56 protein-coding genes, 1 pseudogene and 1 riboswitch (1 of these 58 only partly in view) are annotated in these 56,349 nt (G+C 63.1%); of the genes and pseudogenes, 34 read left to right on the forward strand and 23 right to left on the reverse strand.

Features of this window, described 5'->3' with window-relative positions:
• Positions 1-67: 67 nt before the first annotated feature.
• Complete coding sequence (locus tag ACFT1A_RS16670) at positions 68-2,026, reverse strand: glycoside hydrolase family 15 protein (RefSeq protein WP_063316226.1); 1,959 nt, start codon at positions 2,024-2,026, stop codon at positions 68-70.
• Between the two features lie 82 nt (positions 2,027-2,108).
• Here ACFT1A_RS16670 and ACFT1A_RS16675 point away from each other — a divergent pair, with 82 nt between their 5' ends.
• The 6 genes from ACFT1A_RS16675 (at position 2,109) to ACFT1A_RS16700 (ending at position 6,462) form a co-directional block, all read left to right on the forward strand.
• Positions 2,109-2,315, forward strand: coding sequence for a hypothetical protein (locus ACFT1A_RS16675; protein ID WP_003944489.1), 207 nt, complete (start codon positions 2,109-2,111; stop codon positions 2,313-2,315).
• 123 nt (positions 2,316-2,438) lie between these two features.
• Positions 2,439-2,528: an Ms4533A family Cys-rich leader peptide gene (locus ACFT1A_RS16680; protein ID WP_309599318.1), complete on the forward strand. Its 90-nt coding sequence runs from the start codon at positions 2,439-2,441 to the stop codon at positions 2,526-2,528.
• A 197-nt stretch (positions 2,529-2,725) separates the two neighbouring features.
• Positions 2,726-3,757 (forward strand): sulfate ABC transporter substrate-binding protein, encoded by a 1,032-nt coding sequence (locus tag ACFT1A_RS16685; RefSeq protein ID WP_378447878.1) that lies wholly within the window; start codon positions 2,726-2,728, stop codon positions 3,755-3,757.
• Positions 3,758-3,764: 7 nt separating this feature from the next.
• Entirely contained in the window at positions 3,765-4,613 is an 849-nt protein-coding gene (gene cysT, locus ACFT1A_RS16690; RefSeq protein ID WP_283304164.1) for a sulfate ABC transporter permease subunit CysT, read from the forward strand.
• Complete coding sequence (cysW, locus tag ACFT1A_RS16695; protein WP_378447879.1) at positions 4,610-5,416, forward strand: sulfate ABC transporter permease subunit CysW; 807 nt, start codon at positions 4,610-4,612, stop codon at positions 5,414-5,416. Before cysT ends, cysW begins: the two co-directional genes overlap by 4 nt.
• A complete protein-coding gene (locus ACFT1A_RS16700) occupies positions 5,413-6,462 on the forward strand; it encodes a sulfate/molybdate ABC transporter ATP-binding protein (RefSeq protein ID WP_378447880.1) in 1,050 nt (349 codons plus the stop codon). Before cysW ends, ACFT1A_RS16700 begins: the two co-directional genes overlap by 4 nt.
• Before the next feature lie 117 nt (positions 6,463-6,579).
• Here the strand turns inward: ACFT1A_RS16700 and ACFT1A_RS16705 are convergent, their stop codons facing one another.
• From ACFT1A_RS16705 to ACFT1A_RS16735, 7 genes are all read right to left on the reverse strand, one after another.
• The gene (locus ACFT1A_RS16705; protein ID WP_378447881.1) at positions 6,580-7,476 is read right to left on the reverse strand and encodes a universal stress protein; all 897 of its coding nucleotides are present in this window, start codon (positions 7,474-7,476) and stop codon (positions 6,580-6,582) included.
• Between the two features lie 55 nt (positions 7,477-7,531).
• Positions 7,532-8,308: a DUF998 domain-containing protein gene (locus ACFT1A_RS16710; protein WP_378447882.1), complete on the reverse strand. Its 777-nt coding sequence runs from the start codon at positions 8,306-8,308 to the stop codon at positions 7,532-7,534.
• 94 nt (positions 8,309-8,402) lie between these two features.
• Entirely contained in the window at positions 8,403-9,158 is a 756-nt protein-coding gene (locus ACFT1A_RS16715) for a sirohydrochlorin chelatase (protein WP_378447883.1), read from the reverse strand.
• Positions 9,159-9,162: 4 nt separating this feature from the next.
• The gene (locus ACFT1A_RS16720) at positions 9,163-10,449 is read right to left on the reverse strand and encodes a sulfate adenylyltransferase subunit 1 (RefSeq protein WP_020969973.1); all 1,287 of its coding nucleotides are present in this window, start codon (positions 10,447-10,449) and stop codon (positions 9,163-9,165) included.
• Complete coding sequence (gene cysD, locus ACFT1A_RS16725) at positions 10,449-11,384, reverse strand: sulfate adenylyltransferase subunit CysD (protein ID WP_007731054.1); 936 nt, start codon at positions 11,382-11,384, stop codon at positions 10,449-10,451. The genes ACFT1A_RS16720 and cysD overlap by 1 nt, the downstream gene beginning before the upstream one ends.
• On the reverse strand, positions 11,381-12,094 hold the full coding sequence (locus tag ACFT1A_RS16730) for a phosphoadenylyl-sulfate reductase (RefSeq protein WP_378447884.1): 714 nt from the start codon (positions 12,092-12,094) through the stop codon (positions 11,381-11,383). The genes cysD and ACFT1A_RS16730 overlap by 4 nt, the downstream gene beginning before the upstream one ends.
• Positions 12,091-13,821, reverse strand: a complete 1,731-nt coding sequence (locus tag ACFT1A_RS16735) for a nitrite/sulfite reductase (RefSeq protein WP_019749031.1) — start codon at positions 13,819-13,821, stop codon at positions 12,091-12,093. The genes ACFT1A_RS16730 and ACFT1A_RS16735 overlap by 4 nt, the downstream gene beginning before the upstream one ends.
• Before the next feature lie 503 nt (positions 13,822-14,324).
• Here ACFT1A_RS16735 and hemW point away from each other — a divergent pair.
• The gene (gene hemW / locus ACFT1A_RS16740; protein ID WP_378447885.1) at positions 14,325-15,551 is read left to right on the forward strand and encodes a radical SAM family heme chaperone HemW; all 1,227 of its coding nucleotides are present in this window, start codon (positions 14,325-14,327) and stop codon (positions 15,549-15,551) included.
• Positions 15,552-15,586: 35 nt separating this feature from the next.
• Entirely contained in the window at positions 15,587-16,207 is a 621-nt protein-coding gene (locus ACFT1A_RS16745; protein ID WP_378447886.1) for a hypothetical protein, read from the forward strand.
• A 32-nt stretch (positions 16,208-16,239) separates the two neighbouring features.
• Here ACFT1A_RS16745 and ACFT1A_RS16750 read toward each other — a convergent pair whose 3' ends face one another.
• Positions 16,240-16,563 carry a type II toxin-antitoxin system VapB family antitoxin gene (locus ACFT1A_RS16750; protein ID WP_003944521.1) on the reverse strand — a complete coding sequence of 108 codons (324 nt, stop codon included), beginning with the start codon at positions 16,561-16,563 and terminating at the stop codon, positions 16,240-16,242.
• Positions 16,564-16,720: 157 nt separating this feature from the next.
• Between ACFT1A_RS16750 and hrcA the strand changes: the two genes are divergently transcribed.
• The 5 genes from hrcA to ACFT1A_RS16775 all read left to right on the forward strand — a co-directional run bounded on the left by hrcA (position 16,721) and on the right by ACFT1A_RS16775 (position 21,918).
• Positions 16,721-17,764, forward strand: coding sequence for a heat-inducible transcriptional repressor HrcA (gene hrcA, locus ACFT1A_RS16755; RefSeq protein WP_378447887.1), 1,044 nt, complete (start codon positions 16,721-16,723; stop codon positions 17,762-17,764).
• An 80-nt stretch (positions 17,765-17,844) separates the two neighbouring features.
• Positions 17,845-18,996, forward strand: coding sequence for a molecular chaperone DnaJ (gene dnaJ, locus ACFT1A_RS16760; protein ID WP_230813909.1), 1,152 nt, complete (start codon positions 17,845-17,847; stop codon positions 18,994-18,996).
• Positions 18,997-18,998: 2 nt separating this feature from the next.
• On the forward strand, positions 18,999-19,760 hold the full coding sequence (locus ACFT1A_RS16765) for a 16S rRNA (uracil(1498)-N(3))-methyltransferase (protein WP_378447888.1): 762 nt from the start codon (positions 18,999-19,001) through the stop codon (positions 19,758-19,760).
• 123 nt (positions 19,761-19,883) lie between these two features.
• Complete coding sequence (locus tag ACFT1A_RS16770; RefSeq protein WP_378447889.1) at positions 19,884-21,125, forward strand: Ig-like domain-containing protein; 1,242 nt, start codon at positions 19,884-19,886, stop codon at positions 21,123-21,125.
• A gap of 16 nt (positions 21,126-21,141) precedes the next feature.
• The gene (locus tag ACFT1A_RS16775; protein ID WP_378447890.1) at positions 21,142-21,918 is read left to right on the forward strand and encodes an alpha/beta hydrolase family protein; all 777 of its coding nucleotides are present in this window, start codon (positions 21,142-21,144) and stop codon (positions 21,916-21,918) included.
• Here the strand turns inward: ACFT1A_RS16775 and ACFT1A_RS16780 are convergent.
• Positions 21,910-23,514, reverse strand: a complete 1,605-nt coding sequence (locus tag ACFT1A_RS16780) for an MFS transporter (protein ID WP_378447891.1) — start codon at positions 23,512-23,514, stop codon at positions 21,910-21,912. The two genes, ACFT1A_RS16775 and ACFT1A_RS16780, sit on opposite strands and share 9 nt — an antisense overlap.
• A gap of 128 nt (positions 23,515-23,642) precedes the next feature.
• Between ACFT1A_RS16780 and ACFT1A_RS16785 the strand changes: the two genes are divergently transcribed.
• From ACFT1A_RS16785 to era, 5 genes are all read left to right on the forward strand, one after another.
• Positions 23,643-24,338, forward strand: a complete 696-nt coding sequence (locus ACFT1A_RS16785; RefSeq protein WP_378447892.1) for a TetR/AcrR family transcriptional regulator — start codon at positions 23,643-23,645, stop codon at positions 24,336-24,338.
• 112 nt (positions 24,339-24,450) lie between these two features.
• Positions 24,451-25,539 (forward strand): PhoH family protein, encoded by a 1,089-nt coding sequence (locus ACFT1A_RS16790; protein ID WP_378447893.1) that lies wholly within the window; start codon positions 24,451-24,453, stop codon positions 25,537-25,539.
• Positions 25,540-25,587: 48 nt separating this feature from the next.
• Positions 25,588-26,130: an rRNA maturation RNase YbeY gene (ybeY, locus tag ACFT1A_RS16795; RefSeq protein ID WP_003944525.1), complete on the forward strand. Its 543-nt coding sequence runs from the start codon at positions 25,588-25,590 to the stop codon at positions 26,128-26,130.
• A gap of 21 nt (positions 26,131-26,151) precedes the next feature.
• Positions 26,152-27,456, forward strand: a complete 1,305-nt coding sequence (locus tag ACFT1A_RS16800) for a hemolysin family protein (protein WP_378447894.1) — start codon at positions 26,152-26,154, stop codon at positions 27,454-27,456.
• Between the two features lie 24 nt (positions 27,457-27,480).
• Complete coding sequence (gene era / locus ACFT1A_RS16805; protein ID WP_230813895.1) at positions 27,481-28,398, forward strand: GTPase Era; 918 nt, start codon at positions 27,481-27,483, stop codon at positions 28,396-28,398.
• A 49-nt stretch (positions 28,399-28,447) separates the two neighbouring features.
• On the opposite strand, the gene ACFT1A_RS16810 is transcribed toward era, so the two are convergent.
• Positions 28,448-29,002: a TetR/AcrR family transcriptional regulator gene (locus ACFT1A_RS16810; protein WP_230813893.1), complete on the reverse strand. Its 555-nt coding sequence runs from the start codon at positions 29,000-29,002 to the stop codon at positions 28,448-28,450.
• A gap of 4 nt (positions 29,003-29,006) precedes the next feature.
• Positions 29,007-30,425 (reverse strand): amidase, encoded by a 1,419-nt coding sequence (locus ACFT1A_RS16815; protein WP_378447895.1) that lies wholly within the window; start codon positions 30,423-30,425, stop codon positions 29,007-29,009.
• A 329-nt stretch (positions 30,426-30,754) separates the two neighbouring features.
• Between ACFT1A_RS16815 and kdpF the strand changes: the two genes are divergently transcribed.
• From kdpF to ACFT1A_RS16845, 6 genes are read left to right on the forward strand one after another with little or no spacing between them, the layout of a single operon-like run.
• Positions 30,755-30,853: a K(+)-transporting ATPase subunit F gene (gene kdpF / locus ACFT1A_RS16820; RefSeq protein WP_007731078.1), complete on the forward strand. Its 99-nt coding sequence runs from the start codon at positions 30,755-30,757 to the stop codon at positions 30,851-30,853.
• A complete protein-coding gene (gene kdpA, locus ACFT1A_RS16825) occupies positions 30,853-32,538 on the forward strand; it encodes a potassium-transporting ATPase subunit KdpA (protein ID WP_378447896.1) in 1,686 nt (561 codons plus the stop codon). Before kdpF ends, kdpA begins: the two co-directional genes overlap by 1 nt.
• Complete coding sequence (gene kdpB, locus ACFT1A_RS16830) at positions 32,535-34,640, forward strand: potassium-transporting ATPase subunit KdpB (RefSeq protein ID WP_378447897.1); 2,106 nt, start codon at positions 32,535-32,537, stop codon at positions 34,638-34,640. Before kdpA ends, kdpB begins: the two co-directional genes overlap by 4 nt.
• Positions 34,641-34,646: 6 nt before the next feature.
• Positions 34,647-35,297, forward strand: coding sequence for a potassium-transporting ATPase subunit C (locus ACFT1A_RS16835; protein WP_378447898.1), 651 nt, complete (start codon positions 34,647-34,649; stop codon positions 35,295-35,297).
• A 7-nt stretch (positions 35,298-35,304) separates the two neighbouring features.
• Positions 35,305-37,845 carry a DUF4118 domain-containing protein gene (locus tag ACFT1A_RS16840; RefSeq protein ID WP_378447899.1) on the forward strand — a complete coding sequence of 847 codons (2,541 nt, stop codon included), beginning with the start codon at positions 35,305-35,307 and terminating at the stop codon, positions 37,843-37,845.
• Positions 37,842-38,522, forward strand: a complete 681-nt coding sequence (locus tag ACFT1A_RS16845; RefSeq protein ID WP_378447900.1) for a response regulator — start codon at positions 37,842-37,844, stop codon at positions 38,520-38,522. The genes ACFT1A_RS16840 and ACFT1A_RS16845 overlap by 4 nt, the downstream gene beginning before the upstream one ends.
• Before the next feature lie 23 nt (positions 38,523-38,545).
• Here the strand turns inward: ACFT1A_RS16845 and ACFT1A_RS16850 are convergent, their stop codons facing one another.
• Together ACFT1A_RS16850 and ACFT1A_RS16855 are read right to left on the reverse strand one after the other, a co-directional pair.
• A complete protein-coding gene (locus ACFT1A_RS16850) occupies positions 38,546-39,526 on the reverse strand; it encodes a zinc-binding alcohol dehydrogenase family protein (protein WP_378447901.1) in 981 nt (326 codons plus the stop codon).
• Positions 39,523-39,984 carry a MarR family winged helix-turn-helix transcriptional regulator gene (locus ACFT1A_RS16855; protein ID WP_378447902.1) on the reverse strand — a complete coding sequence of 154 codons (462 nt, stop codon included), beginning with the start codon at positions 39,982-39,984 and terminating at the stop codon, positions 39,523-39,525. The genes ACFT1A_RS16850 and ACFT1A_RS16855 overlap by 4 nt, the downstream gene beginning before the upstream one ends.
• 121 nt (positions 39,985-40,105) lie before the next feature.
• Between ACFT1A_RS16855 and dinB the strand changes: the two genes are divergently transcribed.
• The gene (gene dinB, locus ACFT1A_RS16860) at positions 40,106-41,419 is read left to right on the forward strand and encodes a DNA polymerase IV (RefSeq protein ID WP_378447903.1); all 1,314 of its coding nucleotides are present in this window, start codon (positions 40,106-40,108) and stop codon (positions 41,417-41,419) included.
• Here dinB and ACFT1A_RS16865 read toward each other — a convergent pair.
• The gene (locus tag ACFT1A_RS16865) at positions 41,416-42,696 is read right to left on the reverse strand and encodes an LLM class flavin-dependent oxidoreductase (protein ID WP_378447904.1); all 1,281 of its coding nucleotides are present in this window, start codon (positions 42,694-42,696) and stop codon (positions 41,416-41,418) included. The two genes, dinB and ACFT1A_RS16865, sit on opposite strands and share 4 nt — an antisense overlap.
• Positions 42,696-43,487 (reverse strand): 3-oxoacyl-ACP reductase, encoded by a 792-nt coding sequence (locus tag ACFT1A_RS16870; RefSeq protein WP_378447905.1) that lies wholly within the window; start codon positions 43,485-43,487, stop codon positions 42,696-42,698. The genes ACFT1A_RS16865 and ACFT1A_RS16870 overlap by 1 nt, the downstream gene beginning before the upstream one ends.
• A riboswitch (TPP riboswitch) is annotated at positions 43,478-43,571 on the reverse strand. (Overlaps the previous gene by 10 nt.)
• A gap of 138 nt (positions 43,572-43,709) precedes the next feature.
• Between ACFT1A_RS16870 and ACFT1A_RS16875 the strand changes: the two genes are divergently transcribed.
• The gene (locus ACFT1A_RS16875; RefSeq protein ID WP_378447906.1) at positions 43,710-44,150 is read left to right on the forward strand and encodes a DoxX family protein; all 441 of its coding nucleotides are present in this window, start codon (positions 43,710-43,712) and stop codon (positions 44,148-44,150) included.
• A gap of 104 nt (positions 44,151-44,254) precedes the next feature.
• Entirely contained in the window at positions 44,255-45,244 is a 990-nt protein-coding gene (locus ACFT1A_RS16880) for a diiron oxygenase (RefSeq protein WP_317826215.1), read from the forward strand.
• On the opposite strand, the gene ACFT1A_RS16885 is transcribed toward ACFT1A_RS16880, so the two are convergent.
• Complete coding sequence (locus ACFT1A_RS16885) at positions 45,241-45,990, reverse strand: TetR/AcrR family transcriptional regulator (RefSeq protein ID WP_378447907.1); 750 nt, start codon at positions 45,988-45,990, stop codon at positions 45,241-45,243. The two genes, ACFT1A_RS16880 and ACFT1A_RS16885, sit on opposite strands and share 4 nt — an antisense overlap.
• A gap of 86 nt (positions 45,991-46,076) precedes the next feature.
• Here ACFT1A_RS16885 and recO point away from each other — a divergent pair, with 86 nt between their 5' ends.
• From recO to ACFT1A_RS16900, 3 genes are read left to right on the forward strand one after another with little or no spacing between them, the layout of a single operon-like run.
• Entirely contained in the window at positions 46,077-46,892 is an 816-nt protein-coding gene (gene recO / locus ACFT1A_RS16890; protein WP_029255636.1) for a DNA repair protein RecO, read from the forward strand.
• Positions 46,849-47,667 carry an isoprenyl transferase gene (locus ACFT1A_RS16895; protein WP_378447908.1) on the forward strand — a complete coding sequence of 273 codons (819 nt, stop codon included), beginning with the start codon at positions 46,849-46,851 and terminating at the stop codon, positions 47,665-47,667. Before recO ends, ACFT1A_RS16895 begins: the two co-directional genes overlap by 44 nt.
• Positions 47,664-48,086 carry a YbjN domain-containing protein gene (locus ACFT1A_RS16900; protein ID WP_019749000.1) on the forward strand — a complete coding sequence of 141 codons (423 nt, stop codon included), beginning with the start codon at positions 47,664-47,666 and terminating at the stop codon, positions 48,084-48,086. Before ACFT1A_RS16895 ends, ACFT1A_RS16900 begins: the two co-directional genes overlap by 4 nt.
• 5 nt (positions 48,087-48,091) lie before the next feature.
• Here ACFT1A_RS16900 and ACFT1A_RS16905 read toward each other — a convergent pair whose 3' ends face one another.
• Together ACFT1A_RS16905 and ACFT1A_RS16910 are read right to left on the reverse strand one after the other, a co-directional pair.
• On the reverse strand, positions 48,092-48,523 hold the full coding sequence (locus ACFT1A_RS16905; RefSeq protein ID WP_020908177.1) for a Fur family transcriptional regulator: 432 nt from the start codon (positions 48,521-48,523) through the stop codon (positions 48,092-48,094).
• Positions 48,524-48,534: 11 nt separating this feature from the next.
• The gene (locus ACFT1A_RS16910; protein ID WP_003944457.1) at positions 48,535-48,918 is read right to left on the reverse strand and encodes a metalloregulator ArsR/SmtB family transcription factor; all 384 of its coding nucleotides are present in this window, start codon (positions 48,916-48,918) and stop codon (positions 48,535-48,537) included.
• 198 nt (positions 48,919-49,116) lie between these two features.
• Here ACFT1A_RS16910 and ACFT1A_RS16915 point away from each other — a divergent pair, with 198 nt between their 5' ends.
• Both ACFT1A_RS16915 and ACFT1A_RS16920 read left to right on the forward strand, forming a co-directional pair.
• On the forward strand, positions 49,117-50,508 hold the full coding sequence (locus ACFT1A_RS16915; protein ID WP_003944491.1) for a glycine--tRNA ligase: 1,392 nt from the start codon (positions 49,117-49,119) through the stop codon (positions 50,506-50,508).
• A 94-nt stretch (positions 50,509-50,602) separates the two neighbouring features.
• Complete coding sequence (locus ACFT1A_RS16920) at positions 50,603-51,184, forward strand: dihydrofolate reductase family protein (RefSeq protein ID WP_378447909.1); 582 nt, start codon at positions 50,603-50,605, stop codon at positions 51,182-51,184.
• On the opposite strand, the pseudogene ACFT1A_RS16925 reads toward ACFT1A_RS16920, so the two are convergent.
• Positions 51,159-51,661, reverse strand: a pseudogene (locus ACFT1A_RS16925) (MepB family protein). The gene ACFT1A_RS16920 and the pseudogene ACFT1A_RS16925 overlap by 26 nt on opposite strands.
• 65 nt (positions 51,662-51,726) lie before the next feature.
• Positions 51,727-52,092 carry a nuclear transport factor 2 family protein gene (locus tag ACFT1A_RS16930; RefSeq protein WP_378447910.1) on the reverse strand — a complete coding sequence of 122 codons (366 nt, stop codon included), beginning with the start codon at positions 52,090-52,092 and terminating at the stop codon, positions 51,727-51,729.
• A gap of 124 nt (positions 52,093-52,216) precedes the next feature.
• Here ACFT1A_RS16930 and ACFT1A_RS16935 point away from each other — a divergent pair, with 124 nt between their 5' ends.
• Positions 52,217-53,023, forward strand: coding sequence for a helix-turn-helix domain-containing protein (locus tag ACFT1A_RS16935; RefSeq protein WP_378447911.1), 807 nt, complete (start codon positions 52,217-52,219; stop codon positions 53,021-53,023).
• Here the strand turns inward: ACFT1A_RS16935 and ACFT1A_RS16940 are convergent.
• Complete coding sequence (locus ACFT1A_RS16940; protein WP_003944487.1) at positions 52,998-53,735, reverse strand: polyprenol monophosphomannose synthase; 738 nt, start codon at positions 53,733-53,735, stop codon at positions 52,998-53,000. The genes ACFT1A_RS16935 and ACFT1A_RS16940 overlap by 26 nt on opposite strands.
• Positions 53,736-53,834: 99 nt before the next feature.
• Positions 53,835-55,901 carry a TPM domain-containing protein gene (locus ACFT1A_RS16945; protein ID WP_378447912.1) on the reverse strand — a complete coding sequence of 689 codons (2,067 nt, stop codon included), beginning with the start codon at positions 55,899-55,901 and terminating at the stop codon, positions 53,835-53,837.
• A gap of 180 nt (positions 55,902-56,081) precedes the next feature.
• On the opposite strand from ACFT1A_RS16945, the gene ACFT1A_RS16950 reads away from it, so the two are divergent.
• Positions 56,082-56,349, forward strand: partial view of a YdcF family protein gene (locus ACFT1A_RS16950; RefSeq protein WP_128638009.1) — the 5' end (the start) only. Its footprint extends 311 nt past the window's final position; the window shows 268 of its 579 coding nt (coding positions 1-268); its start codon is at positions 56,082-56,084; its stop codon lies off the right edge, out of view.

Raw genomic sequence — 56,349 nt, forward strand, 5'->3', positions numbered from 1 at the left:
GGCGTCATCTATGGGTGGGGCGCCTTAACTCCCCGGGGGCGTTAAAAACCGCCCCACAGCAGGGGGTCTAGGTTGCGTTGTGCGCGGGCTGGAATGCGCCGGCTTCGGCAGCTTCCTCGGCGCGGATCACGTGGACCACGGCGTTGATCAGCGCCAGGTGCGTGAATGCCTGCGGGAAGTTACCCAGATGGCGACCGGTGTGCGCGTCGATCTCTTCCGCGTACAGCTTGAGCGGGCTCGCGAACCCGAGCAGGCGCTCGCACAGATGCTTTGCGCGATCCAGTTCGCCGATCTCGACGAGGGCGGACACCAGCCAGAAAGAACAGATGGTGAACGTGCCTTCCTCGCCGCTCAAGCCGTCGTCCGTGGTGTCGACGCGATAGCGCAGGACCAGACCTTCTTCGGTGAGCTCGTCGGCGATCGCCAGCACCGTCGCGCGGATACGCGGATCGTCGGCAGGCAGGAAGCGCAGCAGCGGAGCCAGCAGCAGAGACGCGTCGAGTGAATCGTGCCCGTAGCGCTGGGTCAGAACTCCACGCGAGTCGACACCGTGCGCGAGGATGTCGGCCTTGATGTCGTCGGCGATGGCCGTCCATTGCTGCGCAAAGCTCTTCTCGCCCTGCATCTCTGCAAGCTTGGCGCCGCGGTCGAGAGCGACCCAGCACATGATCTTCGACGACGTGAAGTGCTGCGGTTCACCGCGCACCTCCCAGATCCCGCGGTCGGGCTGGCGCCAATGCTTGATCGCTTCCTCGACCTGCTTCTTGAGCAGCGGCCACAACGCTTCGGGGACACGCTCGCGGGTACGGATGTGGAGGTACACCGAGTCGAGCATGGTGCCCCAGATGTCGTGCTGCTGTTGATCGAACGCGCCGTTGCCGATACGCACCGGACGGGCGCCGTCGTATCCGGAGAGGTGGTTGAGTTCGGATTCCTCGAGCGTGCGCTCGCCGCCGATGCCGTACATCACCTGCAGTGGGTGCGGCTGACCGTTGTCCGAACTCGACACGTCGTAGATGAAGTTGAAGAAGTCGTTGGCTTCACGGTCCAACCCGAGCGTGTAGAGGCCCCACAATGCAAAAGTGGAATCGCGAACCCAGGCATAGCGGTAGTCCCAGTTACGTTCTCCGCCTGGTGTTTCCGGTAGCGACGTCGTGGAAGCCGCGAGCAGGGCTCCGGTCGGTGCGTAGGTGAGGCCTTTGAGTGTGAGCGCGCTGCGCTGCAGGTATCCGCGCCACGGGTGGTCGGGGAACTTGCCGATGGTCACCCACTCGCGCCACGACTTCGACGTCTGCCACATCTTGTCGGCTGCTTCGTCGAACGTCTGCGGCGCGGGTAGGTCCGACCACGAGAGCGCGACGTAGACGTTGTCGCCTTCGACCAGTCGCGTCCGGGCCCGGGCCTCGCGACCTTCCAGACCCAATCGGAGATCGGTGGTCAAGCGGAGAGTGGGGTGGTCTCCGGGCTTGGCGGAGCGACACGTTGCCGTCGCTTCCTCGTAGACCTTGCCGGTGTACTCCCAATTGGCGGTGCCGCGGTGATAGTCGAACGCGGGCTCGCAGCTCATCTCGAGTTCGACGGTGCCGCTGACGCATTTGACCGTACGGAGAAGCGTGTGTTCTGCGTCCCAGTCGGTCGGTGTGCGCTTGTGCGTGTTCGATCGTTTGTCGACGTTGTGCCACGGGCCGAGAACCAGTGCGTCGCGAACGACGAGCCAGCCGGTCTCCGTCTGCCATGTTGTCTCGAGGATGAGTCCGCCCGGCAGATAGCGTCTGGCTGCGGGCACGTTCTGGCCGTAAGGGCCGATACGGAAATGGCCTGCGCTGCGGTCGAGGATGGCACCGAACACGCTGGGGGAGTCGGGGCGGGGAACGCACATCCACTCGACAGATCCGTTACGGGCAATCAGGCACGAGGTTTCGCAATCGGAAAGAAACGCGTAGTCGTCGATCGGGGGAAAGTTGCTTCGATGGTGACCCGTGGAGGCGGGAGGAATCGTCTGCACCACTTCGTCGTCAGCACTCATTCGGACATCATCCGGCCAGAATCGACACACGTCCAATCCACACGCTGTAGGGACCGTTTCGGTCGAAGGATAGGGTGATGGCGTGGATCGGATAGCGGATTGGTGGGACAGCTTCGAGCTGTGGATGGCGGGGCTCCCGTTCATCCCGCAGGTCGCGTTGGTCCTGATCGTCGTCGTTCCGCTGTGCCGCCTGGTGGCCATCGGTCTGGATCGCGCGTTGGCCGCCGTACTCGCTCTGCCGCTCTTCGGCTGGTTGCGTAGGAATTCTCGAGAAGTAGAGGAAAGCTGATGCCCCGCTCACGGGTCACTCTCGCCCTGATCGCCCTGATTCTCCTCGTGATCGTGGCGTGGCTTCTCACCCGTTAGTTCTCCCGATTAGAGCGGGCGCCGGTGCTCTGCTAAAGTCCACCGCGTGTCCGAAGCAACAGCTCCCGTAATCCGCCACCAGTTGGCGTTGATTGCTGTCGGCATGCTCGACGTCGCTGACGTCGCCTGTTGTTGATTTCCTGAGTTCGACCTCTCCGGTGGTGCTGCGCACCCCATTCGAACTTCTCTGCGCGTAACTCGCGCCCCCCGATTCAGGGCACTTTGCCCGTCGGCTCTCCATGTCTGAACGTCCCGATGGAATCAGCCCCAGAGGTCTCGGACTTGTCGTTTGATCAACCCTCGTTTGTCAGTCCTTTCAGGAAGGTATCTGCAATGAAACGCCGTTCCCGCACACTTCTCACTGCTATCGCGACCATGGGGGCCGTGGTACTCACAGCGTGCAGTGGTGGCTCGAGCGACACCGTGGGTGGTGACAGCGCCGCCAGCGACGGTAGCGCCGGCACGATCAACCTGTTCGCCTACGCCGTGCCGAAGCCCGGCTTCGACAAGCTCACCGCAGCCTTCCAGGCGACCGAAGAGGGCAAGAACGTCAACTTCAATCCTTCGTACGGTGCCTCGGGCGACCAGTCGCGCAAGGTGAAGGACGGTGCCGAAGCCGACTTCGTCAACTTCTCCGTCGAGCCGGACATCACCCGCCTGGTCGATGCCGGTCTGGTCGATCAGAACTGGAACCAGGACGCCTACAACGGAATTCCGTTCGGATCGGTTGTCACGATCGTGACCCGTCCGGGCAACCCGAAGGGGATCAAGGACTGGGACGACCTGCTTCAGCCCGGCCTCGAGGTCGTCACGCCGAACCCGTTCAGTTCCGGCTCGGCCAAGTGGAACCTCTTGGCGCCGTACGCAGCTAAGAGTGACGGTGGCAAGAACCCGCAAGCGGGCCTCGACTACGTCACCGCTTTGGTCAACGACCACGTCAAGATCCAGCCCAAGTCGGGACGCGAGGCTTCGGAAGCCTTCCTGCAGGGCAGCGGCGACGTTCTGATCAGCTACGAGAACGAGGCGCTGTTCATCGAGGGCAACGGCGACCCGGTCGAGCACGTCACCCCGCCCACGACCTTCAAGATCGAGAACCCGGTTGCCGTGATCTCGAACAGCAAGGTCCTCGACAAGGCAACAGCGTTCAAGGACTACCTGTACACGACCGAGGGCCAGACGCTCTGGGCCGAAGCAGGATTCCGTCCCGTCGATCCCGCCGTCGCTGCCAAGTTCACCGACAAGTTCCCCGAGCCGACCAAGCTGTGGACCATTGCAGACCTCGGCGGCTGGAAGGCCGTGGACAGTGCACTGTTCACCAAGGACACCGGTTCGATCGCAGTGATCTACGACAACGCGACCAAGTAAGACTGACGTGACTGACACTATTGACCCCACCCCCGTGGCTCGTCGGCGAAAACTCGCGCGGGTCACGGGGAGTGTGGGGCCGCTCGGAATCGGAGTGGCCACCCTGTGGCTCTCCGTGATCGTTCTGCTTCCGCTCGCCGCGTTGACCGCCACCGCGTTCGACGAGGGGATCTCCGGATTCTGGGACGCCGTCACCGCGCCCGTTGCCTTGGCGTCGTTGCGCGTGACGTTGTTCGTCTCGGTGATCGTGGCATTGCTCAACGTGGTGATGGGCACGATCATCGCGTGGGTACTGGTCCGGGACGACTTCCCGGGCAAGCGCATCGTCAACTCGATGATCGACCTGCCGTTCGCGTTGCCGACCATCGTGGCGTCGATCGTGCTGTTGTCCCTCTACGGCCCGCAGTCGCCGATCGACATCCACCTCAACGCAACTCAGCCCGGTCTGATCGTGGCGCTGGCTTTCGTGACCTTGCCGTTCGTCGTTCGCTCTGTGCAGCCGGTGCTGATGGAGGTCGACCGTGAGGTCGAGGAAGCCGCTGCATCGTTGGGCGCGTCCAACTGGACGATCTTTCGCTCCGTCGTTCTTCCGACGCTGGCGCCCGCCGTCATCTCCGGCGCGGGACTCGCGTTTGCCCGTGCGATCGGTGAATACGGTTCCGTCGTCCTCATCGGCGGCAACATCCCGCGAGTGACACAGATGACGTCGCAGTACATTCAGCAGCAGATCGAGATCGATCGTCCGACCAACGCCGCTGCAGTGTCGGTAGCGTTGCTCGCCATCGCATTCGTGACGCTGTTCGTCCTGCGAATCTTCGCTTCGCGCGGACAGCGACGTGAGGAGAGTTCCCGATGAACGTGTCCAGAGGATCGAAGATCGGTCTGCGGACCATCGCTCTCGTCTACCTGTTCGTGTTGTTGGTCGTGCCGATCGGCGTGATCCTGACGCGAACGTTCGAGAACGGGATCGGTCAGTTCATCGAATCGATCACGACGCCGGCAGCCGTCTCCGCGCTGAATCTGTCGCTGATCATCGTGGCGATCGTGGTTCCGGTGAACGTCGTGTTCGGCGTCGTCACCGCACTCGCTCTTGTGCGTGGTCGGTTCCCGGGCCGCGGAGTTCTGCAGTCCGTGGTCGACCTGCCGTTCGCGGTCTCGCCCGTCGTCGTCGGTGTGTCCTTGATCCTTCTGTGGGGTGCCAACGGCTGGTTCGGCGGGATCGAATCGTTGGGGTTCAAGGTCATCTTCGGCTTGCCCGGCATGGTGATCGCGACGATCTTCGTGACGCTCCCCTTTGTCGTCCGGGAGGTCGAACCCGTCCTTCACGAGATCGGCGACGAGCAGGAGCAAGCTGCCGCGACGCTCGGTGCTTCGGGCTGGCAGACGTTCTGGCGGATCACCCTGCCCGCGATCCGTTGGGGCTTGACGTACGGGATCGTGTTGACGGTGGCGCGTTCGCTCGGTGAATTCGGCGCAGTCATCATGGTCTCGTCCGGTTTCCCAGGGGTCTCCCAGACACTGACGTTGCTGGTGCATTCGCGATACATCGACGACCACAACACCTTTGGTGCGTATTCGGCGGCAACGCTGCTGATGGGCATCGCCATCATTGTCCTGTTGCTGATGACGCTGCTGGACCGTAAGAGGAGCACCACATGATCACAGTGACCGGGGCCCGCAAGAACTACGGTGATTTCGCGGCGCTCGACGACGTGACGGTCGACATTCCCTCGGGTTCGTTGACGGCATTGCTGGGACCCAGTGGCTCGGGAAAGTCGACGTTGCTGCGTTCGATCGCCGGACTCGAAGATCTCGATTCGGGAACCATCACCATCGCAGGCAAGGACGTCACCGGCGTCTCACCGCAGAAGCGTGACATCGGCTTCGTATTCCAGCACTACGCCGCGTTCAAGCACATGACGGTGCGGGACAATGTCGCGTTCGGGCTCAAGATCCGCAAGCGCCCGAAGCCGGAGATCGAGAAGAAGGTCAACGAATTACTCGAGATCGTCGGCCTCGACGGCTTTCAACATCGGTACCCGGCGCAGCTGTCCGGTGGTCAGCGTCAGCGCATGGCGTTGGCGCGCGCTCTGGCTGTCGACCCGCAGGTTCTCCTGCTCGACGAGCCATTCGGTGCGCTCGACGCGAAGGTCCGTGCCGACCTGCGCACGTGGTTGCGTCGCCTGCACGACGAAGTGCACGTCACCACCGTCCTGGTCACCCACGACCAGGAAGAGGCTCTCGACGTCGCAGACCGGATCGCAGTGCTGAACAAGGGGCGAATCGAGCAGATCGGTGAACCTGCCGACCTGTACGACCGCCCGTCCAACGACTTCGTGATGTCCTTCCTCGGATCCGTCGCGAAGCTCAACGGGCAGCTGGTTCGTCCGCACGACATCCGCCTCGGCCGCGACCCGAGCATGGCTCTCGCTCAGGAGTCCGGAACGGCAGAGTCTCTCGGCGTCACACGCGCAACCGTCGAGCGCGTCGTGTACCTCGGCTTCGAGGTTCGGGTCGACCTGCGCAACGAGGCAACCGGTGAGCTGTTCTCGGCTCAGGTCACTCGCGGTGACAGTGCAGCGCTGCACCTCGAGGCAGGGGAGACGGTGTACGCCCGGGCAACTCGGGTTCCGGATCTGCCGGAGACCCCGGTGTCGACGCCGGTGCAGGAGCCGGTCACGGTGAGCGTCGTCGGCCAGGTTTGACCTGTTTGCCCTGTTTCACCCCCACCCTTGGTTGAGCGAACGGCACTTTCGGTCTACTGAAGGCGCCGAAAGTGCCGTTCGCTCAGGAAAAGGGGGTGGGGCAACAGCGAGGCGGGTTCAGCCCTCGCGGCAAACGAGGACCGGGCACTGGGCGTGGTGGATGAGGCTCTGACTGGTCGAACCGACTATCGACGCCATGAACGGACTGCGGCCGTGGCTACCGACGACTACGAGCTGCGCCTCCGCTGAATGCTCGAGCAGCGCCTTCATCGGTCCGCTGCGTTGGACGCTGCGGGTGACTTCGACGTCGGGGTACTTCTCGGTCCATCCGGCGAGGCACTCGGACAACAGTGCGTGCTCATGCTGCTCGTACGGACCCCAGTCGACGAAGCGCCTGGCTTCGGAATACCCGCCCAGCGAGGCGTGCTCGTTCCACGTGTGGACCGCCACCAAAGGTGCGCCGAGGAACGCGGCAAACTCGAAAGCATGCGCGACGGCGAGTTCGCTGAGCTTGCTTCCGTCGACGCCGACGACGATGGGCCTGGTGTCGGCCATGGCGTGATCACCCGTACCTCGGAATACGGCTACGGGACAGTGCGCACGGTTGACCACCCGAATGGTGTCGGATCCGAGAAACACGGACTGCATTTCGCTGGTGCCGGCCTGACCCAGTGCAACGATGCGTGCCGACTTCGACAGTTCGACGAGTGTGGTTGCGGGAGTACCAGTCACGAGGCCGCGTTCGATGGTGACGTCGGTGTGATCATCGCGGATGGCGTCCTCGGCCTCGTCGAGTAATTTTGCACCCTCGACGCGAAGGTGGTGGTCGAACATCTCTTCGTCGGTGACGTTGGTGCCGCCACCGGACTCGGGTTGTCCTGGCAGCACGTGGGTCAGGTGAAGTGGTTCGTCGAATCGCTTTGCAGCCGATGCTGCCCACCTCGCGGCGTTGACCGCGCTTGCCGAGCCGTCGATACCGGCCACGATTCCGTGTCGAACAGGTGCACTGGTCATGGAAGTCTCCTCGCGTCGCCTCTTTACCAGTGTGTCCCTGCTCACCCCCGGTTCGCTACAAGCTGGTCAGCTCCCGTGGTGCGAGAACGTCGGTGGGCACTGCTGCGCGAGATCGGCGTGGGCGCAACGACAACAGAGCGGTGATGAATCCGTTACCGGGCAGTGTCAGTTCCACGTTCTTCAACACGGTTCGGCGCATCAATGCGAGCAGGGCTGCGACGCCGGTGACAGCCATCCACATAGGTAGTGGGTACAGCGTCAGGCGTTCACCGAGGCCGAAGGTGAGGGTTCGTCCGAGAAGCAGTACGGCGCCGACGATTCCGGTGGCCGCACACAGTCCCGACCACACTGCGATCCACCTACGATGCCGCCAGAAAGAAATGGCCATGAGTACGAGGACGGCATGCCGGGCGACGAAGCCGGGGAACACGGCAGTCCAGTGAACGAAGGTTCCGTCGTTGGCTGGGAAGAGGCCGGTGGCCGCGGTGCTCAGTGCAACGACGACGGCGAGGCCGAGTATCCACTTCTTCGCACGACCGTCCGGAATGTACTTGTGCAGCAAGGCCGCACCGAGGATGGTGAGCGCACCGAGGATCATGAAAGCAGCGTTCATGACGTCGTGCATCGGCGAACACGAATCCACGCTGCATGTCGTCACACCGAGCGAACTGATGGAGTCGCGCGCGAAGCTGTACGGCGTTTTCCAGGCTCCGGCCGTGAAGATTTCGACAAGCAGGTAGAGCACCGACAGGACCCATGCGGTGCCAGCTGTGCCGAGGCGAAGATTGTGAGTGATGGTGTTCCCTCTCGCGGCGCTCTGAGGGGATTGCACCCAAAGATCTGTTTCGCAGGCGAAGGAGGAACCTTCGCGAGCTGGACAGATCCAACACTACGGTAACAATCTGATAACGGCCTGTGAAACCGGATCAGGCGGAGCGGACCAGACGGTCGGGTAGTGCATCAGCGACTTGTCGGTAACGGTCGATCATCGTTTCGATCAGTAGAGAGTGCCCACCGATCGTGTCGGCGAAACGCGCGCGCGGACATGCCGTTGCTGCTGCAGCGCTCAGTCGGTCGGTGAGTAAGCCGGGAGCCAAGAACCATGGTGCGACGACAACGTGTTCGGCACCGTCCTGCTCGAGAGCGGAGATCGCCTGGGCAACTGTCGGTTCCGCAGACGTGGCGAAGCAGATTCGAACACCCGACCAGTTGGTTCCGGTCAGAAGTGTGGATGCCAATTCTGCCGTGGCGGCGTTGGCGCGCGCGTCGGACGAGCCGACTGCCGCAAGAGCGACCCCCACCGACGGATCGTCCAGCTGGGCGCCTGCTTCGAGGATTCGCTCACGCACCGCCTCGATCAACCGAGCATCGCGACCCAGTACGTCAGCTTGGAACACGGTCAGTTGGGGGTGGCGGATCGCGGCTGCGGCCAAGAGCCCGGGCAGATCTACCCGAGCATGGAACGCGTTGCCCAGCAACATCGGGACAGCGACAGCTTGCGTGTGTCCGTCGGCAGCAACACCATCGAGGACCTGATCGATGGACGGCGCGTTCAGATCGAGGAAAGCCAGCCGGACGTCGAGATCGGGCCGCGTTTCACGAAGAGCCGCGACGGCAGCCGCGATCACCCGAGCAGAACGGGGATCGCGGCTGCCGTGCGCAACAGCAATGAGCGGAACCATCTGCTTAGACGCGTTCGCCCAATTCGACGGCGGAGATGACGTCGCCGACGAGGCCTGCGGCGAGGGTGTTCCCGCCCGCGGGATCGATCAGCAGGAAGCTGCCCGTGTGGCGGTTGACGGCGTAGTCGTCAGCCACGATCGGCTCGGCAACCCGGATCGAGATCTTGCCGATCTCGTTGAGCTCGAGAGTGTCCGGGCCCTGATCTGTGGTCAGGTCCTGTTCGTTGAAGCGCTCCACCAAGCTGCCCACGATGGCCTGCGTCGTACGCGTGCCGTGCTTGAGCAGCAGACGTGCGCCGGGGCGCAGCGACTTCTCGGCCAGCCAGCAGACAGTGGCGTCGAATTCGCCGATCGGCTCGGGTGCATCCGACGGCGAGGCGATGGTGTCGCCGCGTGAGACGTCGACGTCGTCAGCCAGGATCAGCGTGACGCTGCGTCCGGCGTGGGCGACGTCCAGTTCGCCGTCGGCCGTGTCGATACGGGTGACGGTGGTGCGGGTACCCGAGGGCAGGATCACCACTTCGTCGCCGGGCACGACGGAACCGGCGGCAACCTGACCGGCGTAGCCGCGGTAGTCGAGGAACTCGGCGGTGCGGGGACGGATCACGTACTGCACCGGGAAACGCAGGCCGACGCGATGCGGCTCGGCATCGACCGGAATCGACTCGAGGTGCTCGATCAGTGTGGGACCGGTGTAGTACGGGGTCTTGTCCGAGCGGATCGCGACGTTGTCTCCGTGCAGGGCAGACACCGGGATCTCCACGACATCTTCGCTTGCCCAGCCCAGCGAGCTGGTGAGTTCGTTGAACTCGGCGGAGATGGAGGTGAAGACCTCTTCGGGGTTCTCGACGAGGTCGATCTTGTTCACGGCGAGAACCAGCTTCGGAACACCGAGGAGCGCGAGAACTGCTGCGTGCCTACGTGTCTGTGCGATGACACCCTTGCGGGCATCGACCAGCAAGATCACGAGCTGCGCCGTCGAGGCACCGGAGACCGTGTTGCGGGTGTACTGCACGTGGCCCGGTGTATCGGCCAACACGAACGTGCGCTTGGGGGTCGCGAAGTAGCGGTACGCCACGTCGATGGTGATGCCCTGCTCGCGCTCGGCGCGAAGACCGTCCACCAGCAGCGAGAGGTCGGGGGTGTCGAGACCGCGGTCCACCGACGCGCGGGTGACGGCGTCGATCTGGTCGGCGAGAACGGATTTGGTGTCGTACAACAGACGGCCCACGAGGGTGGACTTTCCGTCGTCGACGCTGCCGGCAGTTGCCAGTCTGAGCAGATCGCTCATCAGAAGTAGCCCTCTCGCTTGCGGTCTTCCATGGCCGCTTCGGAAACTCGGTCGTCGCCACGGGTCGCGCCGCGCTCGGTCAAACGTGATGCCGCAACCTCGGCCAGGATGGCCTCGTTGTCAGCGGCATCGGAGAGGACTGCGCCGGTGGTCGAACCGTCGCCGACGGTGCGGTAACGCACCGAAAGGGTCTGCAGCTCTTCGCCGTCAGCCGGTCCACCCCAGACGCCGGGCGTCATCCACATGCCGTCGCGCTGGTACACCGGACGCTGGTGGGCGTAGTAGATGCTGGCGAGTTCGACGTTGTCGCGGGCGATGTAACGCCAGATGTCCAGCTCGGTGAAGTTGCTGAGCGGGAAGACTCGCACCTGCTCGCCGGGGGAGTGGCGACCGTTGTACAGGTTCCACAGTTCCGGGCGCTGCTTCTTGGGGTCCCACTGACCGAAAGCGTTGCGCAGCGAGAAGATCCGTTCCTTGGCGCGGGCCCGCTCCTCGTCGCGGCGAGCGCCACCGAATACGGCGTCGAAGCGGTTCTCGGAGATCGCGTCCAGCAACGGCACGGTCTGCAGCGGGTTGCGGATACCGTCGGGGCGCTCGGTGAGGCGACCGTCCGCGATGTACTCCTCGACGCTCGCCACGTGCAGGCGCAGGTTGTACTTCGCCACCACATGGTCGCGGAAGTCGAGGACTTCCTGCAGGTTGTGGCCGGTGTCGACGTGCAGCAGGGTGAACGGCAACGGCGCAGGCCAGAAGGCCTTGATCGCCAGGTGCAGCAGCACCGTGGAGTCCTTACCGCCCGAGAAGAGGATGACCGGGCGTTCGAATTCGCCGGCCACCTCTCGGAAGATGTGGATCGCTTCGGACTCGAGGGCGTCGAGAGTATCGAACTGTGTGCCGTCGAGCTGAGGCCGTGAAGGTGTCAAGTCAACTGTCATGATGCGTGCAACCCGCATTCTGTCTTGGAGGCACCGGCCCAACGACCGCTACGCGGATCGCTGCCGGGGGCTGGCTTGCTGGTGCAGGGTGCGCAGCCGATGGACGGATATCCCTCGTCGACAAGAGGATTGACGAGGATGGAATGGGTGTCGATGTAGTTCTGCATCTCCTCGTCCGACCACGGAGCGATCGGGTTGATCTTCACGAGGCCGAAGGCATCGTCGAAGGAGATCAGGGGAGCATTGGCGCGGGTGGGGGCCTCGACCCGGCGGATGCCGGTCACCCATGCGCTGTAGCCGGACAATGTCTGCTTCAGCGGTGCGACCTTGCGCAAAGCGCAGCAGCGGTTGGGATCACGGGCGAACAGATCCTTGCCCTCGGCGACGTCCTGCTCGGCGACGCTTGCCAGCGCACGCGCATTGATGACGTTGACGCCGTACACCTGCTCGACCGCGTCACGCGTGCCGATGGTTTCGGGGAAGTGGTAGCCGGTGTCGAGGAAGAGTACGTCGACGCCCGGATGCACCTGTGCGGCAAGGTGAACCAACACACCATCCTGCATGTTCGACGCAACAATGTACGAGTCGCCGAACGTGTCCTCGGTCCACTGCAACAGTTCCTGTGCGTTGGCCCCGTCGAGTTCTACGGCACCGCGCTCGGCGATGGACCGAAGCTCGTCGGCAGTTGCTCGCGAAATGTCCACTGTCATCGCAAATCTCCTTCGTCTGCGCGCACTGCCCATTCGGCGAACCGCTCACCTTCGTTGCGGTTCTTCACGAACTGACGTACGACGCGGTCGATGTAGTCACCCATCTCGACGCTGGTGACCTTGTGCTGGCGCAGCTTGCGTCCGAAGGCGCTGTCGAATCCGAGGCTGCCTCCCAGGTGAACCTGGAAACCCTCGACTTGATTCCCCTCACCGTCGTCGACGAGCTGGCCCTTGAAGCCGATGTCGGCGATCTGGGAGCGAGCGCAGGAGTTGGGGCAACCGTTGATGTTGATGGTGATCGGCACGTCGAGCTGGCTGTTGATGTCGGCGAGACGCTGTTCGAGTTCGGGCACGAGCACCTGTGAACGCTTGCGTGTCTCGGCGAACGAGAGCTTGCAGAACTCGATGCCGGAGCAGGCCATCAGGTTCTTGCGCCAGTGCGACGGACGGGCGGGAAGGCCCAGTGCGTCGAGATCGGCGATGAGCGGCTCGAGGGTCTCGTCGGCGACGTCGAGGATGATCAGCTTCTGGTACGGCGTGAAGCGGATCCGGTCGCTGCCTGCCTTCTCGGCAGCGTCGGCGACCTGAGCCAGGATGTCTCCCGAGACGCGGCCGGCGATCGGAGCGAAACCGACTGCGTTGTGGCCGTTGCGAGTCTTCTGGATGCCGACGTGATCGATCGGGCGCTTGGGCTTCTCCGGCGCCGGGCCGTCGATGAGCGGACGCTTCAGGTACTCGGTCTCGAGAACCTCACGGAACTTTTCGATGCCCCAGTCCTTGATGAGGAACTTGAGCCTGGCCTTCGCGCGCAGACGGCGGTAGCCGTAATCGCGGAAGATCGAGACGACACCCTCCCAGACGTCGGGAACCTCGTCGAGCGGGATCCAGGCGCCGACGCGCTGCGCCAGCATCGGATTGGTGGACAGCCCGCCGCCGACCCAGAGGTCGAGGCCGGGGCCGTGCTCAGGGTGGTTCACGCCGATGAAGGCGATGTCGTTGATCTCGTGAACAACATCCTGCTGACCGGAGATGGCGGTCTTGAACTTGCGCGGCAGGTTGGAGTACTTGGGATCACCGATGTAGCGGCGCACGATCTCGTCGATCGCCGGAGTGGGATCGAGGACCTCGTCGAGCGATTCGCCGGCCAAAGGAGAACCGAGGACGACGCGAGGGCAGTCACCGCAGGCTTCGGTGGTCTTGAGTCCGACGGCTTCGAGGCGCTTCCAGATCTCCGGGACGTTCTCGACTTCGATCCAGTGGAACTGGACGTTCTCACGGTCCGACAGGTCGGCGGTGTTCCGGCCGAATTCCTTCGAGATACCGGCGATGGTGCGCAGCTGCTCGACGTTCAGCGCGCCGGCGTCGCAACGCACACGCATCATGAAGTACTTGGCCTCGAGCAGATCGATGTTCTCGTCGCCGGTGAAGGTGCCGTCGTAGCCTTCTTCGCGCTGGGTGTAGAGACCCCACCAGCGGAAGCGGCCGCGCAGATCACCCTTGTCGATGCTGTCGAAGCCCTGCTTGGAGTAGATGTTCTCGATGCGGGCCCGAACGTTGAGCGGGTTGTCGTCCTTCTTGGCCTGCTCGTTGGCGTTGAGCGGTTCGCGGTAGCCGAGGGCCCACTGACCTTCGGCGCGACGCTTGGCAGGACGTGCGGCGCGGGCGGGCCGAGCTTCGGCAGGTGCTGCCGAATCGGCGGGTGTGGCGGCGTCGGTGGTCGACGTCATCGATGAACTCCTGGATCTGGGCGGTTGATCGGCACGCGGCACGCACTAGCGACGAACTGTGGCGGTGTCTGATCGGGACGCACCGGTCCGTGTCGGAAAGCGAGGGGGCTGTCCTCGGTCTCGGAAAGCTCGCGGCCGGCAGGTGTGCTCACGAAAACGAACAGCTGGAGAAGCTGTATCTCTGAAACGAAGTGTCTCTGCAGAGAGTTGTTTCGGTGAAGCAGATGGAGATGAGCGGGAAAGGCTGGAAGATCAGTGAAAGATCAACAGCTACACAGGTGCAGACACGACGAGCTGCACACACGCTTGAAGTCGACATGGCGACGCGCCACAAGTCGCACTCCGAGTCCGGTCATGCGGACCATTGTGCCACGTCAACTCGATAATTCCGACTCGGGGACATATTTCCACGAAAAACGGGGGAAATATCGAGTTCAAGCCACGTGCCGACCTGCATCGCAGGCTGAATAGGTGTGTGTTCCGGATGCTGGGACACTGGAGCCGTGAATGCCACCAGCACGACTCCCACTCGACAGAGCGAGGCGACACCCTTCGCCTTGCCCGCGCGATCGCTCGAGGGTGTCGGGAAACGGCCGTTCGGGATCTACATCCACGTCCCGTTCTGTGCCACCAGGTGTGGGTACTGCGATTTCAACACCTACACGGCCGGTGAACTCGGAACCTCGGCGTCGCCGCAGTCGTGGTTGGAAGGTCTGCGGCGCGAACTCGATCTCGCAGCCGAGATGACGGGCGCCCCGGCGGCGGAGACGGTGTTCGTTGGTGGCGGAACACCGTCGTTGCTCGGCGGCGACGGACTGTCCGACGTGCTGTCGGCGGTGCGCAGCAGTTTCGGCTTGGCATCGGGCGCCGAGGTGACCACGGAATCGAACCCCGAATCGACCTCGCCGGAATTCTTCGGTGCTCTCCGCAGTGCCGGATTCACCCGGATCTCCCTCGGCATGCAGTCCGCGGCTCAGCACGTGCTGAAGATCCTCGACCGCACGCACACTCCCGGCCGCGCCGTCGCTGCCGCGAAAGAGGCTCGCGCAGCTGGTTTTTCGCACGTGAACTTGGATTTGATCTACGGAACGCCGGGGGAGCGCGACCAGGATCTCGACGCCTCACTCGATGCGGTTCTCTCCGCCGACGTCGACCATGTCTCGGCCTACGCGCTGATCGTCGAGGACGGCACCGCGATGGCTCGCAAGGTCAGGCGCGGCGAGTTGCCGGCCCCGGACGACGACGTGCTGGCCTCACGATACGAACGAATCGATTCACGCCTGGCCGAAGCGGGTTTGCACTGGTACGAGGTCTCCAATTGGGCAAAAGCGGAAACCGCGGACTCCGGTGACACCCGTTGCCGACACAACCTCGGGTACTGGGACGGCGGTGACTGGTGGGGTGCCGGACCGGGCGCGCACAGTCACGTCGGTGGAGTGCGGTGGTGGAACGTCAAACACCCGGCGCGGTATGCGGAACAGTTGGCGCTCGGTGAACTTCCCGTCGGCGGCAGTGAAGAACTGACGGCCGAGGACGTACACATGGAGCGCGTCATGTTGACCGCACGCTTGCGCACCGGGCTTCCGCTCTCGGAACTGTCTGCATCCGAACGGGTTTCGGCCGATCAAGTGGTCGTCGACGGGTTGGCTCTGATCGAGAAAGATCACGTGGTTCTGACCGACCGTGGTCGCCTGCTCGCCGATGCGGTGATTCGCACGATCCTGACCTGACGCGCCACCATCCTTCGCCGCGTAATGTGGCCGTGGTGGCCATCATTCATCGTGCGCAGTTGAATCCGTCCAAGAACGACTTGCTCCGAGCGTGGGTACCCACGCAACCGTGGCTCGGCTCGGTCGACTGTTCGACGCTCGAACGCGTCGACGCCTATCGTTTCGACGACCCGGACGGTGAGGTCGGAATCGAGACGCACCTGCTCCGCTCGGCAGACGGTCGAATTCTTCAGGTCCCTCTCACCTACCGTGGTGCTCCGCTGGCCGGGGCGGACGCCGCACTGATCGCAACCATGGATCATTCGGTGCTGGGCGAGCGGTGGGTGTACGACGCGTGCTGTGATCCGGTTTACGTGACCGCGTTGGCGACCGCGATTCTCACCGGCGGTACCGGGGTCGAATTGGTCTTCGCAGATTCGGGCGATCACATTCCGGTGACCGCGCACGTCACGGGCAGCGGTAAGGCCGGGGCGTCGGTACCGGTCGTCGAATCGGTGACCTGCTCGACAGTCGGCACCGACACGATCATCAGCGCGGGAGGTCTGGAACTGACTGTGGCGAGGGCGATCGACGCAGATCGAGTCTCGGACTCGGAAACGCTCACTGGAACCTGGCCGGGGCAAACGACTCCTGCGCTGCTCGTGACTGTCGCTTGAGCGTCAGCGGACACCCTCGATGACACCGGGCGTTAGCGGACGCCCTCGATGACACCGGGCATTGCGTCGAAGTCGAAGACACGCGCGTGCAGTACGACGCGGTTTCGCAGGGCGGAGCGAACCGCTCGGTGCAGGCCGTCCTCGAGGTAGAGCGTGCCGCGCCATTGCACTGCGTGAGGGAAGAGATCGCCGTAGAAGGTCGAGTCCTCCGACAGCAGGCGATCGAGTTCGAGGACCTTCGTGGTGGTCACGATCTCGTCGAGTCGAACCTGACGTGGAGGGAACTTCGACCAGTCGCGTAGAGACAGTCCGTGATCGGGATACGGTTTGCCGTCCATCACGCCTTTGAAGATCATGTGCCGCCTTGTCCGTGGTTGTGCGATCGGCCGTTCACCGATCTCACTCCACAGTAAGGGCAACAGCCGTCTCTGGCGCTCGGGCGATTAGACTGCCAGTGGGAACCGATGTGTAAATGTCGGTGTTCGTTCTGTTCAGGAAACGGAGGTGGCAACGATGTCGAGTACCGACGACAGGCGTTTCGAGGTCTTACGTGCAATCGTGGCCGATTACGTCTCCACCCAGGACCCGGTCGGGTCCAAGGCACTGGTCGAGCGTCACAACCTCGGAGTGTCGAGCGCCACTGTGCGCAACGACATGGCATTCCTCGAGGCCGAGGGCTACATCGCCCAACCGCACACCAGTTCCGGGCGCGTCCCCACCGACAAGGGATACCGCGAGTTCGTCGATCGCATCGCCGACGTCAAGCCCATGTCCGGGCCGGAGCGTCGAGCGATCCTCGAGTTCTTGGAATCAGGCGTCGACCTCGACGACGTTCTGCGTCGCGGTGTGCGACTGCTCGCGCAACTGACCCGTCAGGTCGCGGTTGTCCAGTACCCGTCGCTGTCCGCATCGTCGGTTCGCCACCTGGAGGTGGTCGCGCTGACGCCCGCGCGTCTGCTCCTCGTTCTCATCACCGATTCCGGCCGCGTCGATCAACGAATCGTCGAACTCGGGGACGTTCTCGAAGACGAGGATCTGTCCCGGTTGCGCACGCTTCTCGGCGGAGCACTGGAAGGCAAGCGCCTGGCCGCCGCGTCGATTGCCGTGGCGGAACTGGCCGACGAATCTCCGGCCGACCTGCGCGACGCCGTGATCCGGTCGGCAACCGTTCTGGTCGAGACCCTGGTCGAGCATCCGGAAGATCGCTTGGTCTTGGGCGGAACCTCCAACCTCACGCGCAACGCCTCTGATTTCTCCGGTCTGGCCGGCTTTCCCGGATCGCTGCGCGCAGTACTCGAGGCACTGGAAGAGCAGGTAGTGGTCCTGAAACTGCTCGCTGCGACGCAGAATTCCGGCACGGTCACCGTTCAGATCGGTGAAGAGACGCAGGTCGAGCAGATGCGCGGAACCTCCGTGATTTCGACTGGCTACGGCGCGGCCGGTACCGTTTTCGGTGGTGTCGGTGTGCTCGGACCCACTCGGATGGACTATCCGGGAACAATTGCATCGGTTGCCGCCGTTGCCAGATACATCGGCGAAGTTCTCTCCGAGCGATGACGGACGTCGACATTCGTCGACACACCTCCTCGCGAGGACTGAGGAAAACCTAGAAGTAAGAGAAGGACGAGAGACTCAACGTGGCACGGGATTACTACGGATTGCTCGGCGTCGACAAGAACGCGACAGACCAGGAGCTCAAGCGCGCTTACCGCAAGCTGGCACGCGAACTGCACCCGGACGTCAACCCTGACGAGGCGGCGCAGGCCAAGTTCAAGGAGATCTCGACGGCCTACGAGGTCCTGACCGACCCGGAGAAGCGTCGCATCGTCGATCTCGGCGGAGACCCGCTCGAGTCCGGTGGCGGCGGAGGTGGCGGTTTCGGCGGCGGATTCGGTGGCGGTGGCCTCGGCGACGTCTTCGAAGCATTCTTCGGCGGCGGTGGCGGCGCAGGACGTGGCCCGCGCGGTCGCGTTCAGCCCGGAGCCGACTCGTTGCTTCGCACCAAGCTCACCCTCGCAGAATGTGCGACGGGCGTCAGCAAGCACGTGACCGTCGAGACGGCGATCCTGTGCGACAGCTGCACCGGTGCCGGAACCAACGGCGACTCCAAGCCGGTGCGCTGCGAGACCTGCAACGGTGCCGGTGAAGTTCAGTCCATCCAGCGTTCGTTCCTCGGCCAGGTCATGACTTCGCGTCCCTGCCCGACGTGCCGCGGTGCCGGTGAGACCATCCCGGATCCCTGCCACAAGTGTGGCGGCGACGGCCGAGTTCGGGCCAAGCGTGACATCACCGTGAAGGTTCCCGCGGGCGTCGCCGGTGGCATGCGCATCCGTTTGACCGCGCAGGGTGAAGTGGGCCCAGGCGGCGGACACCCCGGCGACCTCTACGTCGAGATCGTCGAGCAGCAGCACGACGTCTTCGTTCGAGACGGTGAAGACCTGCACTGCACGATCCGCGTTCCGATGGTCGACGCAGCGCTCGGCACGACTGTCACCGTCGACACCATCATCGACGGCCCCAAGGAAATCACCATCGAGCCAGGCACCCAGCCCGGGCACGTTGCTGTTCTTCGTGGTCACGGCATGCCGAAACTGCGGTCGGGAGTGCGCGGCGACGTCCACGCTCACCTCGAAGTGGTCATCCCGAGTCGCCTCGATCACAAGCAGTCCAAGCTGCTCAAGGAATTCAAGCTGCTCCGCGATCGTGACGAGGCCGAAGTTGTCTCGACCAACTCGCAGAACAGCGGTGGATTGTTCTCGCGTCTTCGCGAAGCATTCAGCGGCCGCTGACGGTGGCCGCAACGGTCTTCTTTCTCGACCCGGTTCCCGGAGTCGGTGAAATCGCAATTCTGGACGGGCAGGAGGGTCGCCACGCGGCGACCGTCCGTCGGATCGGCGTCGGAGAGCGTTTGGTTCTGGCCGACGGTCGTGGCCGGGTAGCCGATGCCGAGGTGACGAGCGTCGGCAAGGATCGCCTGGAACTGTTGGTCAGTGACGTCCAGGTTCTGCAGCAGCCGAAGCCGCTGGTGACACTTGTTCAGGCACTTCCCAAGGCCGAGCGTTCCGAGTTGGCCGTCGAACTGGCGACCGAGGCGGGGATCGACGCGGTGATTCCGTGGCAGTCCCTGCGGTGTGTGGCCAAGTGGGAGGGACCGAAGCTCGCCAAGGGCGTCGCACGCTGGAGAAGTGCCGCCGTGTCTGCGGCGAAGCAATCTCGGCGCGCATTCGTCCCGGAGATTTCGGAGCTGCACAAGACGGCGGCGGTGATCACATTGGTTCGCGACGCCGTTGCCCGCGGCGCTGTGGTTGCGGTGCTTCACGAATCGGCGACGACGCCGTTGGCCGGCTTGCCGCTCGCGAGCGCGGACGAGGTCTTTCTGGTTGTCGGTCCCGAGGGTGGACTGGACGATTCGGAGATCAGTGCGTTGTCGGAGGCCGGGGCCACTCCGGTGCTTCTCGGCCCGACGGTCCTGCGCACGTCGACCGCCGGAGCCGTTGCGCTGGGCGCAATCGGAGTGCTGACCGATCGCTGGGGACCGCGACCACTGCACTGATCTTGCTGTGATCCCGAGCTGAATCGGATCCGGCGCTCAGCGAAGTGTCAGATTTGCGCACTATCGTAGGGACGTCGGGGGTCGCCTTCGGCGTGAGTTGGTTCGGGGATTTCAGGAGGCCAGATGTTGTCACGTGCGCATATGCGAATCGTTGGAGCGGTGTGTGCCGCGGCGGCGATGATGCTGGTCGCGGGGTGCACAGTCTCCACCGGAGACAACACGGGTTCCTCCAGCAGTGCCGTCACCACCACCACACCGACCAGCGAGGCGCTCGTCACCGTCACACCGGCGGACGGCGGAACCCCGGTGAGTCCGCTCGATCCCATCGAGGTCCAGGTCGCGAAGGGAACGCTGACGACCGTCGCGCTGACCAATCCCGAAGGTAAGGAAGTCGCCGGCATCACGACGCCGGACAAGACGTCCTGGAAGCCGAGCGAACCGCTCGGGTACGGCAAGACCTACAAGTTGATCGTCGACGCCGTCGATGCGAATGGTGTTGCCACGACCAAGAACACGACGCTGACGACGGTCGCTCCGAGCAATCAGACTCGCGCGTACATCAACACCACCGGCGGCGCCTCGATCTCGGACAGTGGCACGTACGGCGTCGGCACGGTCGTCGCCGTCCACTTCGACGAGTTGATCGGTGACAAGGCCGCGGCCGAGAAGTCTCTGGTGGTCACCACGAATCCGCCGGTACAGGGATCGTGGTACTGGGTCGACGGTCAGAACGTTCACTGGCGACCACAGAATTACTACGCACCAGGCACGACGGTGTCGGTGAACGCGAACATCTACGGCAAGCAGTTGGGCAACGGTCTGTACGGCCAGCAGGACGACACCGTGTCCTTCAAGATCGGTGACTCCCACGTCTCGGTCGCCGACGACAACACCAAGATGGTGACCGTCTACGAAAACGGTCAGGTGATCAAGGAAATGCCGACCTCGATGGGAATGGGCGGCACCGAGACGATCGGCGGCACGACGCTCTCGTTCTGGACCCAGCCCGGCACGTACACCGTCATGGACAAGGCCAATCCCGTGATCATGGATTCGTCGACCTACGGCCTGCCGATCAACTCGCGCCTCGGGTACAAGGAATCCATCAACTGGGCCACCCGCATCAGCACCGACGGCATCTATCTTCACGAGTTGGAGAGCACCGTCTGGGCGCAGGGAAACACCGATACCTCGCACGGTTGCCTCAATCTCAGTGCGGCCAATGCCAAATGGTTCTTCGATTTCTCGCAGCCAGGAGACGTCGTCGAGATCAAGAACACCGGCGGCGCTCCGCTGGAGGTCTGGCAGAACGGCGACTGGACGCTCTCGTGGGCCGACTGGGCCGCAGGCAGCGCCCTCGCCTGAGAAAAGATTTCCTCCGGTGCCTCGATTCAAGATTCCTTACGGTCCACACGAGCAGCAGTTCGGGCATCTCTACGTTCCCGACGGAGCCGCTGACGGCCCGATCCCGATCGTCATGCAGATCCACGGCGGCTTCTGGAGCGGGCAGTACGGATTGACTCTGGGCACCGCGTTTGCCATCGAACTCGCGCGTCACGGCGTCGCGGTGTGGAACATCGAATACCGCCGTCTCGGGGCGGGCGGTCGTTGGCCGGAGATGTCCGCCGACGTGAAAGCCGCGTACGACGAGATCCCCGGACTGGTTGCCGCGAAGTCTTCGGCCGAATTCGATCTGAATCAGGTACGCCTGCTCGGGCATTCGGCCGGCGGACATCTCGCAGTGTGGTTGGCGGGGGAAAAGGATACGTTCACCCGACCCGAACGGGTCGTTGCCCAGGCTGCCGCACTCGATCTGGCGTCGGCAGGCGAGCGTGGACGACGGATCAGTTTCATCGAGGATCTGTTCGGCGTTCCGTTCGACGCGGACCCGGATCTGTATCGCAGTGCGTCGCCGCAGCATCGACTGCCGATCGGCGTTCCCGTTGTGTGCCTCACGGGTGCGCAGGATCTGCAGGTGCCTGCCAAGGTGAGCTCTCGGTATGCACAAGCTGCCGAAGTGGCTGGTGATCCCGTGGCGCTGCGTGTGATCGAGGGCGAAGGACACGATGCCTTTCTTTCACCCTCGACCGAGTCCTGGCGGGTCTCCCGCGAGTTGGTTCTCGCCGAAGACCCGCTGGCTCCGATCACGTCAGACTGACACAGGGCTTTCTTGCACGGGGACCTTCTTGCCCGGCAGGATGAACGCGACGACAACTGCGCCCACGAACAGGGCAAGCCCGCCCGCCCAACTGGCCGCCGAAATCGCGTCGGCATAGGCACTGCCGGCCGCCTCGAGCAACGGCTGTGCCTGAGCTGCAGCCAACGGGTTGCCTGCCATCTCTTCGGCGACCAACGAAGCGCCGCCGACGGATTCGCCCGACACCTCCATCGCGTACGCGGCCTGTTGCGCAAGTTCGCCTGTCAACTGCGGAACCTGCATGCCATTGATGAATCCGGCAATCGAATCCTTGTAGCTCGCAGCGAGGATCGAGCCGAGGATCGCGATTCCCAGCGAGCCGCCGAGTTCGATGGCGGTGTCGTTGAGGCCACCCGCAGCGCCGAGATCGTCCTCGGAGAAGTTGTCCATGATGGCGTCGGTGGCCGGCGGTTCACTGAGGCCGATGCCCAGGCCGAGCAGGATCAGTGGGACTGCGAACATCCAGTAGCCCGAATCGCCGTCGACCTGCGTGAGAATCAGAACGCCGATCGCTGCGACGACCATGCCGCCGACGATGGACGCTCGGACGCCGATCAGTGGGGTGACCCGGCCACTGACCACTGCGCCGATCGAGACGGCAATTGCCAAGGGCAGCAGACGAACACCGGTTTCGAGTGCCCCGTATCCGAGGATGAACTGGAATTGCTGCGAGATGAAGTAGATGGCACCGAAGGCGGCCAGGAACAACAGAAGTACAGCGAGCGTCGCGCCGCCTACCATGCGCTGGCCGAGCTTACGGACGTCGAGCAGTGGCTGCGGGTGGCGCAGTTCCCAGACCACGAACGAGACGAGGCCGATCGCGGCGAGTGCAGCGGCACCGATGGGTCCGCCGCTCCACCCGAAGTGGAATCCGTTGATGATCGAGTACACGAGCGAGCCGATGGTGACCACCGAGAGTGCGCCGCCGATCCAGTCGATCCGGCCCAGGTGCTCTGCCTTGCTCGGCGGCACCAGGAATATCGCGGCGACGGCAGCGACCGCGGCGATCGGGACGTTGATCAGGAAAGTGACGCTCCAGGAATGGCTGTCGAGAATCCATCCGGCCAGCAGCGGGCCGAGCGCGATCGCGAGACCCGACGTCGCTGCCCACGCCGCGATGGCGCGTGAACGCTCCGCTTTGGGAAAGGTTGCGACCAGAAGGGAGAGCGTCGCGGGCATGATGATCGCGGCGCCGACGCCCATGATCATTCGTGCCGCGATGACAGCGTTGGTGGTGTCAGCGATGCTGCCGAACACGGCGCCGCCGGCGAACACGGCGAGTCCGGCCAGAAGCGCTCCACGGCGGCTGTACTTGTCACCGATCACGCCGAACAGCAGCATCAGCGCGGCGTAGGGGACCGTGTAGCCGTCGATGACCCATTGGAGTTGAGTGCTGGTGAGGCCGAGGTCTCTGGTCATGTCCGGAGCAGCGACGATCAGCGCGGTGTTGGCCATCACGACGATCAGCAGGCTCAGGCACAACACCCCCAGGGCGGCCCATCGCCGTGAGTACGGCTGGTCCATCTCCGAGACAGGTTTGCTCATGAGTGTCGTCATGGCGCGACTCCGTTCCTGATGATCGAAGAGACTCCTCGATCTATTTGCACACTGATGTGTAAGTTAATAACTTGCACACCGATGTGCAACTATGATTGATCTAGATCACAGTTGGGCAGTCGAAAGAGGTGGAACGCGCGTTGACGCACTCGGGCACAGTCGTTTCGGGAACTACCGAATCGGGCGGACGACAGCGTCGTAGTCAGGCCGCGGCCAATCGCAATCGCATCATCGAGGCGGCGATCACCGCATTCGCCGCCGATCCGGATGCGAGCATGGACGACGTCGCGAAGGCCGCCGGTGTGGTCAGGCGAACCGTCTACGCGCATTTCGACAGCCGTGAGGCCCTGATCAACGGCATCGTGGACGAGGCGTCGACCGATCTCGTTGCCGCGCTGAGCAAAGCCGGTGAGCCACCCGAGCGACCGGATCTGGCGACTGCCGTACTTGCATTGCTGTCGTGGCCGGTCGGCGATCGATTCCGGATGCTGCTCAGCTTTGCTCGCAAAGAGTTGGGGGAGCAGCGGATTCTCGATCTGATGGAACCCGCGCGCGCAGTGAGTATCAGCGTCGTCGAGCGCGGTCAGCGTGACGGGACGTTCTCGACGTACTTGCCGGCCGAGACTTTGGTGGCGATGACCGAGGCGATCACGATCACTTTGTTCGATCAGGCCAACAGTGGGCTCATCACGGACTCCGGCGAATCCTTTGCCGCGGTGTGCCTGGTCATCGCTGGTATCAGTCCGGAGCGAAGTGCCGAGATTGTCGCCGAAGCCTCGGAATGGATCCGAGAATCGCTGCCGTCCGGTCGCCGCGAGGATTGAGCCGCGACGATTAACAAGTGGGCCGTGTCCGACTCTGGCGCTAGACTTCGAAGTATCGAGGCTCACGAGTCGAGTGGGCTGATCGGACCAGAAAGCAGGCCATATTCACCACGTGAGTGAACACAGTGAACTCGACGGGAACCGTGTAACCACCATCACCGAGCGCGCTCTGCCTGCAGAGCGCACTGTCCGTTCGAGTATGGATCTGGCGCCGGAGACCGTGCGTCAAATCCTGGGGGCGACGGACGAGAATCTCACCGCGATCGAACGTGAGCTTCGTGCCGACATTCACGTACGTGGCGGAACCATCAACTTGTCCGGAATGCCTGCCGATGTAGCGCTGGCAGAACGTGTGTTCAGTGAATTGGCGTCGCTGGCCGGTCGGGGTCAGCCCATCGCACCGGATGCTGTCCGGCGAACCATCGGCATGCTCACCAACGAGGTCGGCGAGTCTCCGGCCGAGGTCCTCTCCCTCGACATTCTTTCGCGTCGGGGCAAGACGATTCGGCCGAAGACTCTGAACCAGAAACGCTACGTCGACGCCATCGACGAGAACACCATCGTGTTCGGAGTCGGCCCGGCCGGTACTGGCAAGACCTACCTCGCCATGGCCAAGGCCGTACAGGCGTTGCAGGCCAAGCAGGTCTCTCGGATCATCTTGACCAGGCCGGCAGTCGAGGCCGGCGAGCGACTGGGCTTTCTGCCCGGCACGTTGCACGAGAAGATCGATCCGTACCTGCGCCCGCTGCACGACGCATTGCACGACATGATGGATCCCGAGGCGATTCCGAAGTTGATGCAGGCCGGGGTCATCGAGGTCGCTCCGCTTGCCTACATGCGTGGCCGCACGCTCAACGACGCCTTCATCATCTTGGACGAAGCGCAGAACACCACGGCCGAGCAGATGAAGATGTTCCTGACCCGTCTCGGGTTCGGTTCCAAGATCGTGGTCACCGGAGACGTGACCCAGGTCGATCTGCCGGGTGGGGCCCGTTCGGGTCTGCGTGCGGCATCCGAAATCCTCACCGGGATCGACGATATTCATTTCGCCACTCTCGACAGCAGCGACGTCGTACGTCATCGGCTGGTCTCCCACATCGTCGACGCATACGAGCGTCACGAATCGGATCGGTCCGGCGAGTTGGCGGTCGGAAACCGGGCGCAGCGCCGCGCTGCACATGCTCATTCACCGCGACGGTAGGCTGAGCGACGCATCAACCCCTACTTTTCCCAGGAAAGAGCGTCGCACATGAGCATCGAGGTCTCGAACGAATCGGGCATGGACATCTCCGAACCGGAGTTGATCAGCGTTGCCCGTTTCGTGATCGCTCGGATGGATGTCCATCCGGCGGCCGAGCTGTCGATGGTTCTCGTCGACTCCGCGACGATGGCGGATCTGCACGTTCGTTGGATGGATCTGCCGGGCCCGACCGACGTCATGTCGTTCCCGATGGACGAACTCGAGCCGGGCGGCCGTCCCGATTCCCCCGAGCCTGGGCCGTCGATGCTCGGCGACATCGTGCTGTGTCCGTCTTTTGCTGCGGATCAGGCCGACAAGGCCGGGCATTCACTGGCTCACGAACTGGCGCTCCTGACAGTTCACGGTGTGTTGCACCTCCTCGGATACGACCACGCGGAGCCGGAAGAGGAGAAGGAGATGTTCGGCTTGCAGAACAGCCTCCTCGAAGAGTGGTACGAAGACCTTCGCCGTATCGACCGCGAAGCAGCACTGGCCGAACGTGATCAGAAGCTGCTGGGTAAGACGGGTTTCGTCGACGGAGTGGACCGATAACAGTTATCCGGGGGTTCTGTAGTGAGTAGCGCCATAGCGCTCTTTGTTCTGGCGATTGCTCTTGTCCCGGTCGGTGGTGTCTTCGCGGCCGTCGACTCGGCGCTCAACACCATTTCGTCGGCGCGCATCGACGAGATGGCAAAGGAAGAGCGAGCCGGTGCGGCGCGAGTGCAACGCATCCTGACCGATCGTCCGCGATACGTGAATCTGATGGTCCTGCTTCGCATTTTGTGCGAGATCACGGCCACCGTCGTACTCGTGGGCGGCCTGATCGACGTCCTCTCGTTGGGCTGGGCGCTGACCGTCACCGCGGTGATCATGGTTCTCGTCTCGTACGTGGTCATCGGCGTCGGACCGAGAACGCTTGGGCGCCAACATGCGTACTCGATCGCGATGGCAGCGTCTCTGCCTTTGCTCTGGATCGGTGTTCTGCTCGGGCCGATCAGTCGCGTCCTGATCCTCGTCGGTAACGCCTTGACCCCGGGTAAGGGCTTCCGCAACGGTCCGTTCGCTTCGGAAATCGAGCTGCGCGAACTCGTGGACATGGCGCAGGAACGCGGCGTAGTGGCCGACGAAGAACGCCGAATGATCCAGTCCGTCTTCGAGCTCGGAGACACGTCGGCGCGCGAGGTGATGGTGCCCCGCACCGACATGGTGTGGATCGAGAACGACAAGAATGCCGGGCAGGCAACGTCGTTGGCGGTCCGGAGTGGTCACTCGCGCTTGCCGGTCATCGGGGAGAACGTCGACGACGTGCTCGGAGTCGTCTATCTCAAGGATCTGGTCAAGCAGACCTACCACCTGCCTGACGGCGGACGAAACGTCAACGTCTGCGACGTCATGCGGCCCGCGGTGTTCGTTCCCGACTCGAAGCCGCTCGACAGCTTGCTGGCCGAGATGCAGCGCGACCGTAACCACATGGCGATCCTCGTCGACGAGTACGGCGGAATCGCCGGGCTGGTCACGATCGAGGACGTCATCGAGGAAATCGTCGGTGAGATCGCCGACGAATACGACGAGGACGAGACGCCGCCGATCGAGGATCTCGGTGACGGAATGTTCCGCGTATCCGCAAGGCTCCCGATCGAAGACCTCGGCGAATTGTTCGATCTCGAACTCGAACTCGACGAGGTCGAAACCGTCGGCGGGCTGATCGGATACGTACTCGGCCGAGTTCCACTTCCCGGTTCCGAAGTGGAGTACGACGGTTTGATCCTGCGCGGCGAGGGAACCAATACGGGCCGGGGACGGGTACGCATCAGCACGGTGTTCGTGCAGCGCATCCCGCGGTCCGAAGACGAAGAGACAGAAGACACCGATGACTGAGCGAGTGTTCAGCGAGGAGCAGGTATGAGCAACAACGAATTCCGGTCAGGCTTCGTGTGTTTCGTGGGTCGACCCAATACGGGTAAGTCCACGCTGACCAACGCGTTGGTCGGCAGCAAGATCGCGATCACGTCCTCGCGCCCGCAGACGACGCGCCATACGATTCGCGGCATCGTTCACCGAGAGCATGCGCAGCTGATCCTGGTGGACACCCCGGGACTGCACAAGCCCCGCACCTTGCTCGGGCAGCGTCTCAACGACCTGGTTCGTGACACCTACTCCGAGGTCGACGTCATCTGCCTGTGCATCCCGGCTGACGAGGCCATCGGGCCCGGCGACCGCTGGATCGTGCAGCAGGTCCGTCAGATGGCGCCCAAGACCAAGCTGGTCGGCATCGTGACCAAGATCGACAAGGTCAGCCGCGACGCCGTCGGCAAGCAGTTGCTCGCGCTGTCCACCCTGCTGGGCCCCGAATCCGAGGTTGTCCCGGTGTCCGCGCAGTCGGGCGAGCAGGTCGAGATCCTGGTCGACGTCCTTGCCGGTCTGATGGACGAGGGCCCGGCCTTCTACCCGGACGGGGAGTTGACGGACGAGCCCGAAGAGGTGCTCATGGCCGAACTCATCCGTGAGGCTGCGCTCGAGGGTCTCGGTGAAGAATTGCCGCACTCCTTGGCCGTGGTGATCGAGGAGGTCATCCCGCGTGAGGGTCGCACCGAGAAGCAGGGCGAGATGCTCGACGTCCATGCGTTGCTCTACGTCGAGCGGCCCAGTCAGAAGGGCATCGTCATCGGTAAGGGCGGCGCGCGGCTGCGGGAAGTCGGTACCAGTGCGCGCCTGCAGATCGAGAAGCTGCTCGGTGTGCGGATCTTCCTGGAGTTGCACGTCAAGGTCGCCAAGGATTGGCAGCGCGACCCGAAACAGCTCGGCCGACTGGGCTTCTAGGGCCTCCGGCCCCGTGAGCGGTTAAGGAGTCCAGGGACTGCCTAACCGCTCACAGGGGCCGAAGGACCCTGAGGATCGCCGCACCGATGTCCTGATCGTCGACGCCTGTAGCCAGGCGTCGGAGTTGCAAGCCGGTGATGACGGCGACGAGAGTGGATGCAATCGACTCCGGATCCGGTATACCGAGTGCCGTCAAGATCGTGACGGTCAGATCGTCGTATGCGGCAAAGCATTCGACCGCCACCTGATGTAGCTCGTGGTCTCGGCCGGCGGCGATGTACATCTCGAACGGCGCGATCCGCTCGGCGGAGAACGACAGGTCCCGCGTCACCTTCTCGGCAATTGCCGCGGCGTCCTCGACGCTCAGACCTTTGTCGCGGTATTCCTCGGCCAAGGCTCGCAGGCGCGTTGTCTCGTCTGTCACGAAACGAGACAGTGCAGCCCGAAGCATGTCCGACTGGCTCGCGAAGTGATACGTGATCGATCCGAGTGAGACGCCTGCCTGCGCGGCTATGCGCCGGTTGCTCACGCCGGGGATGCCGTCGGTACCGACGACGTGCAGAACGGCATCGAGTATTCGTTCGCGAACGTCGCGGTTACTCATCGATTCACCACCACGGCTCGGGGCGGACCTGATCCCAACGCAGGACCGATTCCAATTGTGAAGCGAGCGAGACCAACAGCGGTTCGGTGTTCTCGTTGCCCATCAACTGCGCACCGATGGGTAGGCCGGCCTTGCTGAATCCGGCCGGCACGTTGACCGAGGGCCAGCCGAGGACGTTCCACGGCCACGCGTACGGGCAGGCGCCGGTCATGACTTTGTCGGTGTCCCAACCGCCGATGCCGTCGATGGCGGTCGCCATGATCGGTGGAGTTGCCGTCGTGGGTGCCAGGACGACGTCGTAGGTGTCGAAGATCGCTCCGATCCGCTTTCGCATCCGCGGCTCGGCTGCGCGGGCTGCGCGCAGAGGTGCGCCGCGAAGTAGCTTGCCGTTCTGGGCATTTCCGCGTGTTCGGGCATCGACCAGTGTCGGGTCGGGAACGCGTCCTAGCCAGTCGTGAACTCCGACGAGTGAGCGGGGCAGAAAGTTCAGGCCGAAGATCAGGCCGTACGCGGGATCGTCGACGACGACGTGATGTCCGAGTTCCCGCAGAGTGTCGGCGATCGAATGCACGGCCAGGCGCACTTCCGGATCCAGCTTCACGGGAGTGGCGGTGAACGGATTACGCAGGGAAAGAGCGATTTTCAGCTTTCCGGGGTCGCGTCCCACCGCGTCGCTGACCGTCACCGGTGTCGGCTTGTGGAGATCGCCGTCGTGGTTGCCCGCAGCGACGTCGAGCAACAGTGCGGCGTCAGCGACGGTGCGGGCGAGCGGGCCGTTGACCGTGAGGCCGTAGAAAGCTTCGGCGTCGGGCCAGGTGGAGATGCGCCCGCGCTGCGGCTTGATTCCGACGAGGTTGGTCCAGGCCGCGGGTATCCGGATGGAACCGGCGCCGTCGGAACCGATTCCGGCGCTGACCAATCCGGCCGCGACAGCCGCGGCGGTGCCGCCCGACGATCCTCCGGGGGTGTGGTGACGCGACCACGGATTGCGTGTGTAACCGAAGGCGGAGCCGCTCGTGAGCGGCCACTGGCCCAGTTCAGGGCTGTTGGTCTTGCCTACGATCACTGCGCCGGCGTCTCGGAGGCGTCGAATCATCTCCGAGTCTTCGGTCTTGGCCGGGAAATCGCCAGGGCAACCGAAGGCGGTGGGTTCGCCGGTGATGTCGACATCGTCCTTCACTGCGATCGGCACACCGAGTAGCGGTAGGCGCTCACCGAGCGCGAGACGTCTGTCGGCCTCGGCGGCTTCCTCGAGCGACTTCTCTCGCCGCACGATCTTGAACGCATTGAGATGCGGCTGAGTTGCGTCGATCCGGGCCAGCGTTGCCTCGGTCGCCGCGACGGACGAGGTGACGCCCGAAGCCAGACTCGCAACCTGGTCGACAAGACCGGGGGCGAGATCGTGGTCGGTTCGAGAAGTCATCGGTTTCCCTTCGCACAAACTGTTCGTTCGAACGAACAGTAACTTGTTTCAGTATTAGGCACGTTCGGTTCCGCGTCAAGATCGCGTCAAGACGCCAGGTCGGTGCGTAAGTGGATCGTCAGAGACGCGGAATCCGTCCTAACCGAGGTCGAAGCTGAGAGAGCGCACCCGGTCGAGGCGACCGAGCGTCATGGCTGCGATGCACAGCAGCACGGCAAAAGATTTCGAAGAGGGAAGCTCATGGCCGATCTGGCCTACGTTGCTCTGATTCTCGGCGGTTTTCTCGTGTGCGCGCTCGTGCTGCGCGCCCTACAGGCGAGCGCTCCCAAATGACGGTTGCCGGTGTGGTCAGCGTGGTTCTGATCGCCGTCGCCGCGGCATTGGTCATTTATCTGCTTGTTGCACTCGTAGATCCTGAGAGGTTCTGATGTCGCCCGCTCTTGCAGCCGGCCTGCAGATCGCTTTTGTCCTCGTCGTTCTGGCCATCGCCTACGTTCCGGTGGGTGACTACATGGCGCGTGTCTACTCGTCGACGCGAGACCTGCGCGTCGAGAGTGTGATCTACCGCGTCGGCCGGATCGACTCTCGCGCCGAGCAGACGTGGTACGGCTACGCCGCAAGCGTTCTCGGATTCTCGCTGGCGAGCGCCTTGTTCTTGTACTTCCTCCAACGGATCCAGGGTGTGCTGCCGCTGGACGACGGACTGTCAGGCGTCAGCCCCGCCGTTGCCTTCAACACCGCGATTTCCTTTGTGGCGAACACGAACTGGCAGTCGTACACGCCGGAAACCACGATGAGCAACTTCGTTCAGCCCGTCGGTCTGGCGGTGCAGAACTTCGTCTCGGCTGCAGTGGGCATGGCAGTGGCAATCGCGTTGGTGCGTGGCTTCATCCGTGTGGCCAGAGGCGGTGAGATCGGCAACTTCTGGGTCGATCTGACGCGTGGTTCTCTACGCATCCTCCTGCCCTTCTCCTTCGTGATCGCCCTGATCCTGTTGAGCCAGGGAGTGATCCAGTCCTTCCACAGCGGTTTCGCCTCCACCGGCCTCGACGGCAATGCGGTGACCAATGCACTTGCTCCCGTCGCGTCCCAGGAAGCGATCAAGGAACTCGGCACCAACGGTGGCGGGATCTTGGCTGCCAACTCGGCGCACCCGTTCGAGAATCCCACCCCGGTGAGCAATATCGTCGAGATCCTGGCGATACTGCTGATCCCGGTTTGCCTCACCCGGACATTCGGAACCCTGGTCGGTGACCGACGGCAAGGCCTCACCCTGCTGGCAGTGATGGGAATCCTGTGGAGCGGACTGCTCGCGGTGACGCTGGCGGCCGAATCCGGTGCCCGCGGTGTCGCTGCCACTGCGGCCGGTTCGATGATGGAAGGCAAGGAAGTTCGCTTCGGAATCCCCGGATCGGCATTGTTCGCGGTGGCGACCACGGGAACGTCGACGGGTGCGGTGAACTCGGCCCACGACAGTATGTCGCCTCTCGGCGGCGGAGCGGTCCTGCTCAACATGTTGCTCGGCGAAATCGCTCCGGGCGGAGTAGGAACCGGCCTCTACGGGATTCTTGTGCTGGCACTGATCGCAGTGTTCGTCGGCGGATTGTTGGTCGGTCGCACACCCGAATACCTCGGCAAGAAGTTGGGTCGCCGTGAGATCACTCTGGCGGCGCTGTCGATCCTGGTCATGCCCGCGCTGGTCTTGATCGGTACCGCCATCACAGTCATCCTCGGTTCGACCACCGGTTATCAAGGCAATGGGGGAGATCCGGGCACGCCGGGATCGATCCACGGGTTCAGCGAGGTGCTCTACGCCTTCGCTTCCGCCTCGAACAACAACGGCAGCGCGTTCGGCGGCCTGACGGTCACCAGCGACTGGTTCCAGTCGTCTCTCGGAATCTGCATGCTTCTGGGCCGATTCCTGCCGATCATCTTCGTTCTCGCTTTGGCCGGTGCGCTGGCCTCGCAGAAGAAGGTGGCGCCGACGGCCGGCACCCTCCCGACATCCGGACCGATGTTCACCGGTTTGTTGACCGGCACCGTCGTTCTTGTTGCTGCACTTACATTCTTCCCGGCCCTCGCGCTGGGCCCGCTAGCGGAGGCTCTTCAATGACCGTGCGTATCAGTGAGAAACCCGTGGTGGCGCAAGACGCTGCCGACAAGGTTGATCCAGGGCAGTCCCGTCAAGTACACGCAGGCGTTTTCAACCCGCGGCAGATGATCACCGCGTTGCCGGGGGCCGTGCGCAAACTCGACCCACGCCACCTCGCCCGCAACCCGGTCATGTTCGTGGTGTTCGTCGGTTCAGTCATCACCACCGTCATGGCGATCGCCGATCCCTCGGTGTTCTCCTGGGTGATCACCCTGTGGCTCTGGTTCACGGTGATCTTCGCGAACCTCGCCGAATCCGTGGCCGAAGGGCGCGGCAAGGCGCAGGCGGCAAGTCTGCGAAAGGTGAAGCAGGACACCACAGCACATCGGATCACGATGAGCGGTGCGATCGAATCGGTGTCGGGCACCGAACTGCTGGTCGGCGATCGGGTGATAGTGGTCGCCGGTGAGGTCATCCCCGGCGACGGCGACGTGGTCGAAGGTATTGCGTCCGTGGACGAATCGGCGATCACCGGTGAATCCGCGCCGGTAGTCCGTGAATCCGGTGGCGACCGCTGCGCTGTCACCGGTGGTACGACGGTCCTCTCCGATCGCATCGTCGTGGAAATCACTGCAGCACCGGGTAGTTCGTTCGTGGACCGGATGATCGCGCTCGTCGAGGGTGCCTCGCGTCAGAAGACGCCCAACGAGATTGCGCTCAACATCCTGCTTGCGTCGTTGACCGTCATTTTCCTCCTCGCCGTCGTTGCCATCGGCCCCATGGGCTTGTATGCAGGGCACGAACAGGATCCGATCAAGCTGATCGCGCTTCTCGTCTGCCTGATCCCGACGACCATCGGCGCGCTGCTCTCGGCGATCGGTATCGCGGGGATGGACCGCCTCGTCCAGCGCAACGTTCTCGCGATGTCGGGGCGCGCGGTGGAAGCTGCGGGCGACATCGACACGCTGCTGATGGACAAGACCGGAACCATCACCTTCGGTAACCGCCGGGCCACTGCGCTCCATCCGGCGCCAGGTGTATCCGCCGACGATCTGGCTGCGGCGGCACGCTTGTCGAGCCTGGCCGACGGAACTCCCGAGGGACGGAGCATCGTCGAGTTGTGCGCAGCGGAGTTCGGTCTCGCTGCCGAGCCGACGCTGGACGAGGAACGCGCAGAGTTCGTTCCGTTCACGGCACAAACACGGATGAGCGGACTCGACCACTCCGGACGCCAAATCCGAAAGGGCGCAGCAGATGCGGTGATGAACTGGGTCGTCAGCGGCGGTGGACACGCAGAGACCGCGGTGACCGACACCGTGAACGACATCGCCCAAGCCGGCGGTACACCGCTGGTTGTAGCCGTCAAGCACAGCGAAAGTACCTCGATACTCGGCGTCATCGCATTGTCGGATGTCGTCAAGCCGGGAATGGCCGACAGGTTCGCCGAACTCCGCGCGATGGGTATTCGCACGATCATGATCACCGGCGACAATCCGTTGACCGCAAAGGCGATTGCCGACCAGGCCGGCGTCGACGACTTCATGGCGGAGGCCACGCCGGAGGACAAGCTGGCCCTGATCCGGAAGGAACAGGAAGGCGGGCGCCTCGTCGCGATGACCGGTGACGGGACCAATGACGCTCCCGCCCTTGCCCAGGCGGACGTCGGCGTCGCGATGAACACGGGAACCTCGGCAGCCAAAGAGGCCGGAAACATGGTCGATCTCGATTCCGACCCCACCAAGCTGATCGAGGTAGTCGAGATCGGCAAGCAACTGCTGATCACCCGCGGCGCGTTGACCACCTTCTCGTTGGCGAACGATCTCGCGAAGTATTTCGCAATCCTGCCTGCATTGTTCAGCGGCATCTACCCGCAACTGGACGCGTTGAACATCATGCGGCTCGCCACCCCCGAATCGGCGATCGTCTCGGCCGTGATTTTCAACGCCCTGGTGATCATCGGGTTGATTCCGTTGGCACTCAAAGGTGTTCGATACCGACCGTCGACGGCGTCGCAGTTGCTCGGACGCAACCTACTCGTCTACGGGCTCGGTGGCGTGATCACACCGTTCGTCGGTATCTGGCTGATCGATCTCGTCGTACGTTTGATTCCTGGAATTGGGTGACCTGACATGCGTTTCACTATCGGTTTTGCCAAACAGGTGTGGGCGGGCCTGCTCGTATTGCTCGCGCTCACCGTCGTTCTCGGTGTGATCTACCCCGCTGCGGTCTGGGGTGTGAGTCGGATCAGCTCCGGATCTGCCGAAGGCTCACCGGTCACCGATGCCGCCGGTTGCGTGGTCGGCAGTGCCTGGGTGGGTGTAGATCCACAGGTTGCCGAAGGGCAGCAGGACCCGTTCTTCCACAACCGTGTAGTCGGATCGGTATCGGACGAGGATCCTTTTGCCACCGGTGATCCCGCTGCGGCATTGCCGTCCAACCAGGGGCCGAGCAGCGAAGTTCTGGCCGGATTCGTCATCGAACGTCGGGCCGCCATCGCGGCCCGTGAGGGCGTCGATCCGGCATCGGTTCCCGTCGACGCGGTCACCGGTTCGGGATCGGGTATCGATCCCCACATCAGTCCGGCGTACGCCGAATTGCAGGTCGCGAGGGTGGCGGCGAACAACGGCATCTCGGAAGAGAAGGTGCGGGATCTGGTGGCCGAGCACACCGACGGCAGACAACTCGGATTTCTCGGGGTCGAGCGAGTCAACGTCCTCGAATTGAATCTGGCACTCGGATTGACGGCACCTGCGTGTGCTACGCCGACGACTGGTGGATGATTGTCACGTGAGTTCTTCGGAGAAGGTCGGTCAATCTTTCGGTAGGGCACGCAAACGTGGTGAATTGCGTATCTACCTCGGCGCTGCCCCCGGCGTCGGAAAGACCTTCGCGATGCTCGGTGAAGCTCATCGGCGTCGAGATCGGGGCTGTGACGTGGTCGCGGCCGTCGTGGAGACACACGGCCGCGCCCGCACTGCGGCGCAGATCGGTGACCTCGAGATCGTGCCGCCCAAGCTGGTGGACTATCGCGGAACTCGGATGCCGGAACTGGACGTCGAGGCCGTGTCGGCTCGGCGTCCAGCCCTGGTCCTGGTGGACGAGTTGGCGCACACCAACACCCCGGGAAGCAAGAATCACAAGCGCTGGCAGGACGTACAGGAACTGCTCGAAGCCGGGATCGACGTCCTGTCCACGGTCAACGTCCAGCACCTCGAAAGCCTCAACGACGTTGTCGCACACATCACCGGCGTTGTGCAGCAGGAGACGGTTCCGGATGCGATAGTACGGAGTGCGGCGCAGGTCGAGTTGGTGGACATCACCCCGGAAGCGCTGCGTCGCAGACTTTCTCACGGAAATGTGTATTCACCGGAACGCGTCGATGCGGCGTTGGGTAACTACTTCAGGCGCGGAAACCTCACGGCGCTACGCGAACTGGCGCTGCTGTGGGTGGCCGATCAGGTGGACGCCGCACTCGCGAAGTACCGGGCGGAGAACAAGATCACCGACACCTGGGAGGCGCGCGAGCGCGTCGTCGTTGCCGTTACCGGGGGACCGGAGTCGGAAACCCTGGTACGACGCGCATCTCGTATCGCGTCGAAATCGAGTGCCGAACTGATGGTGGTCCACGTCGTGCGCGGTGACGGACTCACCGGGGTCTCGGCCCCGGAGATGGGCAAGGTGCGTGCATTGGCCGTCGGGGTCGGTGCCACGCTCCACACCGTCGTCGGTGACGACGTACCGTCGACGCTCCTCGAGTTCGCCCGCGAGGAGAACGCGACTCAGTTGGTACTGGGAACGTCGCGGCGATCTCGGCTGGCCCGCATCCTCGACGAGGGGATCGGCGCCGCCGTGGTTCAACAGTCCGGCGGTATCGACGTCCACATGGTCACGCATGAGGAAGCAACGACGCGACGACGCATTTCGGTGTTGGGGCGCTCGGAGCGCCGTGTCCTGTCGTGGATTGCGGCGATCGTCGTGCCTTCGCTCGCGGCCGCGATCATGGGGCTCGTCGACCGAATCTCCGGGGTCAACGGGGAGAACGCATTGTTCTTCGTCGTAGTCGTGCTGGTTGCGCTCCTCGGCGGTGTCGGTCCGGCCATATTGTCGGCACTGATTTCGGGTCTGCTGCTCAATTACTTCTTCACCGATCCTCGGTACAGCTTCACTATTGCCGAGCCGGACAACTTCATCACCACCGTCGTGCTGCTGATTGTGGCTGTGGCAGTTGCCGTTCTGGTCGATGCAGCGGCAAAGCGCGCACGAGAGGCGAAGCGCGCCTCCGAGGAAGCCGAACTGCTCACACTGTTCGCGGGATCAGTTCTCCGCGGAGCCGACCTCTCGACACTTCTGGCGAAGGCACTCGAAATTTATCGCCAGCAAGGGGTTTCCGTCATTCATCACGATGACGGAGTCATCGCTGCCGTGGGTACGCAGCCGCCGACCACGGACGACGAAGCCGATACGGTCTGTGAGGTCAACGACGGGGAATATGCGCTGTTGCTGACTGGGCCGGATCTGAGTGCGCGGGATCGACGGGTGCTGACGGTGGTGGCTCACCAAGCAGTCGGGATGATCCGCCAGGAGAAACTGACAGTCGAGGCGAGCAAGGCTGCCGCGCTCACCGAGGCTGATCAACTGCGTCGAGCCCTGCTGTCAGCGGTAAGCCATGACCTGCGAACACCTCTCGCCGGAGTGAAGGCGGCGGTGTCGAGTCTGCGCAGCGACGACATCGAGTTCTCGCCCGAGGACACCGCCGAACTACTCGCGACCATCGAGGAGTCGGCGGACCAGTTGACCGCACTGGTGGGGAACTTGCTCGACTCGTCCCGCCTTGCCGCCGGAGTGGTGAAACCCACGCTGCGACCGGTGTACCTGGACGAGGTGGTTCACCGCGCATTGCTGGGTCTGGGCATCGGTGGACGCTCGGATTCGCGGGCTCGAAGCGTGATCGTCGACGTGGGTACCGTTGCAGTGCAAGCAGATCAGGGGCTGCTCGAGCGTGTGATCGCGAACATCGTCGACAACGCTCTGCGCTACGGGGGAGAAACCCCGGTGCGAGTCGGGGCGGCGCAACTCGGTGATCGTGTGGTGATCAGTGTTGCCGATACCGGCCCGGGTGTTCCGCGTGGTGAGGCCGAAACGATGTTCCAACCGTTCCAACGGATGGGAGATCGTGACAACACCGGCGGAGTGGGGCTCGGGCTTTCCGTGGTGCGCGGATTCGTCGACGCAATGGGCGGAACGGTCAGCGCCACAGACACACCCGGTGGGGGATTGACGATGATTGTGGAATTTGCTGCGGCCGGTACGAATGGAAATGGATCATGAGTCGAATCCTGGTAGTGGACGACGAACCGCAGATTCTGCGGGCCCTGCGTATCAATCTGTCGGTGCGCGGGTACGAGGTGGTGACGGCGTCGACCGGCGCGGGCGCACTGCGGGCTGCTGCCGAGCGTCCACCGGACGTCGTGGTTCTCGATCTCGGACTGCCGGACATGGACGGCACCGAAGTGCTTGCCGGCCTGCGCGGCTGGTGCACGGCGCCGGTCATCGTGCTCTCGGCGCGCACCGACTCCGCGGACAAGGTGGAGGCGCTCGACGCCGGTGCTGACGACTACGTCACCAAACCCTTCGGGATGGACGAGTTTCTGGCCCGTGTGCGCGCAGCGGCGAGACGGGGAATCTCCGCGGCGGACACTTCGGAACCGTCGGTCGAGACAGCGTCCTTCACGGTGGACTTGGCTGCCAAAACGGTGAGTCGGGGCGGCGAACAGGTGCACTTGACACCGACCGAGTGGGGCATGCTCGAGATGCTTGTGCGCAACCGCGGAAAGCTGGTCGGGCAGAAGGAATTGCTTCGGGAGGTGTGGGGACCGGCGTATGACACCGAAACCCACTACCTGCGTGTCTACCTTGCTCAGCTTCGTCGCAAGCTCGAAGACGACCCGGCCAACCCCAAACATCTGATCACCGAGGCGGGAATGGGTTATCGATTCGTGGTGTGAGGCGCCAGGTGTGAGAAGCCAGGTCAGAGAACGACTACCAATTTGCCACGAGCCGTGCCGGCTTCCATTTTCGCGTGTGCTCGGGCGATGTCCTCGAACGCGAATACCTCGTCGATCGGGACCACTGCATCACCCGACGCCACAGCGGAGAGGAAGTCTTGCAGGACGTCGGCCGGCAGGTCGGACGCGTCCCCACCGTACGAGGTCAATCGCACTCCACGTGGAATGTAGTCGATCGGATAGAAGTCCTCGACTGTCCACTCGTTGGACAGCATGCCGGTGAAACACACGGTGCCGTGAATGCGAGTGGCGCGCAACGTGTCGGGAAGTGTTGGTGTTCCGACCAATTCGAGAGCCAGATCGACGCCCTCCGGGAGAATGTCTCGCACCTGGCCGGCCACGGCACCGCCATCGGTGAGCACATGATCGACACCGATCGCGGTCAACGACGCGGCCTTGTCGGCATTACGGGTGGTTGCGAGGACCGTGAGTCCCCACTGCTTCGCCAGGACCGCGGTTGCCATGCCGACCGAAGAGGTTCCGCCTCGGATCAGTAGGGTGTGACCGGATTTCGCGTCCAGTCCCACAGTCAGTGAACCGTAGGACGTTTGCAGCATCTCGGGGACTGCTCCCACTGTCGACCAGTCCAGTTCGCTCGAGAAGGGAACGACCTGACTGACGGGAACGCACGTGTACTCGGCGTATCCGCCGTCGAACGTCCTCCCCATCCCGCCCATCATGGCGGCGACCTGCTGTCCTTCGGCCAACTCCCCGCCGGGGCAGTTCACCACTTCACCGACGGCCTCGATGCCAGGCACCCGCGGGAATGTCACGCCGTCGGCGAGGCCGAGTCGGGTGTGAAGTTCCGATCGATTGAGACCGAAGGCCTTCACCCGGATCAGCACCCACCCGGTGACCGGCACCGGTATCGGAATCTCCTTGATCGTCAATGCTTCTGGCGGACCGGGGGCGTCGAGCACGATTGCCCGCATTGTGGCAGTCATGATTTCTCCTTCGTGGCGGGTGTCAGTCGACGGTTGACCTCGCGGAGCGTGGCCAGTGTGGCGCCGAACCGATCGAGAGCCTCGGGTGTCAGGGCGGAACCGAGACGGCGTTCCAGTTCGTCGTCGAACGTGGCATTCGCCCGCCCCAACAGGTCATTGCCCTCGGGGGTCAACTCGATGAGTGAGGATCGTTTGTCGGCGGGATTGGATTGTCGACGGCAGTGGCCCGAGGACTCGATCCGATCCACCAACTTGCTGGTGCCGCCGACGGTGATCGCGAGTGCTTCGGCGATGTCGAAGACCCGACAGGAACCGAGTCTGCCGATGATCTGCATCGGCTCGAATCGGCTCAGCGGCAGGTCGTGCTCGGTTCGGAGTCTCTGGTCGATGGCCGTCCACAATTCGGTTTCGAAGCGGACGAGATTGTCGAAGTGGCTACTCAGGTTGGACCTGGTCACAACCCGACCCCGAATCGATATGCATTCCGTGGAATCATTTTTTCACCGTACGCCTGATTCACTATAAGTTCCATGGAATCTATTTGCGGGCTTCCGCTTTGTCGGCAGGGCATGGGAACATATGTTCGTGTCGTACGAACCGTTAGAGCAAGAAACGCCAGGTGATCACCCTGGTGCTACTCGTTCTGGCGGCACTCGTTCTGGCGCTACTCGTTCTGACGGCAGTCGGCCTCCGGGTGACGCAACGATCCTGCACGCGGACCTCGATTCGTTCTACGCATCAGTCGAGCAACGCGACGACCCGACTCTGGCGGGTAGGCCTGTCATCGTCGGCGGTGGCGTGGTCCTGGCGGCAAGCTACGAGGCCAAGGCCTTCGGGGTTCGAACTGCGATGAGCGGTGGTCAGGCCCGTTCCCTGTGTCCCCAGGCGATAGTCGTTCCTCCGCGAATGTCCGCATACGCGCAAGCGAGCAAAGACGTGTTCGACGTCTTTCATGACACGTCGCCGCTGGTCGAGGGAATTTCGATCGACGAAGCGTTCCTCGAGGTCGGGGGATTGGCCCGGATCGTCGGCACGCCATTGCAGATCGGTGCGAACCTCAGGCGTGACGTCGCCGAGCAGGTCGGACTACCGATCACGGTCGGCATCGCGCGCACCAAGTTCCTGGCCAAGGTCGCGAGCGCGTTCGCGAAACCCGACGGATTGCTGCGGGTGCCACCAGAGGGCGAAACCGAATTCCTGCATCCGTTGCCTGTCGAGAAGCTGTGGGGCGTCGGCAAGATCACCGCCCAGAAGCTGCGAAACTTCGACATCGTGACGGTGGGCGACATTGCTCGGCACGACGAATCCTCGATCGTGTCGATTCTCGGCGGCGGCGCCGGCCGGCATCTCTATGCGCTCTCGCACAACCGAGATCCGCGCCCGGTCCGGGCCTATCGCGGCCGCAGTTCGATGGGCGCGCAGCATGCGTTGGGTCGCGGATCCCATCCCCGCACAGAACTCGATGCGTCGTTGATGTCCCTGGTCGACCGTGTCAGTCGACGCATGCGCTCGGCGCAGCGGACGGGGCGCACGGTCACGCTCCGACTCCGCTTCGCCGATTTCACGCGGGCTACTCGATCTCACACGCTGCGCCGATCCACGGCCGACACAGCGGAACTGCTGAACGCCTCGATGGTGCTGCTGGACGAAGCGATACCGCTGATCGCGGACAAGGGCATCACGTTGATCGGTGTGGCAGTCTCCAACCTGGATCGGGACGGCGCCGAACAACTCGAATTGCCTTTCGACGGTCCAGGATTCGCGGGTCCGGACACTGCCGCCCTCGACTCGGCGATGGACAGCGTCCGGAAGAAGTTCGGCTCCGCGGCCCTCACGAGGGGAGTCCTTCTGGGGCGCGACCCGGATCTGTCGGTGCCGTTGCTTCCGGACTAGGTGAGATTTTCTCGCAGAGTTGCTCCGTCGTACTCGCGACGGAACAACCCACGAGCCTGCAATGCCGGAATCACGTGATCGACAAAATCTTCCAGACCGTGGGGATAGGTCGGTGGCATCAGATTGAAGCCGTCGGCGCCGCGGCCGAGCAACCAGGCTTCCATTTCGTCGGCGATGGATTCGGGTGTTCCGATCATTGTTGCGTGTCCACCACCGGCAGCCAATGTTCCGAGGAGCTCACGCACTGTCGGTGAATCCTTCTCGACGATCCGCAGAATCGTTGCGTAGCGTCCCTGCGGCCCGGTGAATGCTTCGAGCGGAGGTAGTGGGGGGACGGGACCGTCGAGATCCCAGTCTTCGCAGTTCTGTCCGGTGAACAATGACAGTTGGCGTATCGACTGTTCAGTGGGCAGAAGGCGGTCCAATTCGGCCTTCTTCGCCCGCGCTTCGGCGACCGTGCTGCCGACGTAGGTGACCAGGCCCGGCATGACCGCTACAGCGGCGGAATCCCTGCCGGCGCGTTCGATTCTCGATTTCACGTCCGCGTAGTACTTCTGCGCGCTGGGGAGGTCGTAGGCAACCGAATAGATTGCTTCGGCGCGCCGCGCCGCCAGATCGCGACCCTGCTCGGACGCCCCGGCCTGGAACAACACCGGCCTACCCTGCGGGGATCGCGGAACCGTCAACGGGCCGTCCACCCGAAAATGCTTGCCGTCGTGATTGATTCGAGAAATCTTGCCGGCGTCGGCGAAACGCCCGCCGCGGTCGAGGATCAGGGAGTCTTCCGACCATGAATCCCACAGTGCGAGGGCTACTTCGACAAATTCGTCGGCTCGTTCATATCTGGTCGCGTGGTCCGGCATCGCCTCCAGTCCGTGGTTGCGCGCTTCCTGGTCGAACATCGAGGTCACGACGTTCCAGCCGGCCCGGCCGCCGCTGATGTGGTCGAGTGATGCCAACAGTCGCGCCGCGTGGAACGGCGTGTAGAAAGTCGTGGAAATGGTGGTGACCAGACCGATGTTCGTTGTCGCTCGCGCCATGGCAGTCAATGCGGTGATCGGCTCGAGAAACCACGACGCACCCGACTCGGGTTCGCGAACACTGTGACCGTCAGCGAAGAAGACGGCGTCCAGCTTGCCGCGTTCGGCGATCTGGGCGAGCGACTCGTAATACGTGATGTCGCCGAGCCTTTCGACCGGTGAGTCGCGGTGACGCCACGCTGCACTGTGATGTCCGCACCCGAGAAGAAACGCACCTATCCGTAGCTGTGTTCCCATCAGTTCTTGACGAGTCCGCCGTCGACAACCAGGTTCTGGCCGGTCACGGCCCGCGACCAGGGCGAGGCGAAGAACAGTGCGGCGTCGGCGAATTCGTCCGGTGTCGTGACCCGGCGCAGGGGAGTACTTGCCGCGATCATGTCGAATACTGCTTCCGGCGTCGCGGCACTCGCGTCCGTGGTGCGGAGCAAGCCGCCGGAGACCATGTTGACGGTGATCCCGTCCGGACCGAGGTCCGCGGACAATGTCCTCGTCAGTGCCAACAGTGCGGCTTTGGCGGCGGTGTAGTCGTGGTACGGAACTACCGGATTCTGGACCAGATTGGTTCCGACAGTGATGATTCGACCGAACCCGAGTTCTCGCATGCCGGGGAGTGCTGCCTGGGTGGTGTTGAGTGTCCCGGCGACAGCTCCGCGTAGTTGGGAGTCGAAGTCGGCCCAGGTGATCGTGTCCGCGTTCGGCCGGGCGTCACCGTTGAATGAGAAGTCGACGAGTGCATTGTCGACCACGGTCGAGATCGGTGCGTCGAATCGCTCGAGTGCAGCGGCGAACAACTGATCGACGGAGCTGCGGTCCGTCACGTCCGCCTGGACTGCGAAGGTGCGATCCTCGCCCAGTTCGGCGACCAGGGCCTCGGCGGCATCACGGCTCTTGTTGTAGTTCACGATCACCCGGGCGCCTGAGCGGGAGAATGCTCGGCTCAGTGCGGCTCCGAGCCCGCGGGCGCCACCGGTGATCAGGACGATCTGCTCGCTGAGTTCGAGAGCGCGCTGAAATTGCTGTTCGGTCATGTCGACATCCCTCCGCCAGTGCTAACTGGTCAGGTTCATCGGGTCTGATCTCAGCCGACTTTTTCGGCACCCCGTGTCGCCGTCCATCAGACCACGAGAGGTGAACCCACCTGAACGCCGGGTGCGTGGTAATTGCCGGCGCGATGAGTTTTCGATCGCTGGGGAGTCGTTATTGCAAGCGAAGTGGCAACCGGCCGCTCGCCTTCGCCCCGGGAGATTCCGATGACTACCCAGCCTGCCCACCACGACACCCTTTCCGGTGATGCAACACGAACGGCACCTTCGGGGACCGCGCGCAAGGTCGGATACGTCCTGAGTGGTCTGTTCGTACTTTTCATGCTGTTCGACGGCATCATCCACATCCTCAATCTGCAGACGGTCAAGGACGCCTCGGCCGAACTGGGGCTGCCCGACTCTCTTGCCCTGACAGCCGGGGTTGTGCAGTTGATCTGCCTTGCGCTGTACGTGATTCCGCGAACGTCCGTGCTCGGCGCGATTCTGCTCACCGGTTACCTGGGTGGCGCTGTGTTGACCAACCTTCGAGCTGAACAGCCTCTGGTGAGCACCACATTGTTTGCCGTCTACGCCGGAATCGTGATGTGGGCTGGACTGTATCTCCGAGATGAGAAGGTTCGCGAGATCATTCCGCTCCGTCGGGCCTGAAATCAGGCTACCGAAGGGGTTGCGTGGGACGCGGTGTCCCATTATGTTTGACCTCATTCAAGTCCGTCGACTGCAATCGGCGGACTGGCCGTGAGGAGACACCGATGGCTCGGTCAGCGTCGATCGAAGTGGAAATGCCGTACCACGAGGTACTGCAGACTTTGTCCGAGGGCTCAGTGGCCCGCAGTTTTGATCCCTACCTCGACATCGACTGGGATTCACCAGAGTTCGCGATCGATCCACATGATCCGAGATGGGTGCTCTCGTCCGTCTCGGACCCCCTCGGCGCGACGCAGTGGTACCAGGAGCAGTCCCTGGAACGTCGAATCGCGATGGGAATGTGGCGTCAGGCCAACGTGACCAAGGTGGGTTCGGCATTCGAGAGCATCTTGATCCGGGGAATGCTGCAGTACATCATGGCGCTTCCCAATCAGTCACCCGAGTTCCGGTACTGCCTGCACGAGATGACCGAAGAGTGCAATCACATCCAGATGTTCCAGGAACTCGTCAATCGTATGGACATCGACGTGCCGGGTATGCGTCCGATGTTCCGGCGACTCTCGCCCATCATCGGAGTGCTGGGTGCAAAGTTCCCGGTCATCTTCTTCATCGGCATTCTTGCCGGAGAAGAACCGATCGACCACTTCCAGAAGGACTTGATCCGCGAAGGTAAGGACACCCCGCCGGCGATGCTCCGCACCATGGAGATTCACATCGCCGAAGAAGCGAGACATATTTCGTTTGCGCACGAGTTCCTGCGCAATCACGTCCCCAGGCTCAGTCGTACCAGTCGGGCAATGACATCGGTTGCCTTCCCCGGCGCGATGCGTTGGCTGGCAGGCGAAATCATGTCACCGCCCAAGGAATTCGCCGAAGAATTCGGCATTCCCGAAGATGTGATGACGAGTGCTTTCTGGGGTAGCCCGCATTCCCGCCGAATTCTGGGGAACTACTTCGGTGAAATGCGGGCCCTGGCAGACGAACTCGGTCTCATGAACCCCGTGTCGAAGCGGGTGTGGCGAAAGCTGGGCATCGACGGCGACTACGCACGCTATCGCGGCGAGCCGAAGCGCTCCGACAAAACACGGATCTAGTCAGGTAGCGAGGACCGGCCGTCGGAGGACACCAGTTCAGCGATGAGCGTGGACAATTCGACGTGGGGATCGATCGTGAGGCCGCTCGAGCGGGCAACACCGTCGAACATGTACCAGGTGTATTTCGCGAGGTCGGCGACGATCTCTGCGCGGCTCGGTTTCGGATCAGTGCTTCGGACCCAGTGAGTGAGCGTGCCCTCGACCATCGTCACCACTGCGAACGGTAGTGAATCGAAGGGCGACGAATCGATCCCCACGGATCGGCCGACTTCGGTGATGATTGCGCGGGCCGAGTCGGCGATTGTCGCCTTCAGACTGCTGATCGCGTCGATGCTCTCGTCGTCGTAGTCGGTGGGGCCGGTGCCCATGAACTCGTGAATACGAGGATGCTCGGTGATCCACTCGGCGACGGCGCTGATGGTGCGGGTCAGGATCTCGTCGAGAGTGCCCACCGAAATGTTCATCGACGCATCCAGGGCAGCGGCAAATTGGCCGAGCACAAACGCTCGGACTCGTCGATCGAGGTCGTCCCGGCCGCTGAATTGCCGGTATACCACCGACTTGGCGAGACCGGCCCGGTCGGCGATCTGCTGAACGGACACCTCGGCACCTGCTGCCCGCTCTTCGATCAGTTCGACAGCGGAGGTGAGTATCCGTTTCTGACGCTCGGAGTTGTGCCGCTCCCACCGAGCTTCGCGACCGGTCAACTCCGCAGTGGCAGGTTGCGCAATTGCGTCGCTCGGCATCGGGTCAGTCTATCCGGACCCCACCCGGCTCGGGATCAGGCGCGGCATCGCACATTCTCGTCGGCACATCGTGGGACACTGGTCGAGTGAGGTTGTATCGAGACACGGCGGTGGTGCTGCGCCTGCACAAACTGGGCGAGGCCGACCACATCGTCACGTTGCTCACCCGTCAGTTCGGGTTGGTGCGTGCCGTGGCCAAAGGTGTCCGCCGGACAACCTCCAAATTCGGCGCCAGACTCGAACCGTTTGCTCACATCGACGTACAGCTTCTCCCCGGCAAGAATCTCGACATCATCACCCAGGTGCAGACGGTGGATGCATTCGCCACCGACATCGTCGACGACTACAGCCGGTACACCACGGCGTGCGCGGTACTCGAAACTGCCGAGCGGTTGGCCGGTGAGGAACGCGCGCCCGCCCCACAACTTCAACGATTGACGGTGGGCGCACTGCGCGCGATCGCCGAGCAGGCACGACCGGTCGAGTTCGTGCTCGACGCGTTCTTGTTGCGGGCCATGGGCTATGCGGGTTGGGCACCTGCCCTCGAAGAGTGTGCGCGCTGCAGCGCTCCTGGACCGCACCGGGCATTTCACGTCGCCGCAGGTGGAGCCGTGTGTACCTATTGCCGCCCGGCGGGTGCCGCGACGCCGTCGCCCGGAGTGCTCGACTTGATGGAAGCCCTGCTCCGAGGGGAGTGGGAGGGTACCGATTCGGCGCCCGCGACTCTGCGGACGCAAGCCAGCGGACTGGTCGCGGCACACCTGCAGTGGCATCTCGAGCGCCAATTGCGGACGTTGCCGCTGATCGAGCGTTCGAGGCCGCATGCAGCCGTCGAGGTCGACTTGCCCGTGAGGCAGGATGGAACCCGTGATTCGACGACGCGAACCGCGAACTCCGCTTGATTCTGCTGCTGAACGGGTGATCCGGCCACCGGACCCACATCCGTCCGGGGCGACCCCGCCGATCCTGCAGACCGAACTCATCCCGCGCCACGTTGCGTTGGTGATGGACGGCAACGGTCGGTGGGCTCAAGAGCGCGGTTTGCCGCGAACCGCCGGGCACGAACGCGGCGAAGCTGTCCTGATGGACACGGTGTGCGGTTGCATCGAGATGGGCGTCGAGTGGCTCTCCGCCTACGCCTTCTCCACCGAGAACTGGAAGCGCAGTCCCGACGAGGTTCGATTCCTGATGGGCTTCAACCGTGACGTCATCCGTCGCCGACGCGACGAGATGAACGAAATGGGTGTGCGTGTTCGGTGGGCCGGCCGTAAACCGCGCCTGTGGGCGAGTGTGATCAAGGAACTCGAGATCGCCGAAGAACTGACCAAGAACAACACCGTCATGAACTTGACCATGTGTGTGAATTACGGCGGTCGGGCCGAAATTGCCGATGCGGTAAAGGAAATCGCGAAGCGCGTCGCCGCCGGCGAGATCAATCCGGACAAGATCACCGAGGCGACAGTGGCCAAGTACCTCGACGAACCCGACATGCCCGACGTCGATCTGTTCCTGCGTCCGTCGGGAGAACAGCGGACGTCCAATTTCTTGATCTGGCAATCCGCCTACGCCGAAATGGTGTACCAGGAGAAGCTGTTTCCCGATTTCGACCGCCGCGACCTGTGGGCCGCGTGCGTCGAATACGCCTCACGCGACCGTAGATTCGGTGGCGTCAAATGACAGGGGAGAACATGACCGACACCACCGACGAAGCAGCCCGCCTACAAGAACGTGCAGCCGCCTCGCTGGCGCATTTCGTGACGGTCGATGTGGCTGCCGACGGATCACTGGGTTTTCAGTACTCCGGCGCGCTGTGTTCGATCCAGGCGATGAATCTGTCCGAGGGTCTGGACGTGCTGTCCATGACGTGTGTTCTCGCGTGGGACCGGCCGGTCAGCGCGGCACTGCATCGCAAGGTGGCCGAGCGGAATCGGACCATCCAATTCGGCTCGATCGCGGTGTTCGGTCACGGCAGCCTGGCGGACGTCATCCTGCGGTACACGTTCCCGGCGGCAGGACTGGACGACGAGGCACTGACCACGATGTTGCTACTCGCGCTCACCGGTGCCGATACCGCCCGGCAGGGTTTGATTCCCTGACGCTCTCAGGAGGCGGCGCAGTCGCGGCAGGTACCGAAGATCTCCACGGTATGGCTCACTTCGGTGAAACCGTTGTCCTCGGCGATGGTCTGTGACCACTGCTCGACGGTCGGGCCCTCGACCTCTACGGTGAATCCGCAGTTGCGGCACACCAGGTGATGATGGTGGCCGGAGGAGCACCGACGATAAACGGACTCGCCCGTGTCGGTGCGCAGAACGTCGATGGTTCCGGCGTCGGACAGTGCCTGCAGCGTGCGGTAGACGGTGGTCAAGCCGATGCCCTCACCGCGCTTGCGCAGTTCGTCGTGCAGTTCCTGTGCCGACTTGAATTCGTCGATGTCGTCGAGCAAGGCGGAGATGGCGCTGCGCTGCTTCGTGGAACGAACGCCGACGGTGGCCGGTCCACGTTTCGAGGTCGTACTGCCCGGAGTGTTCATGCGGTGGAATCTCATCCTTCTTCGGCGTGGGCGACAGCGTCGACGACGATGTGTGCGAGGTGATCGTCGACGAGTCGATAGAGAACTTCTCGTCCGTTGCGTTCGCCGCGGACGACGCCCGCTGCTTTGAGAACGCGCAGATGCTGGCTGATGAGTGGCTGAGTGACACCGAGAGCGCCGACGAGTTCGTGAACGCAGCGCTCCGACTCGTGCAGTTGGAGCACGATCGCGATCCGTACGGGTGCAGCGAGTGCCCGCAGAATTTCGCCGGCGGCCGCCAAGGTCTCCTTGGGTGGCACGGGCGCGGGAGGTGCGGCTTCGAACGGGTCATGCGTGTGTCCGAGGTCGGAATGATCATGGCTTTTGTGGAGATCGCCGGTATCCGCAATGCTCACAGCGAGGCTCCTTCGAGGGGTAGATCATGATGTCCGGGCATAGCCATCTCACCACATTATTGCAAATCACTTTCATTTTGATATGCACAAGTATGCATGTCAACCTTGGACGGAAGTGCGTGGCAGCCGCCAGATAGGCTGATGGTGCGAAAAGCGCACGAAAATCATGCATCTATTACCCAGATGGAGAGCAATCGAGTGGCACCCAAGTCCAAGATCGAAGCCGTTGTCAATCTCGCCAAGCGGCGAGGCCTGGTCTACCCCTGCGGTGAGATCTACGGCGGTACCAAGTCCGCATGGGACTACGGCCCATTGGGTGTCGAGCTCAAGGAGAACATCAAGCGCCAGTGGTGGCGCAACATGGTCACCAGCCGCGAGGACGTCGTCGGCCTCGACTCGTCGGTGATTCTGCCCCGCGAGGTGTGGGTCGCATCCGGTCACGTCGGTGTCTTCAACGACCCGCTCGTCGAGTGCCTCAACTGTCACAAGCGTCACCGTCAGGATCACCTGCAGGAGGCGTACGCGGAGAAGAAGAAGCTCGACAACCCGGACGACGTCTCGATGGATGTCATCGGTTGCCCCGACTGCGGCACCGTAGGCCAGTGGACCGAACCGCGCGACTTCAACATGATGCTCAAGACGTACCTCGGCCCCGTCGAGAGCGAAGAGGGCATGCATTACCTTCGCCCCGAGACCGCTCAGGGCATCTTCGTGAACTTCGCCAACGTGCTGACCACCTCGCGTAAGAAGCCGCCGTTCGGCATCGGCCAGATCGGCAAGAGCTTCCGCAACGAGATCACCCCCGGCAACTTCATCTTCCGCACCCGCGAGTTCGAGCAGATGGAGATGGAATTCTTCGTCAAGCCGGGCGAAGACGAGCAGTGGCATCAGTACTGGATCGACTACCGCCTGGACTGGTACACCGGCCTCGGTATCAACAAGGACAACCTGCGTCTGTACGAGCATGCGCCGGAAAAGCTTTCGCACTACTCGAAGGGTACGACCGACATCGAGTACCGCTTTCACTTCCAGGGCAGCGAATGGGGCGAGCTCGAGGGCATCGCGAACCGTACCGACTTCGATCTCTCGACGCACTCCAAGCACTCGGGCACCGAGCTGAACTACTACGACCAGACGACGGGCGAGCGCTACACGCCGTACGTCATCGAGCCGGCGGCCGGTCTCACGCGTTCGCTGATGGCCTTCCTGGTCGACGCCTACACCGAGGACGAGGCGCCCAACTCCAAGGGCGGCGTCGACAAGCGCACGGTGCTCCGCCTGGATCGTCGACTCGCTCCGGTGAAGGCTGCCGTTCTGCCGCTCTCGCGTAACGCAGACCTGACCCCCAAGGCAAAAGACCTTGCAGCGCAGCTGCGTCAGAACTGGAACGTCGAGTTCGACGACGCCGGCGCCATCGGTCGTCGTTACCGTCGCCAGGACGAGATCGGCACACCGTTCTGCATCACGGTCGACTTCGACACCCTCGAAGATCAGGCCGTCACTGTTCGTGAGCGTGACTCCATGGCGCAGGAACGCGTCGCCCTCGATCAGGTGGAAAGCTACCTGGCCGCACGGCTGATCGGTTCCTGATTCTCGTTCGAAGCTGACGGGCGGTTCTTCTCAATCGAGAAGGACCGCCCGTTTTCTCTTTCCCCGATGGTCCTTCAGGCGCAGGATCGAAGTTATGAGAAAACTCAGCGTGACCAACAGCGTGACTCTCGACGGTGTCATGCAGGCACCTGGTGGGCCGGACGAAGACCGTCGTGGCGGATTCGAGCACGGTGGGTGGGCGGCACCTTTCAGCGATTCCGTCATGGCGCAGAAGATGGGGGAGGGAATGGCGAAGAAATCAGAGTTGCTCTTCGGGCGCAGAACCTACGAGAACTTCGCCTCGTACTGGCCGTTTCAGACCGACAATCCGTTCACCGAGGTGCTCGACAACACGCAGAAGTACGTAGCTTCAAGAACTTTGGGTGAACCGCTCCCGTGGAAGAACTCGACCTTGTTGAAAGGTGATGCTGCCGATGCCGTAGCCGCGCTCAAGGAAAGCGAGGGTCCGGATCTGGTGATTCTGGGCAGTGGAGACTTGATCGCGTCATTGGCCGAGCGGCGCCTCGTCGACACCTACACCCTGCTCATTCATCCGCTGGTTCTCGGAACAGGGCGCAGATTGTTCCCCGACGGCGCTGCGCTCGCTCAGTTCACCCTCGTCGACAGCGTCCCCACGACAACAGGCGTCATCATTGCGACTTATCAGATGAGCTGAACACAGTTGCTTTGAACACAGTCGAGCAGAACACAGTCGAGCTGAACACAGTCGAGCTGAACACATCGGGGAACTCGCCGAAATGCCGCAACTGCCAGCGCTGAGTTCTGACTGCCTGCGCACTGGTCGGCGTGACCCAGGGCGGATAGACCCGGATGGCGCGCTTACCGCCCGAGAAGTTGGTCGACACGATGTCGTGTTCGACGAGGGTCTCGACAGGAAGACGAAGTGCCCCAGATGTTCTTCGTCGTGTACCTTCACCACGAAGAGCATGACGCCGTCGGTGGTGTCGAAGGGGCGGATGGGCCCGGCATCGGAACGGCGCCACAGCGTGACGAATTGGCCCAGTTTGGTAGGCGTCGTCTTGGCGATTCGATACACGGTCATGAGTCCGTTGACGGTCAGCGTGTGAGCACTGTACTCGGCGCCCTCAGGCTCGGGAATCGGTGTGGACCAGGTAAATCCGTCGGCGTTCATCGGCAACGATGATGGCACGAACCACCGACAGCCTTTGTGTCGAACGCTGTCGGTGGAAGGCCGCTTCAGGCTGAAGGCACCTTGTCGAGGAACCCGAGGACAAGCGTCAGACGCCCGTCGTCGTCGCGTTCGAGTACGTCGAATCCGTCGATCAGCGACTCGGCCCCCGACGGGCCGAGAGCCCAACCGAATCGCGCCTGTCGGTGGTGTGCGTCCACCGGTCCGACGAGAGTGAAGCGCATGCCCGGAAACTGTTGCTGCACAGCGTTGATCATCGCGTCGATCTGTTCGTGTCCGGTGACGTCCGCCAGCGGATCGGTGTAGCGACCGGCTGGTGTAAACAGTTGTTCGATCCGCGCTTTGCGGGCGGTGGTATCGGTTTCGTTCCACATGTCGATGTAGGCATCGGCAATGGCGTCGAAGTCGCTCATGGTAACTCCCTTGATCAGTACCCGGCGTTCTCGCCGGCTGATATCACTGTTGTGCCGAAACTGCTTCGGGTCGATTACCTGTGAGGTCATGTCCTCGGCTACCTCGGGTCGCTACCGTGGGGGAATGACCTTCGGGACGATGGACGTGGGCACCGAACTCAAACGGTGGCGGGAGCGGCGAAGACTCACTCAGTTGGGTCTCTCGACAGCGGCAGGCGTGTCGACCAGGCACCTGAGCTTCATCGAAACCGGCCGCTCGAAACCCAGTCGGGACATGATTCTCCACCTATCTGATTGCCTGGATGTTCCTCTACGGCAACAGAACACGCTTCTACTGGCAAGTGGTCACGCGCCGGAGTACTCGCAGAAGTCGTTGGCGGAAGCGCCGATGTCAGCAGTGAGTGAGACCATCGATCGCATCATCGACGCGCATGACCCGTATCCGGCGGTGGTGGTCGATCAGCAGTGGGAGATGGTAGCCGGGAACCAGGCCGTGGGAATTTTGACCGAGGGCGCCGCTGCGTTCCTTCTGGAACCACCGGTGAACGTCTTGCGGTTGAGTTTGCATCCCGAGGGAATGGCGCCGCGGATCGTCAACCTCGCGCAGTGGCGGACGCACCTGCTCGCGAGACTGGCGCGGGAAGTGGAGGTGAGTGCCGATGCGCAGTTGTCGTCGTTGCTCGACGAGCTGCGCACCTACCCGAGCGGAGGGGACTGGCACGACGACCACGCGAATTCGCTACTGGTTCCGTTGCGTGTACGCGCCGGCGATACCGAACTGGCGATGTTCAGCACCACCACAGTGTTCGGTACGCCGCGCGACGTCACGCTCGCAGAGATTGCGATCGAATCGTTCTACCCGTCGGACAAGCAGACGGCCGACTACTTTCGATCGGCCGCCGAGGTCACAGAGACTTCTTGCCGAACTTGAGCTTCCACGGCACCAGAGCAGACTCCAACTGAACCGAGAGACTCATCTTGGAGACGCCTTCGGTGCGCTCCTCGAAGCGGATGGGCGTTTCGGCGATCTTCATGCCGCGCTGAACAACTCGGTAGTTCATCTCGACCTGGAACGCGTAGCCGTTGCTCTGCACCGATTCGACGTCGATGTCGCGCAAGGTCTTTGCATGCCACGCCTTGAAGCCGGCGGTCGCATCCTTGACGTGAAGTCGCAAAATGGCGTTGACGTAGAAGTTCGCCCAGGCTGACAGTGCCTTGCGATGCCACGGCCAGTCGCCGGCGACTGCGCCGCCTTCGACGTAACGGGAGCCGAGAACGACTGCCGCATCGGTGGTGGTGAGGATCTCGATCATGGCGGGGATCGCTTCGGACGGGTGCGAGAGATCTGCGTCCATCTGAATGACGATGTCTGCGTTCTCCGCCAGAGCCCGGCTCATGCCCGCGACGTAAGCACGACCGAGACCGTCCTTGACCGTGCGGTGAAGTACTCCCACCGGGATGGGGCCGTCGATACCCAACTTGTCGGCAACCTCGCCCGTACCGTCGGGGGAGTTGTCATCCACCACGAGGACGTGCAGGTTCGGGATCTTCAACGCGGCGAGGCGATCGACGAGCTTTGGCAGGTTCTCACGCTCGTTGTATGTAGGTACAACGACGGTTATCTGCGGGGCGACGCTTTCCATAACACCTTCGTATGATCTGTGATCCCGACTTGCCGGATGAAGCGTACGACGAGTGCGGTCGTGAACAAAGTACGGATTTTACTACCTCGACGGGATCCGTCAGAACCGGCCGCCGCCGCCTCGGCTCGTTCGGCCACCACCGCCGCCGCCGAAACCACCGCCGCCGCCCCCGCGTCCGGAGCGCCCACTGCTGCTCGGCCCGCCGTACGAGCGGGGTCCTCCGCCGCCTCGCAGAATGCTGTTGATCAGGATCCCACCGAGAATCGCTCCCGTCGCATCGCCGCCGCCACCACGGGGTCGTTGGTTAGCTTCCCAGGTGTTGACGTCGTTCTGCGCGGCGCGAAGTGAGTGCGTCGCCAAGGTGGTCGCTGCCTGGGCGTGTTGGAGTGCCTTCGACGGATCCGAAGTCTGCAATTGTTGGGCGGCCTGCAGGTGCCGCTGAGCCTCCGCGTAGCGAGTGCGGGCCTCGGCCCCGATGGCGCCGCGTCTGGTTCCGAGGAAGTCACCGGCAGCGGTCACCTGGGCCTGTGCGGCCAGAATGTCCTGGGCGAGGCGCTGCTGCGCCCGTTCGAGCTGCTGCTTCTGCTCCTGAGCGTCGGCAAGCAGCGCGTCGAGTTGGGCGTCGGCCGCGACGATCTGGTTGAACGCCGTCAGTGGATCGCTGTCCTTGGACGTCTGGGCATTGGCCAACGCTGACTGGGCCGCCGCCTTCGCGTCCGCCAATTTCTGCCCGCCCTGCGCCAGGTAAGCGTCCGCAGCGGTGATGCCCTGCTGGACGTCCTCCATCGCGGACGGAAGTGTCGCGATGGCGTTTCGGATGTCGTCGGCGGCGTGATCGACGCCGTCGAGTAGCTTGCGGGCCTGATCGAGAGCTGCTTCGGCCGTCCGAATTGCGGTGACGGCGGCGCCTTGCTTGCCGGCCGGCAGCGCCGTGGCGTCTCGACCTTCTTCGATCGACTTCTCGGCGAGCGTCAAGCGTTCGCTCGCCATCGTGACGTTGTTCACCACCGACGCCAGCGTCGGCGCGGGGAACTGATCCTTGAGTTTGGTCAGAATCGCCTCGGATTCAGGCAAGCGCACGCTGAGAGCAACAACACTCTGCGTCAGAGCGTCGAGGCGTGCCGGGGCGTTGATGAGAAGGTCGCGAAGCCCGTCGAATTCGTCGACGCGAGCTTCGAGTTCTTGATCGGCTCGACCGCACGAGGAGATGATGTCGATCAGCATCTGACGGCGTTGGTCGGGAGTTTCCGGGATGGCGTCGTCGAGTCGCTGTCTGATCGCGAAGGCTTCGGCGAGGGTGGCCTTGGCCTTGTCGAAAGCCGCGGAGAAGGGCGCAACAGCGGAATCTCCGAACTCGCTGCGGGCCAGATCCAGCTCCTCCTGGCTGCCGGCGATCGCGTTGTCCGTCTCGACGAGGATTTCCTTCGCGCGTTCGTCGAGTGTGGGTAGCGGGAGTGCGTTGAGGCTGGCGAGGTCGTCGGGGGCGATGTTCTTCGCGGCCTCCACGCTTGCCTTGTTCTTGTCGTTCTTCCGCTTGCGTGAGTACAGGACTACGCCGCCCGTTCCGACCACCACAGCGCCGCCCGCGATGAGGAGTGTTCCAACTCCCATTCCGCCGCTCGTGTTGTTCGCGTCGCCGAGTGCGCCGGCTGCTGCAATAGCTGCGCCGGTCCAATCATCCTCGGCGAGAGCCGGTTCCACCGCGTCCGAATTGATCGACTCGATGTCGGAATCGGTGATGTTGCTGAGTTCAGCTGGAACGTCGAGGTAGTAGGCGCGCTCTGCCGTGGCAACTGCAAGCAGGACGGACTTGGTACTGAGCGTCGACTTGGTGGCCGTCTGCTGCGCCCATGCCTGGCCACCGAGGTTGTTGAAGTCGGGGACGAATGCGACCCACAGGTCGATCTGGTGGTCCTCGCTGAGTTGATCGATCGCGGCTTGGATGTCGCTGCGTTGACCGGCGTCGAGAACCCCGGAGGTGTCGGTGATGTGATTCGGCAACACCATCGGGGCGTCCGCCGAGGCGAGCGCGGGGCTGAAGACGAGCGCCAACAAAGCGAAAATCGCGGCGACGGCGGCGGCGCTTCCCCGGCGCCGAACGGGTCGGGTGGTTGTCCGACTCTGCTCTACAGAGGACAACTGCGCGAAGTGTGGTGCGAGGGCCATGACGCAAATCTATCCGTTGTGGCGCGTCGGCATCGGAGGAGATCGCTGCGAACTGGCAGAATTGCGGGAGTGAAACCTGCTTTCGGTAACCGCCCCCACGATCCATCACCCTCACGGGCGGGCGGCTTCGGTGCAGGATTGGCTCGTTGGACGCGGCGATTGATCGCCGGCGCCGTGTTGATGGCAGTGGTCCTGGTCGGCGGTACCGCATTCCGGGTGTGGCAGGTGGCCCGCATCGACGACACGCGACCGGCCGACGCGATAGTCGTTCTGGGCGCGGCTCAGTATTCCGGCACTCCGTCTTCGGTCTTCGAAGCCAGACTCGAACAGGCGTACAAGCTGTACAAGCGCGGAGTGGCTCCGCAGATCATCACCGTCGGCGGTAAACAAGAAGGTGACGAGTACACCGAAGCGGCGTCGGGAAAGATGTATCTGACCGATCGAGGGA

The sequence above is a fragment of the Rhodococcus sp. NPDC057135 genome (assembly GCF_042670865.1).
GTDB lineage: Bacteria > Actinomycetota > Actinomycetes > Mycobacteriales > Mycobacteriaceae > Rhodococcus_F.

What these genes read in the sequence shown, in the direction of transcription:
- ACFT1A_RS16670 (WP_063316226.1), bottom strand. Translation starts at nt 2,026, where the DNA reads ATGAGTGCTGACGACGAAGTGGTGCAGACGATTCCTCCCGCCTCCACG.
- ACFT1A_RS16685 (WP_378447878.1), top strand. Translation starts at nt 2,726, where the DNA reads ATGAAACGCCGTTCCCGCACACTTCTCACTGCTATCGCGACCATGGGG.
- cysW (WP_378447879.1), top strand. Translation starts at nt 4,610, where the DNA reads ATGAACGTGTCCAGAGGATCGAAGATCGGTCTGCGGACCATCGCTCTC.
- ACFT1A_RS16700 (WP_378447880.1), top strand. Translation starts at nt 5,413, where the DNA reads ATGATCACAGTGACCGGGGCCCGCAAGAACTACGGTGATTTCGCGGCG.
- ACFT1A_RS16705 (WP_378447881.1), bottom strand. Translation starts at nt 7,476, where the DNA reads ATGACCAGTGCACCTGTTCGACACGGAATCGTGGCCGGTATCGACGGC.
- ACFT1A_RS16715 (WP_378447883.1), bottom strand. Translation starts at nt 9,158, where the DNA reads ATGGTTCCGCTCATTGCTGTTGCGCACGGCAGCCGCGATCCCCGTTCT.
- ACFT1A_RS16720 (WP_020969973.1), bottom strand. Translation starts at nt 10,449, where the DNA reads ATGAGCGATCTGCTCAGACTGGCAACTGCCGGCAGCGTCGACGACGGA.
- cysD (WP_007731054.1), bottom strand. Translation starts at nt 11,384, where the DNA reads ATGACAGTTGACTTGACACCTTCACGGCCTCAGCTCGACGGCACACAG.
- ACFT1A_RS16730 (WP_378447884.1), bottom strand. Translation starts at nt 12,094, where the DNA reads ATGACAGTGGACATTTCGCGAGCAACTGCCGACGAGCTTCGGTCCATC.
- ACFT1A_RS16735 (WP_019749031.1), bottom strand. Translation starts at nt 13,821, where the DNA reads ATGACGTCGACCACCGACGCCGCCACACCCGCCGATTCGGCAGCACCT.
- ACFT1A_RS16750 (WP_003944521.1), bottom strand. Translation starts at nt 16,563, where the DNA reads ATGATCTTCAAAGGCGTGATGGACGGCAAACCGTATCCCGATCACGGA.
- hrcA (WP_378447887.1), top strand. Translation starts at nt 16,721, where the DNA reads ATGTCGAGTACCGACGACAGGCGTTTCGAGGTCTTACGTGCAATCGTG.
- ACFT1A_RS16770 (WP_378447889.1), top strand. Translation starts at nt 19,884, where the DNA reads ATGTTGTCACGTGCGCATATGCGAATCGTTGGAGCGGTGTGTGCCGCG.
- ACFT1A_RS16780 (WP_378447891.1), bottom strand. Translation starts at nt 23,514, where the DNA reads ATGACGACACTCATGAGCAAACCTGTCTCGGAGATGGACCAGCCGTAC.
- ybeY (WP_003944525.1), top strand. Translation starts at nt 25,588, where the DNA reads ATGAGCATCGAGGTCTCGAACGAATCGGGCATGGACATCTCCGAACCG.
- era (WP_230813895.1), top strand. Translation starts at nt 27,481, where the DNA reads ATGAGCAACAACGAATTCCGGTCAGGCTTCGTGTGTTTCGTGGGTCGA.
- ACFT1A_RS16810 (WP_230813893.1), bottom strand. Translation starts at nt 29,002, where the DNA reads ATGAGTAACCGCGACGTTCGCGAACGAATACTCGATGCCGTTCTGCAC.
- ACFT1A_RS16815 (WP_378447895.1), bottom strand. Translation starts at nt 30,425, where the DNA reads ATGACTTCTCGAACCGACCACGATCTCGCCCCCGGTCTTGTCGACCAG.
- kdpF (WP_007731078.1), top strand. Translation starts at nt 30,755, where the DNA reads ATGACGGTTGCCGGTGTGGTCAGCGTGGTTCTGATCGCCGTCGCCGCG.
- kdpA (WP_378447896.1), top strand. Translation starts at nt 30,853, where the DNA reads ATGTCGCCCGCTCTTGCAGCCGGCCTGCAGATCGCTTTTGTCCTCGTC.
- kdpB (WP_378447897.1), top strand. Translation starts at nt 32,535, where the DNA reads ATGACCGTGCGTATCAGTGAGAAACCCGTGGTGGCGCAAGACGCTGCC.
- ACFT1A_RS16835 (WP_378447898.1), top strand. Translation starts at nt 34,647, where the DNA reads ATGCGTTTCACTATCGGTTTTGCCAAACAGGTGTGGGCGGGCCTGCTC.
- ACFT1A_RS16845 (WP_378447900.1), top strand. Translation starts at nt 37,842, where the DNA reads ATGAGTCGAATCCTGGTAGTGGACGACGAACCGCAGATTCTGCGGGCC.
- ACFT1A_RS16850 (WP_378447901.1), bottom strand. Translation starts at nt 39,526, where the DNA reads ATGACTGCCACAATGCGGGCAATCGTGCTCGACGCCCCCGGTCCGCCA.
- dinB (WP_378447903.1), top strand. Translation starts at nt 40,106, where the DNA reads ATGTTCGTGTCGTACGAACCGTTAGAGCAAGAAACGCCAGGTGATCAC.
- ACFT1A_RS16865 (WP_378447904.1), bottom strand. Translation starts at nt 42,696, where the DNA reads ATGGGAACACAGCTACGGATAGGTGCGTTTCTTCTCGGGTGCGGACAT.
- ACFT1A_RS16870 (WP_378447905.1), bottom strand. Translation starts at nt 43,487, where the DNA reads ATGACCGAACAGCAATTTCAGCGCGCTCTCGAACTCAGCGAGCAGATC.
- ACFT1A_RS16875 (WP_378447906.1), top strand. Translation starts at nt 43,710, where the DNA reads ATGACTACCCAGCCTGCCCACCACGACACCCTTTCCGGTGATGCAACA.
- ACFT1A_RS16880 (WP_317826215.1), top strand. Translation starts at nt 44,255, where the DNA reads ATGGCTCGGTCAGCGTCGATCGAAGTGGAAATGCCGTACCACGAGGTA.
- ACFT1A_RS16885 (WP_378447907.1), bottom strand. Translation starts at nt 45,990, where the DNA reads ATGCCGAGCGACGCAATTGCGCAACCTGCCACTGCGGAGTTGACCGGT.
- ACFT1A_RS16895 (WP_378447908.1), top strand. Translation starts at nt 46,849, where the DNA reads ATGGAACCCGTGATTCGACGACGCGAACCGCGAACTCCGCTTGATTCT.
- ACFT1A_RS16900 (WP_019749000.1), top strand. Translation starts at nt 47,664, where the DNA reads ATGACAGGGGAGAACATGACCGACACCACCGACGAAGCAGCCCGCCTA.
- ACFT1A_RS16905 (WP_020908177.1), bottom strand. Translation starts at nt 48,523, where the DNA reads ATGAACACTCCGGGCAGTACGACCTCGAAACGTGGACCGGCCACCGTC.
- ACFT1A_RS16920 (WP_378447909.1), top strand. Translation starts at nt 50,603, where the DNA reads ATGAGAAAACTCAGCGTGACCAACAGCGTGACTCTCGACGGTGTCATG.
- ACFT1A_RS16930 (WP_378447910.1), bottom strand. Translation starts at nt 52,092, where the DNA reads ATGAGCGACTTCGACGCCATTGCCGATGCCTACATCGACATGTGGAAC.
- ACFT1A_RS16935 (WP_378447911.1), top strand. Translation starts at nt 52,217, where the DNA reads ATGACCTTCGGGACGATGGACGTGGGCACCGAACTCAAACGGTGGCGG.
- ACFT1A_RS16940 (WP_003944487.1), bottom strand. Translation starts at nt 53,735, where the DNA reads ATGGAAAGCGTCGCCCCGCAGATAACCGTCGTTGTACCTACATACAAC.
- ACFT1A_RS16945 (WP_378447912.1), bottom strand. Translation starts at nt 55,901, where the DNA reads ATGGCCCTCGCACCACACTTCGCGCAGTTGTCCTCTGTAGAGCAGAGT.